The following is a 56,105-nucleotide window of genomic DNA, read 5'->3' on the forward strand; positions in this document are numbered from 1 at the left end:
GCGGTTGGAGGGTGATCTGCGCGCGGCGCTGGAGGGCGTGTTCGAGCAGTTCCACCAGGTGCCGCACGGGTTCGGGCCGGTCATTGCCGATATTGAGCAGCCTTGCCTGGCCCGCCTGGGGCGGGGTGTCGTACACCGCCAGCACGGCGCGGACGACATCGTCGATATAGGTGAAGTCCCGAGCCAGGGCGTGGCCTTCGTACAGCGTGACGGGCTGGCCCCGCATGATGGCCCGGGCAAATGTGTAATAGGCCATGTCGGGCCGGCCCCACGGCCCGTAGATGGTGAAAAACCGCAACCCCGTCTGTGGCAGGCCATAAAGGTAGCTATAGGTGGAGGAAGTCAGTTCGGCACTGCGCTTGGTGACGGCATAGAACGAACCGGGCTGGTCGACCGGATCGGTTTCCATGAACGGCAGCTTGGTGTTGCGGCCATAGACGGAGGAGGAGGACGCATAGACCAGATGGTCGAGCCGCTTGAGGCGGCGGGCAAATTCCAGCATCGCGACATGGCCGCGCACATTGACGTTGGCGAAGACGTAGGGATCCTTGAGGGAGTACCGCACCCCCGCCTGCGCCGCCAGATGAAAAATGCCTTGGATATCGGGCTCTTTTACGGCCAGCTCGGCCAGATTGGCGGGATCGCTCAGGTCGAAGCAATGGAAGGAAAACGCCTTGTGGCCTGCAAGCCGGGCCAGGCGCGCCTGTTTGAGGGCGGGGGTGTAATAGCTGTTCAGGTCATCGACCCCGATCACCCGTTCCCCACGTTCGAGCAAGGCACGCGCGACGTGAAACCCCACAAATCCGGCGGCGCCGGTTACCAACACAGTCAAGATCGCTGCCCCATCATGCGGGGCACCATGGCCCCGCCCGCCAATACCATGCCGCCTCTCTAGCGCAGACGCCCCGTGGCGTCAGGCTTTTTTGCTTCAGGGTTTCGTGCTCGGGGCGGCAGCCCCCGGAGAGGGGGCGTTCAGGGAGGGGGAGTCCACCTTGTCGCCCACGGTCAGGCCCAGCTTGGCCGCAACCCCACCCGCCAGTTCCAGCGTGGCCAGCACGGGCCCCTGGCTGCTGATCTGGGCCAGGCTGCGGGGAACGGCGTTTTCCTCGATCGCGTGGATGCGGTGGTCGGTGCCGATAAACACGATATCGAGCGGGATGAGCGTGTTTTCCATCCACATATCGCTCTCACGCGGGATGGACCATACGAACAGCATGCCTGTGTTTTCGGGCATCTGGGTGCGGAACATTTCCCCCACCTGCTGCTGGCGCGGGGTCCGGGCCAGTTCGACGGTAAAAGCATGCGGGCCGGAAGCTGACGTAATGCTCAGTTTTTCCTGCGGCAGGGTGGGCTGCGCCTGGGTAGGTTCCCCCGTATCGTCCGCCAGGGCGGGCAGAAGGGGGGCGGCCGCCTGCGCCATAAGGGCCGCCAGGACGGCCACGAACAGTTTATGCTTCACGTTGCTTTGTTCTCCTCATTCATTGGCACCATCGGGCCTCAGCCTTGCAGAAACGGGTTGCTTGCCCGCTCTGTCGCCAGCGTGGACAGGCCGCCATGCCCCGGCACAAAGGTGATGTCACCGCCGGGCGTATCAAGCAACGGCAGAAGTTTGTCCTTGATGGACCGGATCAGCAGCGGGCCGTCGCCATAGGGGAAATCCGTCCGCCCCACGCTGCCCTGGAACAGCACATCCCCCACGAAGGCGAAACGGGCCTGATCGTCCACGAACACCACGTGGCCCGGCGTATGGCCCGGCACATGCAGCACCCGCAGGCTGCGCCCGGCATAGTTCAGCACATCGCCTTCACGCGTGAAGCGGTCGACCGAGGCGTTCTCCAGCCCCGAAAGGCCGAAATGCCGCGCCTGTTCGGTAATGGAGGACAGCAGGAACGCATCGTGCTCATCCGGGCCGATCACGACCGGGCGGTTGGGTTGCACGCCCTCCAGCCCGCGGCACAGGGGGGCAACGCCGCCTGCGTGGTCGAGATGGCCGTGGGTCAGCAGAATGGCCTCCACCGTCAGGTTGTGGCGGGTAATGAAAGCCAGCAGCACGTCGGCATCGCCCCCGGGGTCCACCACCAGGGCGGCGCGCGTCGTGGGGTCCCATAAAACGGAGCAGTTCTGCCGAAACGGCGTGACAGGAATGACGTTGATCTGCATGCCAGGATAGGCGACAGGCATGGGGCATTCTCCTTTTGCCACGCGAAGGGGCCTTGGCGCAGGCCAAACGGGGGCCGGCCCTGCCAGCATGGCACAGAAACACATAAAAAAAACCGCCAGACCGAACGATCTGGCAGTTTTGCATTCTACGAACGGGCCAAGGGGTTTTTAGCCGGGCAGCACCCAGCCGGTGGCCGGGATATCGAAATGCCCGCGCAGGTCGTGGGCGGGAACATTGGTCAGGTCCTTGGGCAGGGCCGTGATCACCTTGGCGGCGGCGGGCTTGCTCAGATGCGTGCGGATTTCGTGCAGGACGGGGGCGGGGGCGGCCAGAACGAAACCTGCGACCTGCGCAGTGTCATGGGCGACCAGGTCGTTCATGCGATCGGCCACCGTTCGGGCGAACGCGTCCTTGTGCAGGTCTGACGGGGTGGAACCTGCGGGCATCTTGCCCGGGGTCGCATCGCCTTCGCCCTTGCTGCGGGTATCGAAATCCTGCACGTCGCGCATGGTGCCATCGGCGTCATGCACAAAACGCGCCTTGCCACCGTCGGCCACCACGTAAACAATCAGCCCGTCTCTTGCTTCGGTCATCAGCTTTGTTCCTCATTGTCTTGTTGCCGGACCAAATCCCCCGCATCCATGCCGGTGCGGGGCTTCGGGACAGCCTGCGCATGATATAGGGTGAATGCATGACACTTCCAGCCCCCGGGCACCTGCTGCCTGCCACGCCTCTTGATCATGCCTTGGCCTGGATCGGGCAGGGCCAGCCCGTGGCCATTGCCACCGTGACCGGGGCGTGGGGCAGTTCGCCCCGGCCCGCGGGCAGTTGCATGGTCATTGCGGGCAATGGCCGGGTTGAAGGCTCTGTCAGCGGGGGCTGCGTGGAATCGGACGTGATGGTGCAGGCCCAGGACATCCTGGCCGGAGCCGCGCCGATGCTGCTCCATTACGGCGTAAGCAGTGCCCGCGCGTGGGAAGTGGGGCTGGCCTGCGGCGGCAAGCTGGACGTATTGGTCGAAGCGGTCCGCAGCCCCGCCTGCCCGACCGGCACGCTGCCGCTGTCCCTGCTGGAAGAAGCCTGCGCGGATGTGGCGGCCCGGCGGTCCACGGCACTGGCCCGCACGCTGGACGGCACGCGGCACTGCCTGCTGCATCCTTCCACCCCCGCCGTAGGGCGACCGCACCCGGCGGCGGGCAAGGCCGATACACGAACGGCCGATGCCCCGCCCGAACCCTGCCCCGCCCCGGTCATGGCCGCCGCCGCGCACTGCCTGGCGGATGGGCGCGCCACCACCACGGCGGATGACAGCGGGCAGGACTGGTTTGTCCAGCCCCTGACACCCCCGCCGCGCCTGCTGATCGTGGGGGCGGTGCATGTGGCGCAGCACCTGGCGCAGATGGCGGCGCTGACCGGCCTTGCCCCGGTGGTGATCGACCCGCGTGAAGCCCTGGCCACGCAGGAGCGCTTTACGGGCCTGGTGCCGGGCCAGACACTGATCACCGACTGGCCGACCGAGGCGCTGGAGGCCCTGAAGGTGGACGCCATGACCGCGATCGCCACCCTGACCCACGACGCCAAGCTTGATGACCCCACGCTGGAGGCAGCCCTGGCCAGCCCGGCCTTTTATATCGGCGCACTGGGGTCGCGCAGGACACAGGCCAGCAGGCTGGAACGCCTGCGCGAACTGGGCTTTGACGAACAGGCCCTGCGCCGCATCCGTGGCCCTATCGGATTGGCCATTGGCGCCGTGGGGGCGGAGGAAATTGCCCTGTCCATTCTGGCGGAAATCGTGGCGGTGCGCCGCAACGCCCCCCTGGCCGCCCAGCCCGGATGGTAGCCCCACCGGCCCGCCCGACTGCACCCTTGCCCCGAACACTGGCTGGAACACTGGCCGGCACAATGGCCATCGTGCTGGCGGCGGGCCGTTCCAGCCGCACGGCCCCCGCGCACAAGCTGCTGGCCCCGGATGGTGCAGGCCGCCCCATGCTGGCCCGCACGCTTGATGCCGTAACGGCCAGCATGGCAGCCGGGATCATGGTTCTGCTGCCCCCCGACCAGCCGGACCTTGTGGCCCTTGCCGCAACCTGCGCGCAACATGACAGCCGGGTAGGCACCAGCGTGGTGGAGCATGCCCGCCTTGGCCTGTCGCAATCCCTGCATGCCGGGGTACGGATCGCGCAGGCACGGCAGGCTCGCTGCCTTCTTGTCTGCCTGGGCGACATGCCGCTGGTTCCCCCCGACCTGCTGAACACGCTGATGCGCGAGCAGCTTGCCACCAACGCCCCTGCCACCGCCCCCCAATGCCGGGGCCGGGCGGGTAACCCCGTGGCCTGGAGCCACGCGTGCTTCGAGCAGTTGCTGGCAATACAGGGGGACAAAGGCGGGCGCGACCTGCTGCGTGCCCTGGGCCCTGCCGTGCGCCTGATCCCCACCCCGCCTGCCGTTCTGGAAGACTTCGACACGCCCGAAAGACTGGCCGCCTATGCGACGCTGGGGAATGCGGGTACGGGACACACGACACGCTAGTACCCGCCCCCGCGTGCGGGTGCCGTCCTGAAGCCGGGGCGAAAAAACCGGACCGGGCAGGAAGTGGGGGAGTTGACCGCGGGAGCAAGCCGTCCAACAACTAGGGCCACGCCATGCGGGCCTGCCGCCAGAGCTGGCGCGTATTCTATTGCAAGGAAAGATGTCGATCATGAGCAAGATTCTCCGCACCAATCCCGGCCCCATCCTGTCCACCGCCGTGGAATATCATGGCTTCGTGTTCACCGCCGGGCTTGTGGCCCGCAACCTGGAACTGGACATGGAAGGCCAGACCCGCGACGTGCTGGACCAGATCGACACCCTGCTGGAACAGCACGGCACGGATAACACCCGCCTGCTGCAGGCCCAGATCTGGGTGAAGGACATCAAGGACCGCGAAATCCTGAACACGCTGTGGAAAGCCTGGCTGCCCGAAAACCTGGCCCCCGCCCGCGCCTGCGTGCAGGCCGTGCTGGCCGACCCGCGCGTGCTGGTCGAGATCATGCTTATCACCACCAAATAAGCCGCAGCCGCGATTGCCGCCGGGCCCGTTGTCCGGCGGTAACGCGCCATAAGGCGTCGCCCCATTCGATGGCGCGCCGGGCTGGAACCCGCCGGGCGGTCCCCAGCCCACCCGACAGGCAGGATGTCATACCGGTTCCGTAACGTAACACCGGGCGCATGACCCGGACGGCCCGCGTGTTTTGCGGGGTTTGTCCCGCCTTCCCATCGCTTTTTCCCCTCCTTTTCCCATGCATTTTGGCCTACGACGCAGATCAGCCATGCGATCCTGTTTCGTGCGGCGGCTGGGTTGTTGCATGGCGGTTTTGTGGGGGCCACCCGGGCAAGTTGCGGGTGCGAACCGATATGTCACGCTATCGTGGCATGCATGCCACAGTCAGGCCGAATCCCGGAGCTGTGGCGCGGGGGGCTTTTTCACCCCGCCGAACACGATTTTGTTCCTCCGAAACCTTAAAATGAAACGGATTCGGGCAAATTTGTGAAGAATGATAGGATTTAATTCCTATTTTCTATTTTTTAAGCGGCTCAAATTTGCAAAAAGATAATTCTCCCTTTTGCCCCGCAATGAGTGCTTGCCTGATCTGCGTGAACCTTTATACCTGTCCTTGGAATGCAGTCAGACTTGCATAAAACGCAGGAAAGGTGGACGGGATGCGGCATGGACGGTCTAAGACGCTGAAGCTGAAACTCGCCGTCCTGTCATTTCTTTCCGCCTCCGTTTTTACCACCGCAGCCCATGCGGGCAGCCATAAGGCGCACGGCCAGGCTATCCACCATAGTGCAGCCCATACCGGCAGCCATTCCAGAATCCAGCATGCATCCGTATCCACGCGCAGCACGCATCGGGGCACTCGCGTGGCTTCGTCCCGCCATCATGCCCATGTGATCCAGTGCGTGGCCTATGCCAAGACCGCATCGGATGTGATGCTGCGTGGCAATGCGCGTGACTGGTGGCACAACGCCGCGGGCGTTTACGACCGTGGCCAGGCCCCCGAAGCGGGCAGCGTGCTGAATTTCCGTGGCACGCGCCGCATGCCGCTGGGCCATGTGGCCGTCGTGCGTAACGTGATCGACAACCGCACCATCACCATCGACCAGTCGCACTGGGCGCAGGCCGGTGTCAGCCGCAACGTGGCGGTGATCGACGTTTCCCCCAATAATGACTGGTCCGCCGTGCGCGTGGCGCTGAATAGCGGTTCGGGCAATTACGGCTCGATCTACCCCACCTACGGTTTCATCTACCCCCGTCATGAAGGATCGGGCCCGTCCCTGCGCCAGACTGTCATGACCGCGTGGGACAAGAAGGCCACGGCCACCCAGCTTGCCCAGGCCCCGGCAACGGCAACGCCCGCCGCAGCGGAACAGGAAGCCGCCGCCGAAACAGCCGCCGCCCCCCAGAACGACGGCGCGGTCTCCTTCGGCAGCGAAGAGTAAGACCGCCTTCCCCTGCGGGCATTTTACCAATGCCCTCCATTATTCGTCGACCCGGCCCATTGGAGCCGGGTTTTTTTTATGGTGAACGCGCCCGCTAGCCGCTTCCGGACCGTATCTATCGTGTGTGGGTGGGACATGCGGATCTGAAGCCGCGATAAAACAGGATGGATCGCGGAAGTGGTGGCATCATATTTGCAAGACTACCGTGCCGGCCCGATCGGGCTTGCGACTGATCCGGATCATGGGCCCCTATCCTCTTTACCGGACAGGAGCAGCTTGGTAGCGAGAATGGTCAATTCCAGAAAACTGTCGTAACAACTTCACATTCTTAAATAACGCGCAAGAAGACCACAGACGATTATTGGATAGGTAGAGTTTCATGGATGCCCCAACACAGCGCCCGGCCAAGCGGTCGCGCATAACGATACCTGCCGGTCTGCTTGCGCCCCTGCTGACATGCCTTGCCCTGGCCCTTGTCGCGCGGATCGGGATCGCCATCGGTTTTCCCGGCGTGTGGCGGGCCGATGAAGTGTTCCAATATATGGAACCGGCATCGAAACTGGCTTTCGGGCATGCGATTTTAGCCTGGGAATGGCAGGCGGGCATTCGCTCCTGGATGGTGCCGGGCTTTATCGCAGGCGTGCTCAGGCTTGCCCATGACCTTGGCCTGCCGGGCGGGTTTACGGTCATCCGCAGCGTGCTTTCGCTCCTCTCCCTCCCGCTTGTGGGGCTGTTTGTCTGGGCGGGCTGGCGCATGGACGGGCGGCGCGGCGCATGGGTGTTCGGGATCGCAGGCGCGTTGTGGCCCGATATCGTGAATGCGGGTTTTCGCACGCTGGGCGAATTCATGGGCGGCAATTCCCTGGCCTGCGGTGTCGTACTGGGTGGCATTGCCTTAAGCCGCGCCCGCAAGGCAGGCCGCTACACGCCCCTGCTGTTCGTGGTTGCGGGCCTTTTCCTGGGCTTTGCGGCGGCAATACGCTTTCAGTTCGCCCCGGCCGTGGCGTTCGCGCTCCTGGTCATGGGCTGGAAAGCGGGCCCGAAGGCGCTGGCCTGCATGCTCTGCGGGCTTCTGCCCCCCGTGGCCCTTCTGGGGGTGGTCGACGGGCTGACCCTGTCCTACCCGTTCCAGTCGATCTTTCATAATTACTACGTCAACATTCACCAGAACGTGGCGCAGAAATTCTTTGGCAGGCAGGTCTTTTTTTATTACCTGTACGCCTATGCCCTGCGCTGGGGTGCGCCGATCATTGCTGTCGGCCTTCTGGCCTTTTACGGCGCGAAACGCACGCGGATCGAAATTTCAACCGCGCTGTTCGTTGTATTTTACCACTCCCTGATCGGCCACAAGGAAATATCCTTCGTCTATCCGGCCATACCGCTCCTTGTTTTTGCAGCATCATCCGGCCTGTGCCTGATTCTGGATCGCTTTCCCCGCTATACAAGGCCGTGCCTGGTAGTAGAGGCGCTGACCTGTATCCTTATATTCTGTAGTTCCTTCGCGCCTTTTCTTGCACGCTCCAGCAGCATCGTTCGCGTGGAACAGATCGCATCGCGCCAGAAGGATTTATGCGGTCTTGCTTTTATCGATGTCCCGCCCTTCTGGTTCCTGACGGGGGGGTATTCGCTGCTCAGGCCCGGTATTCCGATTTACCGGCTGACGGACCCCGCCCAGATCGACCCGGCCGACCAGCGCTACAGCCACATCATGGCGAATGAATATTTCCATTATTTATACCCCGCCGCCCGGCAGATCGTCTGCAAGCGCGGGGTCAATCTCTGCCTTTATCGTGTTCGCAGCAGTTGCGCGGGCGTGCCGGATTTCGAGCAGGTCACCCGCAGCCTGGAAGAAAACCACGCCATGTTTGCCGACCCGCAATAACCCCGCGCAGGAAACAGGCCTATCGGAAGGGCGGCCAGCCCGGCAAGCTGCCGGCAGGATAGCCGCTCAGTGCCCCGACCGGTTACCCGACGGAGCACAACCCCCGGGGTCATAATCCATGGGGCACAAACGACCGGCCACCGGCAGGGCCTGCCTGTCGCAGCGCCCTGCCGTGCCTGACCTTGCGCGAAAGTAGCGGCTTATTCCATCCATTCCGCAATATCGGGGCAGGAGCAGACCAGGTTCTTGTCCCCATGGGCGTTGTCGATCCGGCCCACAGGCGGCCAGTATTTGGTGGCCGGGCGCACGCCGGGCGGGAAGCACGCCTGCTGGCGGCTATAGGGATGGGCCCATTCGGCGGCACCCAGTGCGGCACCCGTATGGGGCGCGTGCCGCAGGACCGAGCCTTCCGCCGTGACCTCACCCCGTTCGATGGCGCGCACTTCCTCCCGAATGGCCAGCATGGCATCGCAGAAGCGGTCAAGCTCCGCCTTGCCTTCGGACTCGGTGGGTTCGATCATGAACGTGCCGGCGACGGGAAAGCTGACCGTGGGCGCGTGGAAGCCATAATCCACCAGCCTTTTGGCCATGTCATCCACGCTTACACCCGTGCTGTCCTTGATGGGGCGCAGGTCCAGGATACATTCATGCGCCACCCGCCCCTGCGCGCCGCGATACAGCACGGGGTAGTCACCCGCCAGCCGGCTGACAATGTAATTGGCGTTCAGGATGGCGACCTGTGTGGCCCGGCGCAGCCCGGCATCGCCCATCAGGCGGATATAGGCCCAGGAGATCGGCAGGATGGAGGCCGAGCCGAACGGGGCCGCGCTGACCGCAAGCCCTGCGGCAGCATCCGCCGGGTTGGTGGGCAGATAGGGGGCCAGATGCGCGCGCACGCCAATCGGCCCCATGCCCGGCCCGCCGCCGCCATGGGGAATGCAGAAGGTCTTGTGCAGGTTGAAATGGCTGACATCCCCACCGTAATCGGCCGGGCGGGCCAGCCCCACCTGCGCGTTCAGGTTCGCACCGTCCACATAGACCTGCCCCCCGGCTTCATGCACCAGGTCGCAGATGGCGCGCATGTTTTCCTCGAACACGCCGTGGGTGGACGGATAGGTGATCATGACCGCCGCCAGATCCGCCGCGTGGGCCGCCACCTTGGCGCGCATGTCTTCAAGGTCGATATTGCCCTGCGTGTCGCATTTGACCACCACCACCTTCATGCCCGCCATCTGGGCAGAGGCCGGGTTGGTGCCATGGGCGGATGCGGGAATAAGGCAGACCGTGCGCCCGCTTTGCCCGCGCGCGCGGTGATAGGCGCGAATGGCCAGCAGCCCCGCATATTCGCCCTGCGCACCCGAATTGGGCTGGAAGGACACCGTGTCATACCCGCTGATCGCGCACAGCCAGCGTTCCAGATCGGCCAGCAGCGTCTGGTAGCCGCGTGTCTGGTCCGCAGGTGCGAAAGGGTGCAGGTCGCAAAAGCCCGGCCAGGTGATGGGCAGCATCTCCACCGTGGCGTTCAGCTTCATGGTGCAGGACCCAAGCGGGATCATGGTACGGTCCAGCGCCAGGTCCTGGTCGGACAGGCGGCGCAGGTAGCGCAGCATGTCGGTTTCCGACCGGCAGGATGAAAAGACCGCCTGCCGCATGAAGGCCGATTGCCGCACAAGCCCCGCAGGCAGGCCGCAGGCCGGGGCGGGCAGGCCGGCGGCCATCTGGGCCACGCGGTCCGGTTCGGTGCAGAACGCACTCCATACCGCCTGCACGGTCTGGGCGGTGCTGGTTTCATCCAGGCTGATGCCAATGCGCCCGCCCCCCGCGTCACGCAGGTTCAGCCCTGCCTTGCGCGCACGGGCCAGCACGTCGGGGGCGGCCGCCCCGGCCTCGATGCTCAGCGTATCGAAGAACGGCTGGGCCACAACCGCCACACCCAGGGCGCGCAGCCCCGCCGCCAGTGTCACGCCCAGCCCATGGACGCGCCGGGCAATGGCCTTGAGCCCGTCGGGCCCATGATAGACGGCATACATGCCCGCGATCACGGCCAGCAGCACCTGGGCGGTGCAGATGTTCGATGTCGCCTTTTCGCGGCGGATATGCTGTTCGCGCGTTTGCAGCGCCAGACGATAGGCCGGGCGGCCCGCACTATCGACCGAAACGCCCACAAGGCGGCCGGGCATGCTGCGCTTGTACGCATCGCGCACCGCCATATAGGCCGCGTGCGGGCCGCCAAAGCCCATGGGCACGCCAAAGCGCTGGGTGGACCCCACGGCGATATCGGCCCCCAGTTCACCGGGCGATGCCAGAAGGGTCAGGGCCAGCGGGTCCGCCGCCATGACGGCAATGGCACCGGCCGCATGCAGGGCGGCAATGGCGGCCTTTGGGTCCGCGATGCGCCCGGACGTGCCGGGATACTGGAAGAGGGCGCCAAAAACCTCATCCTCCTTCAGATCGGTTTCGGGGTTGCCAACCACAAGGGTAAAACCCATGGGTTCGGCGCGGGTTTTCAGCACCGCTATGGTCTGGGGGTGGCAGTCGGCATCGACAAAGAACGCCGTGGCCCTGGACGTTGCCACACGCCGCGCCAGGGCCATGCCCTCGGCCGCCGCCGTGGCCTCATCCAGCAGGGAGGCATTGGCAATGTCCAGCCCGGTCAGTTCTGTCACCATGGTCTGGAAGTTCAGCAGCGCTTCCAGCCGGCCCTGGCTGATTTCAGGCTGGTAGGGCGTATAGGCCGTGTACCAGGCGGGGTTTTCCAGAATATTGCGCGCAATGACGGCAGGCAGGATGGTACCGTAATAGCCCTGGCCGATCAGCGATGTCAGCACCGTGTTCTGCCCCGCCAGATCGCGCAGGCGGGCCAGTACCTCGGTCTCGCTCCAGCCTTCGCCAATATCGGTGGGGTGCTGCGCCCGGATGGAGGCCGGCAGGGTCTGGTCGGTCAGTTCGTCGAGCGAGGCGGCACCCACCACGCGCAGCATGGCGGCCTGGTCCTGGGCCGTGGGGCCGATATGGCGCGCGGCGAACGCGCCTGCCTGTTCCTTCAGCCCCGTGAAAGCGGGCAGGGCGTCAACACCATGTGCCGATCCGTGATCGGGGCCGGAAGCTTGTGAATACATAAGGCGTTATCCTGAACAGGCAAAACACGAACACACCGGGCTTATGGACCAGACCGGCACTGAAATCCTCAGCCCAGAAGGGCCTTGTAGGCGGCGGCATCCATCAGGGAGGACAACTGCGAGGCATCCGTCACCCGGAAGGTGAAGATCCAGCCTTCGCCCTCGGGGTCGGCGCTGACACGGGCCGGGTCATCGGCCAGGACGGGGTTGCCTTCCAGCACCACGCCATCGACCGGCGCGTAGATGTCGGACGCCGCCTTGACGGATTCGACCACGGCGGCGGACTCGCCTGCTTTCAGCGCCGTGTCGGCCGGGCGCACTTCCACGAACACCAGTTCGCCCAGCTCGTCCGCCGCGTGCTGGGTAATGCCCACCACAGCCGTATCGCCCTCGACCCGCAGCCATTCGTGCTCGCTCGTATAATAAACGGTCATCCGTTATGTGCTCCCCGCACGTGTTTTGAAAAATTACCGAAAAACTCAATAAAAAACGGGCATACCCCAAAAGGGAGCAGGCCCGTCAACCCTTAGCGCCTAAAACCCGCCGGGACAAAAGGCAGCGCGCTGACGGTGCAGGGCACCGCGCGGCCACGCAGTTCGGCCACCACGCGCGTGCCCGCAGCCGCATGCGGCGTGGCGACATAGCCCATGGCCACCGGGGCTTCCACCGTCGGGCCGAAACCGCCCGAGGTAATGCGCCCGATGCCATCGGCAAAGCTGTCGGTCGTGTAAAGGGGGGCGCCACCGCGCACCGGGGCCCGGCCTTCGGGCCGCAGGCCCACGCGCAGACGGGTTACACCCTGGGCAAGCTGGGCAAGAATGATCTCCGCCCCCGGAAAGCCCCCGGCACGCACCCCGCCCGCACGGCGGCTTTTCTGGATCGACCATTCAAGCCCGGCTTCGATCGGGGTGGTGGTTTCATCGATATCCGCGCCATACAGGCACAGCCCGGCTTCCAGCCGCAGGCTGTCGCGCGCACCCAGCCCGATGGGGCTGACCTGCGGCTGCGCGATCAGCGCATCAGCCAGGGCCACCGCCGCACTGGCGGGAATGGAGATTTCAAACCCGTCCTCCCCCGTATAGCCGGAGCGCGAAATCACGCAGTCCGCACCCACCACCGGCAGCGCACGCACATCCATGAACGCCATGGCGCGCAGGGTCGTGGCATCGGCGGGGGCAAGAATGGCGGCCAGCGCGTCTTCCGCCTTGGGGCCTTGCAGGGCGATCAGGGCGCGCTCTTCAAGCACGTCCACATCGCAATCGGCCGCGAGCCCCGCGCGCAGATGCGCGATATCCGCCGCCTTGCACGCCGCATTCACCACCAGCAGCAGCGTATCTTCCAGCCTGGTGACCATCAGGTCATCCAGAATGCCGCCTGCGGGGTTGGTGAACTGCGTGTAGCGCTGCCGCCCAGGCTTGAGGGCCACGATATCGGCGGGCACCAGCCGTTCGAGGGCGGCTGCGGCATCCGCCACGTTGCCCGAACGCGCCGTAATACGCACCTGGCCCATATGCGAGACATCGAACAGCCCAGCCTGCTCACGCGTGTGGCGGTGTTCGGCCATGATGCCGTCGGGGTATTGCACCGGCATGGCATAGCCCGCGAACGGGACCATCTTGCCGCCATGGCGCATATGCCAGTCATAAAGGGGAGTGTGGAGCAGAGCAGTGGTGTCCATGCGCGCAGCCTTCAGGAAAGGCCCGACACCCACCCGGCCGGTCAGGCCGGGGTCAAACAGGGGTGCGGGACCGGATCATCCGCTGCCCCTTCTGTGCCTGTGCCTGAGATCGCTATCCCGTCGGCGGGTGCGACTTGGCACCTCTCTCCAGAAGTTTTGCGCGCAGGGTCCTTTTGCCTGAGAGTTTCCGGGGCGGTTGCTCCTTCGGCGCCGACACAAGGCCGGTCTCTCCCTCTGCGCGACATCGAGAGTCGCATTATTTCAACCCCGAGTCAATCGGCACCCGCGCCCTTTGCGCAGCCATGAACAGGCCGCAAAGGATGCGCGGGGCCGAAAGGGGGCTAAAGGAAGTTCAGTCCCTGGCGGTGGGCAGGTGGCGCGCGATATAGGGCGGAAGGTTGAAGGCACCCACATGGATTTCGGGCGTCCAGTACTGGGTCCGCCCCGCAATCCCCGCGGCCGTCGCACGCTTGCGCACCACTTCCACGTCCTGGCCTGCAAGGGCACCCCCCTTGGAGGCAATGCCCAGCGTCATGAACCCGCCGACATAGGTGGGCACCGCCGCCACATAGGCCGACACATGCGCGAAGAACTTGGCCCGGCGCAGGCTGGTTTCGTACAGTTCCTCGGCCTGCATGAAGGGCACGCCGCACTGGTTCACGATCAGGCCCCGGGCTGTCAGCACCCGCGCGCAATGTTCGTAGAACGAATCCGTGAACAGGACTTCGCCCACGCCGATCGGGTCGGTGCTGTCGACGATAATGACATCGAACGACGCATCGGCCGCGCGGGCCACGTAGTCGATCCCGTCACCCACGATCACGTCCGCACGCGGGTCGGTCCAGGCATCGCCTGCGATGGCGGGCAGGAACTGCTTGGAAAGCTCGATCACCGCGCCGTCGATTTCCACCATCACGGCTTTTTCCACACCGGGATGTTCGAGCACGCGGCGCAGCACGCCACCATCCCCCGCGCCGATGATCAGCACCTTCTTGGGGTCGGGGTGGCTGAACAGCGGCACATGGGTCAGCATTTCCTGGTACACGAATTCGTCACGTTCGGTAATCTGCACCACGCCGTCCAGCAGCAGTACCCGCCCGTGGGATTCGCTTTCGAACACGACAATGTCCTGGAACGGGCTGCGCACGCGCGCCAGTTCGGTCATGACGCGGAACCGCTGGCCCCAGTTGTCGTACAGGGTTTCTTCAATCCATGTTTCAGCCATGACTGCCATCCCGCAACACGCGACAGGGCTGGCCTCACCCTCTTGGGCGAAGCCAGTTCCCACCGGAAAATTAATGATCTGCATTGTTCAAGACAGGCCCGGCCACAAACCCGGGCCCCCGTGGCTTACGCCGCGACGCGGCCGCGACGTTCCTCGTTCACTTCAAGCCGCTTGGCCTGGAACAGACGCTGCATGACCGGAATGGCCAGATGCGGATCGCACGCGCCACACATGAAGATATCCACCGCCGCAAAGCTGCGTTCGGGCCAAGTGTGGATGGAAATATGGCTTTCAGCCAGCACCACCACGCCGGACACGCCGCCATTGGGCGTGAAATGGTGGAAATGGCTGTGCAGGATCGTGGCCCCCGCGGTCACCGCCGCTTCGCACAGGGTCTGGTCGATCTTTTGCGGATCGTCCAGGTTGATCGCACCCCACAGATCGATAAGCAGGTGCGTTCCTGCAAATTTCTCGCCGTTCTTTTCGACAAAGTAGTCTTTACGTTCTTCGTCAGCGGACGAGAGCGGAGATGAAAATGCCTGGTTATTGCTCGGGAGTTCCGAGACCATCCCCAGTTGAGCAAGTGCGTTCATTGACGTACCCCCAAACCAGTAGACAGCCTGTTGGGCGGGATCGCCCCCTTGGGCCAAGAGCGCGCTAACTAGGGCCTTATATCCGCCATTGCAAGCAATAAATGCGCCGTTTCATCGTTTTTTCACAACACGGCACAAGCAGGATACCAGCGGGGAAGCCCGCGGGGAACCCGGCAGGACCCCGGCGGGGGCAACAATAAAGTGCCACCGCGCAAGTACCGGGCGGCACACAGGCCAGCAGCGCGGGAATAGCCGCCAACAGGGGTGCCCCGACAAGACACGCCATGCGGGGCGTGTCTGCGGGTTTGCTAGGGTGTTCCTTTGGTCGCACCCCCGGCCACGGCTGCGGGCGTGGGCCGGGCGACCCCGGCAGGTTGCGCGGGCAGGGTGACGGGGCGGGGCAGGTCCACGCGGCCCGCCACCCAGCCGCGCAGGCGGCGCAATGTGTCCGGGTCGTTCGCGTTCACGGCGTCACGTGCCAGGCGCAGCGCCAGGCCACGCTGGGTGGCGGTCAGTGCCCCGCTTTCGGGCAAGGCGCGGCTGCACAGCCTGCCCAGCACCAGCACGGCCTGCGCCCATTGCCCGGCCCGTTCATGCAGGCGCGCGCGCAGGTCCAGCCCTGCATCCGATTCGTCTTCGCCCAGCAGCAGCAGGGCGCCGGCGGTATTGCCGGTGATCGCGGCCAGCCGGGCCTCGTCATACCGGCGGCGGGCGGCCAGATCTGGCGGCAGGTCGGGCAGCAGACCCCGCTCAAGGGCCGCACGCGCCAGCGCCACCTGCCCCGAATCCAGGGCCGCGCGCGCCACAAGCTCCGCACTATCCGCACGCATCAGGGGTTCGGCACTCAGGCTTTCGGCCTGGGCGAACAGTTTTGCGGCCTGCCCTCCATCGCGCGAAAGGGCAGGATTTGCTTCAGGGCCCGGGGTCTTGCCCGCGCCCCGACCCGACTGCGGGCCCGTCTGATGGCCCGTCTGGTGGCCCGTATCGGCATTGGCGCCGGGTGCCTGCTCGGTCTCAAGCCCGTCTTCCTGCCCGGCATCGCGGGCTGCGGCCAGAAGCTGGCGGCCATACCCGGCCAGCAGCTTGGCCTTGGCGGGGCCATCCGTCAGGCGGGGCAGGTTTTCGCGCACCAGGTCAAGCTGGATGGCGGACGGTGCGGGCAGGCTTTGCCCCACCGGGGGCGCGATGCCACCCCGGCCTGTATCCCCCCCTTTATCGGCCTGTTCGCCCAGGCCGAACACCAGCGCATACAGGGCCGCGCGCCATGCGGCTTCGATCCGGTCGGTCGGGGTCTGTTCGCCCGGTGTCAGCCCCGCCAGCACGGCCATGGCGGCGGGTATTTTGCCCGCCTGCACCAGGGCCTGCGCATAATCCAGCCGTATGGCGGCATCCGGCCCGGCAACACCGGTGCCTCCCCCCATGCCGGCCCCCGCCATGTCGGGGGTGGCCCCATGCCCTGCCCGGGCCGCCGGGTGGGCCTGCGCCGTGTGCGAAGCCCGGCCACCCGTGGGCATGCCGAGCAGTTGCGCATAGGCATCCGCCGCCATGGCGGGGGAAATCTGGTCCTGGCCGAGCATCAGCCCCACCAGCGCCGCGCGCGCATACGCTGCTGTGGCGGCGGTTTCGGCCCCGGCAAGGCGTTCGAACATGGCGCGGGCGGTGTCTTCCTGCCCTTCCCGCCAGGCCAGCAGGCCCTGGGCGAGGGCGAATGTCCCGTCATCAGGCAATGTAAAAAGAACTGCCCGGGCCGCCTGCGGGCCGAACCGGGCGATATATTGTGCAACGCGCGGGGCCAGCAGGTCGCGCACGGGGGCGGGATAAGCCTGCAACCGTGCAAGATTGCGCGCCAGCAGAATGGCGGTCTGCGTGCTGTCGGAACCGGCCTGCATCTGGTACAGGGCGCGCCATAGCTCCCATTCCGGGCCGAGGCGGATATCCGCATCCGCCAGCGGGCGCGCAGCTTCCGTCTGCCCCGCCAGCAGGGCCGCACACGCCCGCAGCAGGGCCAGGCTCTGGGGCGTATCGGCCCCCCATGACGTATTCCCCCCGCGCACTCCGCCCCGCCCGGGCAAGGGGGTCAGCGGGGGTGTCGCGGGCACGGGCATGGGCAGGTCGCGCAGCAGCAGCCAGCTTTCCTGCACCAGGCCCAGGGCTAAAGCCTCCCGCGCGGCGGTGATCCGCACAGGCCAGGATGGAACGGGCTCCAGCGCCGGGGACGAAACGCCCGATGGGGCCCTGTCCGCCCCCGTAGTGCCGGAGGTAGCGCGAGGCGTATCGACCTGCCCGGTTCCGCCCTGCCCGTCCGTGACGCGGCGGTCCATGGCTTGGCCGGTCGTGGCCTGCCCATCCTTCGCCTGCCCGTCGGGGGCATGCCCGTCCTGGATGTGGCTGTCTTGAGCCTGCCTGTCTGCGACCTGCCCGTCTGGGGCCTGCTGGCCTGCGGTTTGCGTGCCTTCGGGCTGCCTGTCTTCAGTCTGTCCCTCCGCGCTGCGGCTATCGGCATTTTCGGCATTTCCCGTCTGGCCGGGGGGTGTGACCGCCACCGGGCCGTCCTGCGCCGGGGCGTCGGGCTGGGGGCTGTCCTCCTGCACGGTAGCCCCAGCGTCACCCGGGTTCTGCTGGGAGAAAGAGACGGAACCGCCATCATCCCCCGCCGAGGCATCCGGTGCATCCGCCGGAGCGTCGGGGCTGGCGGGGGCGGCGCTGTCCGCCCCGGTCTCGCCCGACGGGGCGTCGGATGGGGTTGGCGGGGCGTCCTCCGGCGGGGGGGCGGTATTCTGCGGATCGTCCTGTGGCGTGGCCGGATCTGGCGGGGCGGGGGGCACAGGGGTGGGCTTGGCGGCGGGCTTGCTGGCCTGCGCGGGCGGACGGACAGGGGCCGTCACTGCGGCCAGCAGCGCTGCATGGGCCCGTAGCCAGTCCTGCCGGGCGGCGTCCAGGGTGCCACTCGCGGCACCTGTACCGGCAGGCGGGGGCGTATCCAGCCCCAGCCAGACCCGGTCCTGTCCCTGCGCGCCGGGGTGACTGGCAAGCGCTTGCCCCACCGGCAGCGGGTCCATGGCCACGGCCTGGATATCGGGCCCGCGTGAGGTCTCGCGCAGGGTGATCTGTTCGGAATCCGCCGCCACCACCACACCCTGCCACGACGGGCGCAGGCTGTACCCCACCGCCGCGCGCGCGGCAGGTACCGCCCCCGTTACCCCTGTGGAGGTCGCAACCAGTAGCCGCGCGCCCGATGCGGGATCGGGCAGGTCCAGCACATGGCCGGGCCCCACCCCGGTAAAGACGACATGACCGGGCAGTGCGACCTCCGCCAGCGGGGGGGCCGACCGCGACCCAGACGGTGCGGCCTGCGGCGATACAGGCGGTGGTGGCGGCGAAGACGAGCCCGCGAAAGCGTGCGGGCCAGCCAGATGCACGCGCACATGCCAGCCGTCGGGGTCGTGGCTCAGCGCGACATCCTGCACCGGGGCGGGCAAGGCCAGGCGGAACAGGGTGGCGCTGTCCAGCACCACGCTTTGCAGGGCGCTATCGGCGGGCTGGGGCCAGCCGGTCAGGCGGGCTGCGTGCGGCAGAGGGCGGTCCGCCACAAATACCAGCGTATCGCCCGAACGGAACACGGCCAGGCCCGTCGCCGCATCGCACGGGATGAAAAGCCCCGGCCCGGCCTGCCTGTCGGGATCTGTGTCCGCCACCGTGCGCCCGGCGGCCCTGCGCGCCGTGGCAGGACGGTGGCCGTGGCTTACCGCCAGGGCGGGAACGGGCAGGCAGGCCACAAAAACGCAGCCCGCCAGGGCAAAAGCCGCAAGCCGGGTGGGGGCCGAAGCCGCAGGCCCGGCTGGGGCGGAACCTTGGATGGGGCGTGTGGCAGGGCGGGGGGAAAGTCCAGGCGCGCAGGTGGTCACCGGCGAACGGAACGGGGGTGAGAGGACAAGCGCAAGGTAAGTTGGACGCATGGGGGCACGCTAGAGCAGGCCAGCGCGTTTTTCCAGAGCGGGTGCCGCGCAAGGCCCTGCCTGCTCTACCTGTGGGCCGAGACCGCACAGGCCGCCCGTCGCGTTACAGGCCGGGTTGCCTGAACCGCAGGAAAAACGACAGGCCACCCGCCAGCACATACAACCCCGCGTAAGCCCATATGACGCCCTGCACGCCCCATTGCGTGACCAGCATGGCGGCAATTGTCGGGCCGAGAAAATTGCTCAGCCCGCCGCCAAGATTCTGGATGGAAAGCGCACCACCCCTATGCGCGGGCACAAGGGCTGGAAACAGTGCGCTGATGGCCACGAACGACGTTACCGTCACAGCGGCCAATGCTGCGGCCGCTGTCGCCAGAACCATGTTCCCCGGTGCGTAAAACGGCACGTAATAGAAAAGCAGCGTGGTGACGGCGCAGCCGAAAAACCCCACCCAGCGGATCTGCCTGATCCACCCGATCCGATCGCCGATCAGCCCCCATGCCACGTTCCCGAAAGGCTGGATGAAGAAATACACGCCGTAAACCATCATCCATTGCGCCATGGTAAAGCCGCCCTGCGCCGATGTGTAGAAAAGCGGCATGACGACGGGAAAGCCGTACAGCGACAGGTTCGAGACGATACGCAGGAAAAACATGATGGCGATATCGTGGTTTTTTACAATAACCGGCAGGGCGGCGAACACCTGGCGCAGCGCCATCCACGACGCGGCCCGGCCCCTGCCCGCCGTCGTACCCGAACCGAGCCCACAAAAGGCCACCAATGCGCCGGCCATGATCCACAGCAGGGACATCCACAAGGTGGGCACCACCCCGAAACGGGGGATGGCCATGCCTGCGATAAAGGTCGCGGCAACACCATAGCCGATCGTAAAGACGGACCACAGCCAGCCCAGCGCGGAAGCCAGCCGCGCCGTGGGCGTAACCTGCACCACCCGCAGGAAGAACGCGTAAAAGAACAGCGGATGGGCAAAGCCGCGCAAGGCGTAGAACAGCAGCATCCTGTTGAAACTGGATGCTTCTATGCCGAATTTCAGAAACGCCGCCTGGCACACCACCCACCACGCAGCCCCCACCATCATGACGCGGCGCGGGCCGTAGACTTCGGCCAGAATGCCCGACAGCCAGCCCGAAACAGCCGCCGTCGCCCCGAAGGCGGAAAAGAGCAACGCCGCATCCCGCGCGGAAAAACCGATATCGGTCACGTAGCGCGACAGGAACGTGACCTCTATCCCGTCCCCCGTCATGAACAGGATGACCGCCAGATAGCCCCAGCCCAGCACCAGCGGCAGGCCCCACACCATGCGCACGCCTGTGGCAATGCCCGCATCCGCGCCACCATTCGTGCCGCCATCCCTGCCCGCATGACCGGCCGGGACTGCGCGCGACACGCCCCGGCCAGTCATTGCCCCCTGCCCCCGCAGGGCAGGCAGGGCATGGAAAAAACCATAGGCAACACGTTATGTTTTCGATGTGGTGTAGTTCAGGATAAGCCGCCCGCCATCGACATAAATGGTCTGCCCGACGATATAGGATGCATCGTCACTGGCCAGGAAGGAGGCCACGCTGGCCACTTCGGCGGGTTCGCCACAGCGCCCGATAGGCGTGCGCGAAAGGATCATGTCCTCCTGGCCTGCATTCACCATCAGCGATTTTTTCACCATATCGGTCAGGATGGTACCCGGCCCGATGGCGTTAACACGAATGCCATGCTGGATCAGGCCGGCGGCCATGACCGCGGTCAACTGCTTGATCGCACCCTTGGAAACCTCGTAGGCGGTGGAAGCGGGATTGACCAGGATCGCATTGGTCGAGGACATGTTGATGATACTGCCGCCCTCCCCCTGGGCGATCATGGCACGGGCCGCCGCCTGCCCCAGCAGGAAGGGCGCCTTGACGTTGACCGCCATGATCGCGTCGAAGGCTTCTTCCGGATAGGCAACAAAATCGTCCAGATGCATGATGCCGGCATTGTTGAGCAGAATATCCAGCCGCCCGAAGGCCGTGATGGCGGCCTGGACGATGGCATTCGCCCCTTCCTTGTCGATGCAGCCCAGATCAGCCGCCAGAACGGCAACACTTTCGCCCAGATGGGCAGCCTGTGCGCGCAGATGGGTCTCGTCGATATCGACCATCAGCACCCTGGCGCCATCGGCTACCAGGCGTTCGGTACAGGCAAGCCCGATCCCCTGGGCGGCACCCGTCACCAGGGCCACCTTGTTTGTCAGCTTCACACGCGATCTCCATGTATATCCGCAGGAACGGCAGGGATATCGCCCGGTGTCGTCACAATAATCCGGTGCGTAAAATTATTGCGGTGGCGATATTCTGCCTGTCACCCAAAAGGACAGTCTGCCCGGCCACAGGGCGATGCGTCAGAGTGGCCATTTTTGGATATGCGGTGAAAGAGAGTTTTGGGCCGCCTGCTATGACCCACGGGAATAGTAATCGCAGCCCCTGCCATCCCACCCACTTTTATGCGCCCGATCCTGCGCGCCAGCACCCCGACCGACCGATCCAAAGCCGGGAAGAAACATGCGGCGCGACGGGGCAGCGGCGGGGCAACGACAGGCCGGGCAACCCGACCACCCGGCGGCAAAAAAGGCGGGGCTGGTCGTTCCTGCCGGATGGTGCCAGCGGGTGGCTGTTGCGCCCCGCCGCGTTACGGGGTGGTTAGGGGCGCATAAGGTTACGGACTGGCCTGGCCCGCCCCGCTTTTATGGGCCGCCACAAGTTCGCCCACCCGGGTGACATCGGTATCTCCGGGCAGGGGGCGGCCGAACAGGAAGCCCTGGGCCTGGGTGCAGCCTTCGGCCTTGATCCGCTGGTATTGCTGCGCCGTTTCCACCCCTTCGGCCACCGTATCCACCCCAAGGGTCAGGCCAAGCTGGGCCAGCGCGCTGACAATGGCGTCACAATCCGCGCGTTTGTCGCCATCGCGCACGAAGGAGCCGTCGATCTTGATCTTGTCGAAGGGGAAGGAACGCAAATGCGCCAGCGATGAAAACCCGGTGCCGAAATCGTCCAGGCAGATGGCGACCCCCATGGCGCGAATGGCCTCCAGGTCGCGCAGGGCTTCGGCGCCGCCCTGCATCAGCGCGGTTTCGGTCACTTCCACATTCAGCCGGGCGGCGGGCAGCCCGCCTTCGGCCAGGGCGCGGCCGATCGCTGTGGGCAGGCGGTTCAGCCCCAGGCTGGCGGCGGAGACATTGACCGCCACCGTGACCTCGTCCTCCCAGGTGGCGGCTTCCGCGCAGGCGGTGGCCAGCACGAATTCGTCCAGTTCGTAGATCAGCCCGGTTTCTTCGGCCACGGGAATGAAATCGGCGGGGGAAATCCAGCCCTGTACGGGGTTGTACCAGCGCAGCAGCGCCTCGCGCGAGACGACATTGCCGGTCTTGAGATCGATGATCGGCTGGTAGAACACGAACAGGTCGCGCCGCTGGGCAAAGGCTTCGCGCAGCATGCCTTCAAGGCTGGCGCGCATCTGCATGCGGGTTTCCATTTCAGGCGTGAAAACGCGGGCCGTGCCCTTGCCGGCGTTCTTGGCGGCATACAGCGCCATGTCCGCGCGGGAGAGCAGCAAGGTGGGGTCCACCCCGTGTTCGGGCGAATAGGCCACCCCGATCGACGCCCCGATCTGGTGTTGCAGGCCCTGGGGCAGCGTAAACGGGCGTTCGAGGGTTGCGATCACCTTTGTGGTCAGCGCGTCGATTGTCTCGACCGAGGTGGAGGGCACGAGTACCGCGAATTCATCCCCCCCGATCCGCCCGAGGGAGGCGCCATGCACGTCGCAGATATCGCGCAGCACATCGGCCACGGTCTTGAGCATCAAATCGCCGGTGGCATGGCCGTATGTGTCGTTGACGAACTTGAAACCGTCCAGGTCGACAAACAGCAGGGCATGAACCTGCGGGCTTTCGGCCAGGCGGGTCTGGTCCAGGGTGGTGCTCAGATCGTCGAAAAAGGCGGACCGGTTCTTGAGCCCCGTCAGCGTATCGAAACAGGCGAGCTGGACAATGCGCTCTTCCGCCTCGACCTGTGCCGTCACCAGCGACCAGGTCAGCATGGGGCCGATATAATCCCCCTCCGTCCCGGTAATGCTGGAGATCATGAGATCGAGGATTTCATCCCCTAGGCGGATGCGCGCGCGATGGGGCAGGTTTCGGGGGTCCGCCAGCAGGGCACGCTGATGGGCGGGGTTTTTGTGAAAGATATCGACATTCGCGCCGATCAGGCTTTCGACCGGCACGGGCAGGAGATCGCGGATCTGCTCCAGCGTCTTTTTCGATGTCTCGTTGATATAGGAAATACGCAGCGTCGCGGCATCGAGCATCATTACCGCGACGGGAATCTGGTCGAGCATGCGCAGGAACTGCGCGGGTTCCAGGGTGGCGCCATTCAGGGCATCGGTACTAGGCGGCACGGGCCCGCCGGGGTGATGTCCTGAAGCGTCATGTGGGGTCATTTACAGGTCTGGCTCAAATTAAGGATCCATCCCTGTATAGAACACGTCGGTCACGTTCTCATAACACTTTCATAATATCTTCATCATGGCAGGCGTGCCCGGCGCGCCTGTTCCCGTGGCGCAGCATTCAGGACTGATGCGGCCCGAACATGATGACCGCGGCCCCCGCCAGCGACAGCGCCACCCCCGCCATGTCCCACCGGTCGGGCACGACGCCTTCGACCAGCCAGCCCCACAGGCAGGAGGCGACGATGTAAATACCGCCATACGCCGCGAAAGCCCGCCCCGCCGCATCGACCTGCACCAGGGTCAGAAGGCTTGCGAACGCGAGAAGGGAGACACAGCCGGGCATGAGCCACAGGGGGGACCTGCCAAGCCGCAACCATGCCCAGAACGCAAAGCACCCTCCGATCTCGCACAAGGCCGCCGCCGCATAAACAAGGCCCGTCATCATGCCTGCATCTGCCTTTACCCTTCCATCCGCCGGATGATCCGTAGCGTTATCCATCCTGTCCGGCCCCACAATGCCGCCCGCATGGCTACCCCGCAAGCAGGGCCGCATTATCGGCCCGCAGGGTCGCGATATCCGGGCCGGTGGGGTAATAACCGTTCGCCAGCGCCAGTTGCGGCCACAGCAGGCCGTGTGCTTCCATGATACGGCTGGCAAGCCAGCGCCAGGTGCAGCGCGTGGCAGTGCTGCCCCAGCTCAGCAGGGTCACGCAATCCCGGGGGGCCGTGCCGTCATACGCCCAGGCCAGCAGGCAATGCCCACCGGCACTGCCCGGAGTCGTGTCCCCCCAGCCAATGCCCCCCACATCCAGCACGCAGGCCCCGTTGCTGGCCTCCACCCGGTTGAGGTCCGAGACCGACAGCCGCACCCCCAGATACGCCACCCCAAGCCCGGCCATGACCAGCCGCAGGGCATTGAAGTCGGCCGGGTCCGCACTGCCCCACAGGGGAAACAGGCTTTGCGTGCCCAGGGCAAAGCCGTGCCGGGCGGCATAGGCCAGAACGTCCACCTCCACCCCGCCCAGATCGCTCGCGGGGTTGGCGGGGCTGTAGCCCGTGCTGGCGGCGTAAAAGCGGATGGCGTCGGCCTGCGTCACCGCGACCTGATACCCGCCCAGCGCGGCCACGGCCCGGATGGCGTTGCCCAGCCCCGCACTGGTGCAATCGCCCAGCGTGTCGTTGCCCAGCATCAGTGGTGCGGGGTCTATGCCCGTGCGCGGCAGGCTGGGCGGGGCCAGGGCCTGCATCATGCGCAGGCCCGCAAGGCGCGGCTGGCGGAGCAGCACGCGCGCCGGCAGGCAGCCGAGCCTGCGCGCGCCCGTTCCGTTCTGCATGGCTGTTCCTTTGTCGAATTCCCCACGCACCGCCAACTTTACGCCAGATTTGGCGTTACACTGTCACGGCATGACATAAAGGAGGTGCGCTATGTTTAAACTGAGCAGTATTGGCCTGCTACTGGTCACGTGCTTGCTGTCCGGCTGCGGGCATTACCATGACAGGGACCACCACCGGGACGGTTATTACCGCGACGGTGACCGCCACCGCGACGGGCGCTGGTAAAAACCCTGCCTGACCCAAGGCCCCTTGCACGGGTGTGAGGGGCCTTGGGAACAGCGGAGTGGGCGGCCGTCTGCAAGACCCATAAAAAAAACCGGCCGGTAAATAAAAGTTTTCGGGTGTCGACTTTTTTAAAAAGGTAAATTTCCCAGAAGCTTTTTGGAAAAAGCTTCGCCAAAAACTTTTATTCGCCCAGTACCGCCAGGGCCTGGGCTTCGGTCATGCGCGGCGATGCCCTGGCACGGTCGCCTGCAAGACCCAGCACACCCCTGAACAGATCGATCAACGTATCCAGCGCGTTCAGCGCGGTTGTCGCATCCGCCCCGACCGTGGCCGAAAGCAGTGTCCCGCTGCCCTGGATCGCAGCCGTCATGGCCGATGACAGCGCCCCCATATCCGAAAGAATGGAATTGACCAGCGTCCTGCATGTCGCATCGTCATAGGACACGGCAAGGGCTGGCCCCACGGCGGCCGAAAACGCATCGAGCGCCTTCGACAACCCGGCACATGCCGCCTGCACACCCGCCGCATAAGGGGCCAGGGCAGGAATGGGGGCCAGAAACCCCATGACGGTCGCCGCCGCATTCAGCCCGGCCTGGCCATAGGTTTTCACCTTCGCCACATCCAGTGTCAGGGTCGTGGTGGTGCCCGAGGTGGTAACGGTACACGCGGCCAGTGCGGTGGCCGCCCCAAGCACGCCAAGCTGCGCGCCATGGCGCAGGACTGCGCGGCGGGAAAAAGTCATTCAAAAATCTCCATCCATGGAAAAAATTCCCCCCTCCCGCCCGGCGATGCGGCCATGGGCGGGCGGGGTGCTGGCTGTGCGCCCGCGATCAGGATTTTCTGGCGGCCACGTCAGCCGCGTTGGTGGCGTGCCCGCCATTCTGGGCCACGGCATTGACCAGCAGGTAAAGCTGAAGCCAGGCCCCATTTGTTTTCGGCCGGGGCCAGAACCGCGCGATAATGGCGCACAGGGTTACGGCGAGCGAGGCAAACAGCCCCAGCGTGGTGGCGGTATCGTTCATGCGTCTATGGCTTTCTGGAAAAATTGCGTATTCCGGCGGGCATTGGCCGCACCCAGCGCGGTGTTGTAGTATTGCTTGTGGTACGCACTCAGCCCTGCGGCGTCATGGGCTTGCGGCAACCGGCCCGGCGCGCGGTAATAGGTGATGCGCGCCATGGCGCAGGCATAGGCCAGGCTGGACACCATCAGCCCGGCCCGGGGCGTAGCCGTGCCCGCAATGGCCCGGACAGAGGCCGCCAGGGCCGGGCGGGCGGGCAGAAAACGCGCCCAGCAGTCATCATGTGTGGCGGGTTCCATCTGGAACACGCCCAATGCCGGGCCGTCGATCTGGCTGAGAAACGTCAGCCCGCTTTCGGCCAGGGCGGTGCCCGCCAGCAGGTTGATGGCCGCCGGCCCGTCCAGCCCCAGCACCCCCAGCGTTGGCCGCACGATCAACGCCTTGAACTGGCCGAGGTCGAGCCCGCTCATGCTCAATGCCCCGACAGATGCGCAAGAACCGAAACGGCGCGCACCACGCCATCGACCCCGATCAGCCCGATGGCGGCATAAACCAGCCGAATGCCGTTTTTGGCGAAATCGATAATCCGCAGCAGGCCATTGACGGAATTTTCCAGCCTTTCGACCGCCCGTTCCAGGGAATCCACACGCCCTTCAAGCCGCCCGATATCCCGATCGAGGGATGTGGACGCCGCGGATGCAGGCCGCGCGCTACCCTGCATGCCAGCCCCGGACCCCGCCATGTCAGGCGCGACGGGGTTGCGCGCGAACATGTCGGGGGCCCCTTCGTCCCGGTCGCCGCGTTCCGGGGCGGGTGCGCCATGGCCAGGCGTATTGGGAACAGGCCCGGCCCGGCGGGACGGATCCGAAACTTGCGGCCGGGGGCCGGATCTATCCGTGTTGGGCATATCGGTGTTGGGCAGGCCCGGGTCGGGCGTGCCGGGGGGTTCGGTCATTCTGGCCTCCGGACATAAAAAAAGCCGCCTCATGGCGGCCGGGTCAGCGGTTTTTGGGAATAGGGGGTTCAGCTTGCGGGGGCGGCGGGCAGCGCGGTGCTGGTCGTGTCTGTGCCCCCTGCAATGGCCATCAACGCCTTGAGATAGGTCACCCAGGCATCGGGCGTGGCCTCGTTCAGCATGGTGTAGGTGTTGGTGACATAGGTTCGGGCCGCGGCAAGCGCTGTCGCCGCCTGTGTGGCCAGCGGGATGGGGGCCGGGGGCGGGGTATAGTCGATAATCGCCCCGTTCTGCACGCCTTTTCCCGGCGATACCCGAAAGGCCGTATTGCCCCAGTCCGTGGCGGAAACCGCGATCATGGCCGAGGCCGCCGGTGCATTTGCGATACTGGACATTCCCCACGTATCGTACCAGCCGGTGACAATGGTCGGCTGCGCGGCAGCCGTATCGTAATTGGCGTAATAGCGGGCCGGGTACAGCAGTACCCCCGCCTGCACCCAGATATTGGACGCCTGCGCGGCCAGTGCGAACTGCGCCGCCGTCAGCGGCACCAGTGCGGTTGCCGCAGGCAGTTCCAGTATGTTGACAGGGTTGCCGGACACATTCACGCCGTTCCATACGTCCAGCACGCCGTCCAGGGTCGTGACACCGGTCTGTGCCGTATCGTACTGCCCGTAATACTGCGCAGGATAGACGGCCTTGATCGCGCCGAGCGCGGTTGTATCGGTCATTATCTGGGTCCTATTGCTATGGCGGTGTAGTAGGTGTCGCCCGTGCCGCCGACAGTGATCGTAAAGCCTTCATTGGTCCCGTTGTACTGGCTTACGTCACGTTCCGTCGCCTGCGCCGTCGTGATGCAGATGGCCGATGCGTTGGCAGAAAATGCGACGGGGAACGTAACCCACGCACCGTTTGTGGCCTGGAAAACCCACGCCTGGATAAACTGTTTTGCCGGCAGCGGTAATTCTGATGTCAGCGCGAATACATTTCCACCCGCGGTCCTGAGACGATCATCGTTACCATAGCGCAGTTCGTGATAGACAGCGGTCGGGTCCACAAACCCGATGGTCGCGTAATCCCCCACCCCTGCAATGCTGACATGGCGAAAAATCGACTTTGCCGTGTTGGTCGCGCTAATGGACGATGTCACACCATACCCGAAGACCTCGCCCGCGCCGCCCTGGCCAAAGATATTCAGCGGGCCGGTCATTACGTCCCCAACGCGGTTGACCTTCGCACTGTTCAGGCTGCCTTCCGCCGCCTCCGCACGGGATGCCTCGTTGCTGATGGCGGCGGCCAGCCCGTTATCGACAGATTCGCGCGTGCCGGCTTCATTTGCAACGGCAGCCGCACGGATCGCGGCCTCCGCCGTAAGGCCGGCGGTCACGAACGCGGTGCTGGCCGCCATGGCCGAACTGTCCCCCGCCGCCGCGGTGGGAACGCTTATCGCGCCACCGAACGTGACAGCACCCGTTACCGCCTGCACCTTCCCCGACGCCAGCAGCAGGTAGCGCGTATCGCTCTGGGCCTGGGTGATATAGCCTGCGAACAGACTCTGCCACGCAGCCCCCGTCACCCCGGGAACGGATGTGTTGGCATCCGTGGTGGAAACCCAGAACGTGCCCGCAACCGCGCCCGAGACAATGGCCCCGGCCGGATACCCCCCGATGGCGGCGGCAAATGTCGCATCATACGGGCCGAGATAGCCAGCCTGCAGCACCTGGAGCGCGCGGGAAATACGGTTGAGAAAGCCGTTCATGTCCTGCCCGCGCGGTGGCACACCGCCTGCGGCGCGGGCGATAAAGGTCTCGGGCGGGAAGCCAAGGGCGATGGAGGCACTGCCATCGCCCGGCGTGGCCTGTGTTGCGGGGACTGCGGCGATATCCCCCGCGCTGGCCTGCGCGCCTACCGGGGTCTCGAACTTCCCCAGATCGTCAGATTGTTTCATCAGCTTGCACTCTCGATCGCGTAGGATACGCCAACACCCGCCGGGCGGGGCAGCACGCCGCTGTTCTGGATGATGCTGATCTGCACATCCGTCGGCACGAAATTGAAGACATAGGTCATGGTCATGTCGCCATTGTCGCGCACCCACACATCGCCCTGGCCCGCAAACAGCGTCATGGCGATGAGGTTGAGCGAGAAAATGGAACAGTCCGCGATATTGGCCAGCGCTTTTGCGTAGATAAGCTGGCGGTAGCCATCGTCGGACAGGGCGAAATTGGTGGTGGTGGCCTGGCCCGTATACCACGGCGCCTGGTCGAACCCGCCTTCCGTCAGGTCATTGGCCTCGGCAAAGCCGAGATAGGTCTCCGAACTGATGCTGAGCACGCGCGCTACGCCGACAATGCGCCCCCATACGTCCAGGCCGAACCCCCGGGCCGTCTGCACATTCCAGACCAGCGTGTACCACTGCTCGATCAGTGCCGCCGGGTCCAGCGCCTGGTTCCATGCCGCGATCATCGTGCACAGGCTGGGGCTGTTGGCGTATTGCGACAGGATCGTCTGTTCGATATTGCGCATCAGGACACCGTAACCGCGATCGAGCCCGCTTCCAGCGTGGGGATCTGCCCGATCGTCATGGGGGTGGTAAAGCCGGTGGGGTTTGCCGTCGTGCCTGTCGTGATCTCGATAATCTGCACCCAGGCCCCCAGTGCGGCCACCGCAGCGTAATAGGAACTGGCAAAGACAGTCCCGCCAATGGTGGCGTTGGGATCGGCCGCGAAGGCCGTCAGGATGGCGCCTTGCACATCGGTCGCGGCGGTGGAGGGCACGGCCGCACTGTTCCGGAGCGTGACTGCGAAATAGAGCGGCGTATCCACGGCCCGGCTGAAGGTGACGGTATAGCTGGGCGGCGTGCTGTAGGCGCTGCTGGGGTCGCTCACACTCACGCTGGTGGTGCCGGTATAGCCGCAGCCGGGCGGTTTCTTGCCCAGAATGGCCAGGGCCACGTCCTGATCCGTGCCGCCGTTGACGCATACATACAGGCTGTGGGCCGCAAGGCTGACACCGCCGATCGTGACCGGCTCTGCCGTGCTGTTGTCGGCCACATAGGCGGCCGTAACACCCTCCACCCCCTGCACCGCCCCGGCAAGGGCGTTGAGCGAACCCAGCGCGTTCGCCGCGACCGAGGCCGCACGCCGTTTTTCGAACGCCACGCGCCCTTCCTGCGCCATGCCAGTGACACCCGCCGCCGGGTTGGCGACCGATGTCAGCCCCGGCACGGACTGGTAGACACCCACGGTCTGCGCCGGGCACGGAACGGGCCCCGTCCGGGTGCATGAAAAGGTGCCCACACCCGTGCCTGTGCCGTCCAGCACCACAGCGCCATCCGCCGCGTAGGTATTGCCGCTGCTGTCCTTGACCAGCGTGCCCTGGGGCACCACCGTACCAGCCGCCCCCGTGCAGATGACCGTGACCACCGTAGCCGTGGCCCCCTTGCGCGACAGGAAATAGATGTTGCCGATCGCGTCCTGCATGCGGCCAGACGCACGGGCGGGGTCCACACCGTTGAAGACGGCCAGCATCTGGTCATACGCATCGCCCAGGGCGGCGGTAAAGGAGGTGGCAAGCTGCCCCTGCGGCGTGGACAGGTCCGTGTTCAGCACATTGCCGAACGCGGCGTTCAGGTCCGCCAGCACGCCCGCCAGGATATCGCTCTGGGCGGGGGCGACAAAGCCCGTATCCGAAAACAGGGGTGCGGGAACGGAGGTGGTTCCGATAGAGCTAGAATCCGACACTGTCTGTTGTCCCGTCAGAGGTTGTTACAAGCAGGGCGCCGGCAAGCCTGCGGTCGCCCCCCAGCGCTGTCAGCACGCAGCGCGCGCTGGCCACACCGGGCACGGCCAGCGCCACCGCCTGGGCCTGGGCGCGAAAGACCGACGCGGATTGCGCCCGCCCCAGAATGGTGCCCGCATAGGCCAGGCCCTTTGCGGTGTCGTACCAGCATTCCCCCACAAAAACCCGCACGGCGCAGGCCACGTCCTGCGTGATGGAATACGGGTCCGACGCCACGGCGATATTGCCGCCGGCATCCAGCACCAGGTCCCAGGTCGTTCTGTCCAGAAGCAGGGTTTGCATGAGGCATCCATAAAAAAAGCCGCCCCGAAGGACGGCTGCATGAAAAGGCGGAAGGAGCGGGGCCGGCACTGTCGTTCGCCCGCTACTGCGGGGCTCCGGTGCTGGCGGAACCGGCCTGCACGCCCGAATGGGTATGGCTTTCAAGGCTGATGGACCCGGCCTTGACATCCCCGCCCGCACTGACGGCCCCCTGCACGTTCAGCGCGCAGTTGATCTGGCATTGCGCGGCGTCGATCACGAAGCGGCCTTTGGTGTGCACGTGCACGTCACCCCCCACCCAGCCGATATATTCCGTTGGCGCGGCGTTGAGCAGGCCGCCCAGATAGACGGCATCGGCCATGTCATGCTGGCGGAAGGACCCGGGGGCCGAAGCCGCGCGCGTGGCCTTGACGTTGGAAATATCGCGCCCGCTAATAAGGATATACCCGATATCGCCCACGCAGGGGTCGCATATGATGGCGCAGCTTCCCCCCTGCAGGCGGATATAGGGCACGTTGTGTATGATCCCGTGCGGAACGGGGCGGCCCGCGCCATCCTGCTGGTGAACCATGGGCTGCACATCGACAAAGCCCACCGCCGCAACACCACCCCCGTTGACCGCGCGGACCTGCACCGGCAAGGGCGTGCCGAGCATGGACAGGACCCGGCGAATGGCCGCGTTCATGGCGTTGAAGGGGCTTTGCGCGTCCTCTGGCCGTTGGGAGCCGATCAGGTCATTGTGCAAAATTCTGCCCGGCAAGACTGGGCCTTGCCGCCTCCACTGTTGTTGTCCACGCACCACCCGGCGTTTCTGATTGCAGGTCGTGCGCCACACTCTGCACCACCCACACGCCGTTGGACGGCGGCAGAATGCCACCCCCTGCGACACTGCCCACCTGCCCGGCCCCGTTGGCCCAGGCAGCCGGAGAATACGGGCTGTCCAGGCGCACCAGATCGCGAAACCCGATGGAGGGTGTGAACACGCTCCGAAATCCCACGCCGTACTGGCTGTAGCTGGGGTAGCCGATCAGCCCCGTCGCCGCCGAAATTTCCGGCACGTCCTGCCCACCCGCCTGCGCTGGCACCGCATAGGGCCAGATGGATAAAAGCCCCATGCCGATATGGTAGGTAATATTGGCCGCCCGCGCGCAGGCGTCGATCTGTTCCAGCGCCGCCCCCTTGTAATACACCCCACCGGCCAGCGCCGTATCGACGCCGTTATTGGCAAAGCCCAGCCCCGCCTTGGCCGCCAGCGCGCCCATGACGACGGACACCGCCACATCCGCATTGAACGATGTGGGGGCCACGGGGGCGGCGGCAGGAATGGCCGTGGAAAGGGCCTGGATTTCAAAGGCGATATCGGGGGCGGTGTTGTAATCGACAAACGCTTCGGTAATGCCGCCCGCAAACACAAGGGGCAGCACGGTTCCGTCATCCCCCGCCATGACCGCCACGGTGTTCAGCCCCTGCGCCACCACCCCGGCCTGGGCCACGGACAGGCGGTTCATGGTCTGCAGATCCATGCCCTGCACGCGCAGGCGGCACATCATGCCGGTTTCAAGCCCGGTGCTGAGAATATGGCAGGCCACGCAATGTCCGGTCAGGGTCAGCGACGGCGCACCCTGCGCCCCGAACCCGCCATCGGCAAAAGCAATGGTGATATCGATGCGTTTCCTGGCCAGAGCGGTTTCAGACATTCTGGCCTCCGTCTCCGCCCTGCACCTGGGTGTGAACGCCCGGGGCATAGACGAGCACGAAGCGCGACCCCAGTTCGGTATAAGACGGGTCGGATATGCCCTGCATGTCGCAAAAGGCGAAATCGCCCGGCAGGCCGAAATAGCTCTTGCGCACCAGCCAGGTGCGATCCTGGCAGAGTACGCCCGCCAGCAGCATGGTGCCGTCGAGTGTCAGCGTCATGTAAAGCCCCGTACTGTTCTGGCGCAGGTCGATCTGCACCATATGGCCGGACAGGGGAACCTGCACGCTCTGGGCGGCCACGGGGCTGAGCGGAACAAGCTGCGCCATCAGAAAAACCCCCCGCTGGTTGCGGCTTCGATCTGGCTGGCATCCGTCGCCTGCACGGTGCCGCCATTCTGCACCGGGGCACCCGCCGGGCTTGCCGTACCCCCCGCAATACTGCCCGCACCCAGCCGCACTTCCTGCAAGAGCAGTTCCGCCCAGAGCAGGGTCACGCCGCGATGGGCTTCCCGCCGCAGGCTGTAGCCGACCACATTGACATTGGCGTAGGTCGTCTCCGGTGTGGTGACATGGTAAAGGCCCAGATCGGCCACCAGATTATCCAGCGCCTGCAGGAACCCGCGCCGGATGGTCAGCGCCGCTGACGGCCCGATCCCGCTGGACAGGCCCGTCAGCGCGGCGGCAGAGGCCAGCAGGTCGGTCATGCCCGCGCCACCCGGCCCCGCACTGGTGCCGTCGCACAGCATTTCCACCCGGTAGCGGGCAGGGGCGCGCACCTTGTTGTAGGACAGGAACGAGCCGTTCTCCAGCGGGGCCGTGGCAATGGTGCCGCCCGCCTGCACATCCAGCGCCCTGACCCGCCCCGATGTAACCACCGGCTGGTTATCGCTGGTAAAAATGCCCCATTGCGTATCCGCCCAGCCGATCAGGGTGTCATCCAGCGTGGTGGCCAGCGTGACCGAGGCCGAAGCCCGCACCCCTGCCGCCACGGACTGGCCCAGCAATGTAGGAACCCCCGCGGCCACGGGCACGCTCCAGGCCGCAGGCAAGCTGACAGGAAGAAGCGCCATGCGAAAAACTTTCATGCAAGGTGAAAAACACGGGCAGCAGCAGAAGCAGCAGACAGGGGGCCCTTCAGCGTATGCCGAAATTGCTTTGCCTGGCCTGCATCTTCAACGTATGGAGCTGGCGTTCCACCTGCTCGCCCACAGCCTGGGCAACGCCACCGGGGGTGCTGACGCTCACGGATGCGTTGACATGGGTTGCGGGCTCATCCCATCGGGGCCCGCTGGGCAAGGCGGCGGCCCGTTCGGTCGCAAGCTCCGTCTGGGCCAGGTAATCAGCAACGCCCGCATGGATAAGACCCGTGTGGACAAGACCCATCGTGCCCGGCATGGCGTGCTCACCCGCTGTGGCCGCCATAAGGGAGCGGGGACCGCCACCCCCGGCCTCTGCGGCCCCGGGTGCGCGAAGACCCCGCGGTGCAGAATGACTGCCGGCCGATGCCCCGCCACCTGCCAGCCCGGCATCGAACGACCCCGCCCCCTGCCCCACAGAAACGCCGGCCATTGACGGGAAAACCCCTGGTCGGGCCGCCATCATGCCGGAACGACCTTCCCTGCCCCGCCAGCCATGGCCGCCTGTTGCCGAAGCAGAAGCCCTGTCGGCACGCCAGCGCGCGGCCCCCCATTGCGCCATGCCGTGGCCCAGCCCGAACGGGCCGGGGCTGGCGGCATTCGCCTGCGGGCCAAGCAGCGCCACCCACGGGTTCTGTCCGCCGGTCCACCCGCCCCCCGCAAGCTTGGCCGCCGGCACGCGTAGGACTGACAAACCAGCCTCATCACGGCCCACGGATCGCATGGCGTCGCGCAGGCGCCCCGCGCTGGGCGGCGTCACCGGCACAAATGGCAATGCATCTGACGGGCCGTTCGCAATCCTGTTGAAAAAATTGTCCGATATGTCGCGAGAAAGCCCGGACGACATGCGGCGGGGAGCAGACACGCCACCGCCGGCACGCCGCCCCACCATAGGGGAGGCCCAAGCCACCCGCGTCCCGCGCGGCCCGGTGGCGGTGGGGCCGCCAAAAGCCCCGCCACGCGCATGGGCCAGCAGGGCGCGCAGCCCCGCGAGCACACCGGACAGGGCCGCACCCTCACCCTGCCCCGTATCCGCCGCATGAGGGGTGACCAAAGCTGCATCCACACTCCCGGTCGGAATCAAAAACCGGTGTCCGTGCATGGATGGGTCAGAACGAAAACCCGCAGCCCCCCCTGCGTCACGGCCTTGTGCCAGACGGCCTGCGCGGTAGCGCCGCAGGGCTGCCAGCAGGGCTACAAAGCCCATAACGGGCCTTGGGTGCAAGCCGGGGCCAGGCCGGGTGTTCAGCGCGTTCAGAATGGTTGCCATGCTCTACCTGTTGAAGCGTTTGACCAGCGCCATTTCCAGCAGGTCTTCAAAATCCTCGCTGTCATAGATGGTCTGGAGTTCATGCAGGCTCGCCAGCCCTTCGGAAACGACCAGCCCGTGGCGTGGTTCTACAGTGGCGTATCGGGCGGCAGGTCGCTGTCGGGCTGAGCCAGAAGGCCGCTCAGCAGGGAGAACAACTGGCTGACGCCCTTGAAAAAATCCACGTGCAGGGCAAAGGCTTCCTTTTGCAGCCAGCCCACGGTGGGAATTTCCTCGATATCGCTGTCATGCAGGGCACGCCGCAGGGCCGGGTTGGCGGGATCGGGCTGCACGCTGATACAGCGCATCAGCTCATCGATCAGCGCGTCCATGCGCGCGGGCTCCATCGCGCCGAAAATACCTAGGCCCACCGCCGCAACTCCGGCAAGCCCCGCCCCTTCGGCAAGGCCGGGAATATCCCCGCCGCCGGCAATGGCGGCCTGCAAACAGTGCCGCCCCCACCGGTCCGCCTGGATGGCGGGCATGCGGGTAATGACGAACCGCTTGCCGTAATCGGCCCCGTCCTGGCCGACCGTTACCGTCACTTCGCGGATCGCCATCACACACCTGCCGGGTAGACAGCCTGCCAGCGTACGGAAAACCGGCGGTCCTGCAACACGCGTCCCGCACTGGGCATGGCGGCCAGGGCGTGCAGCACGCCGTTGACCAGCGTATATTTACGCCCCGTGGACTGGAGCGTAACCTCCGCCCCCAGCCGGTAGAGTGCGCGGGCCGTCTGCTGGGCGGCCAGGATGGCTTCGAACACCAGCACGCTGTCGCTGCTGGCGGACAGGACAATGGCCTGGTCCACCGGGCTGGGCACCCAGCCCGCGTTCAGGTAGCCATCGATCGACATTTCGCTTTCCGAACAGATCTGCTCGGCGGTTTCCCACGCGCGGTCGGTAGCGAAGTTCTGCAACGTGACGGGCGCGTTATACAGGCCCGGCACCGTAATGGTGAAAATGGCGTTGGCCGCCGTAATATCGAGCGCCATGCTTACTGTACCTCAACACTGTTCAGTTGGATGGACTGCACGCTCTGCCCATCCGCGTACCACAGGCGCGCGGGGGGCGTCGTGCGTGCGGCCCGGTAGCTGGCCGCCGCCGTGGACAGGCCGGGCTGAAAATACCACCCCCTTGTCGCCACGCTGTCAGCCGCCGTGGCAAGGCCTGCGGCGGTATTGATCTGCTGGCGCTGCAATGCGCTTAACGCCACACCGGGCTGGATGGCCCCGAACGCCACGGCCTGGGCAATGGTGCCCGCAACGGCTGCGGCCACCAGCGTGTCGCCTTCCGTATTGTAGGGGATCTGCCCAGTGCTGAGCAGCAGGTTCACCAGATCGTCCGTCAGGTTGGCGTTCAGCCAGATCTGGTTGATATAGCTGTCCGCCCAGGCAAACGGCCCGGACACACTGCCCGGCCGCATGAACTGGAACGCCGCCCCGCCATTGGCGTAGGCCCCGTAAAAATTATAGCCATTGGCCAGCAGGATTGCCGCCGTGGCACCATCCGTAACGGCGGGGGTCAGCGTGCCCGTGCCGTCGCGCACCATGGCCAGGGTCTGTCGCCCGGCCGCAGCCCCGAAGGCGAGCGACGCCATCCAGCCCAGGCACAGCGCCGCAGCCGCGGCATTGCCATATACCGCACTGACCCCGCCAAGCGCCTGGGCCGCAAGCCAGGGGCCGAACGCCGTATTACCGGTTCCCCCACTGGTTCCGCCGCTGGCCCCGCCATTGGCGGCAACCACGGCCTGGGGGTCCGTATCCCAGATCACGCCCCACACGGCATTGTCCTGCATGCCCACCCAGTTCGCCAGACTCTGCTTGTCCGCCAATGGGGGTTCGAATGCCGGGGCAAAGCCGTTCCATGTCGCATTGGCCGCACGCAGGCTGGCCATCTGCGCCGCCGGGTCCGCCCCGGCGGGGGTGATCGTAACCGTGGGGGCGGCTGTATAGCCCGACCCGCCAGCGGTCACGACAAGGCCCGTCACCACCCCGCCCGCAACCGTGGCGGTGGCCGTGGCCCCCGTGCCGCCCCCGCCGTCAAGGGTGACAAGCGGGGGCGCTGTGTAACCCGTGCCCCCGGCGGTGATGGTCAGCGCGCTGATGCTTTCCCCCTCCAGCGTGGCGGTGGCCGTGGCCCCTGTGCCGGTGGTGGGGGCATAACCGCCGAACAGCAATGTTGCCGGGGCGATCACCGCATTGGCGCACCCCGCGAAATACACGCCCGCCATTGCGGCCTCGGCCGTGGCAGCGCCAAAGGCCGTGGCCACATCGGCGGCACTGGTATAGGCGGTGACGGTGCCCGCGGGCACGACGTCGGTATCCTGGGTCAGGATCAGGCCCGTCAGGTCGTTCAGCCCGCCGCCTGCGGCAAGAACGCCCGGCGTGACCTGAACAAGGGTGGAAATGGGAATGCCTGCCACGGTTTACTCCTCCGGCGGGTGGGGTGTGTCGGCCAGCACGGTGGCGGCCGACAGGGTTGTTGCAAAATCCTGTTCAAGGCTCAGGCTGAATGTGACCTGCATGTCCAGGTCCAGCATCCAGCAGGCCTGGTACTGGTGTTCGCCATCGCTCAGCGGCACCTGCCGCGCGTGCGACACATAAAGCGGTGTTATGGGCATGGCCTGAGCAGTGAAAAAATCCACCGCCTGCATGTCGCGCCACAGGGCGGCCACGGCCTGCGCATGGTCATGGGCGTCCGGCCCGAAAACGCCCAGTTGCAGGCTGATCTGTACTGCCTCGCTCACCTCGCGCGTGGTGGCGGTATACCGCCAGCCTGACGTGGCCAGCCGTTCGCTGCCGGTTATCAGCATGGTCACGAACGCGCATAAGGGGGGTGCCGCCCGGTTCTGCTGGCCCCGCACCACCTGCACGCCCCCGGGCAATACGGAGACCAGCCACGCCCTGAACGCCGCATAAAGCTGGCTTTGCGTGGGGGTAAGCGCGTAGCTCATGCCGCACCGGTAACCGAAGGCGCAGGCGTGGCAGGCGGTGGGTCCTGGCGTGTCACCACCACCTTGACCCATTCGCCATTGCCCCAGTCTTCCAGCACCTGGGTCACCAGCCAGTCCGATCCGTAAAAACTCAGCATATCACCGCCAAGTTGCAGCGGCCGGTTCAGCGCGCGCAGTGGTGCGTTCATGTAGACGGCGCGCATATCCGCCTGCTGGCTGATGGTGTCGATCTGGCGCAGGTCCTGCGTGCTGAGCGCCTGTACCTCGATCTGCAGACTGGCCGCGCTGTATTGCGGGGTCACGGCGCCATCGGCCTGCACGACATTGCCCGTGCTCGATCGCACTGTCGCGGTTATGGGTGCGTTCACGACACCGGTCGCGCGCAAGGCAATGGAAAACACGGTCCTGTTCCCCTTATCGATCGGGTTGTAAAAATACGTTCAGGCCTATGGCCATATCGCGGGGCGCTGGGGCAGGCCGGGCACGTAGCGGGCCTGGCGCAGCCCACGCGTGGCCGCCCAGAAGGACGCGCCATACTGGGTCTGCCCGAACCACGCCGCCCGTTCCGACAGGGTGGCGAATTCGGTTTTGACCGAAACACTGCCCCGCGTGGCCTCGGACACACGCCCCACCAGCCCCCCGGCCCCGCCCTGGCTTTGCGGCAGCGCAAGGCTTGCCAGATGGGCGACCAGCAAACCCAGCAGGGCGGCGCGCCCGTTCAGGTCACGCACCGTGCTGGCTGGCGTATTGTCCAGGTACAGACAGGCCAGGTCGAAATAACCCTGCGCCTGTGCTGTATCGACATTGGCTGCAAGGGTCGGGTACAGGGCCGACCATGCGCCGTAATCGAACACGACAACGCCGGGCGGGCCTGCACCGGGGACGGGGCTGGCGCTCCCGCTCATCCGGCTCCCTCGGCATTCAGGGGGGCGACACCGGGCAGGTGTTCAGGATCCAGCCCTTCCAGCCCGGTGCGGTGCGCACCGCGTTCGGCCAGTTCGGCCAGGGCGTCGGCCTCCTTCGCCTGGGCGAAGATCAGCCCGCTCTTCAGCGGTCCGTAGCCCGGATTTTGCGCGCACCATGCGGCCCAGAAGCCGGCATCCACCTCTGTGCGGCCACCCAGGCCCAGCAGGCGGTTATCCCGGGCATGAAAACGCGGATCGCGCACAGCCCCTTTCAGGCGTACGCTCGCACGCGGCACCGGTGGGCCCATGACCGGCACGGCCGAGGTGGCGCGGGCCGCAAGTTCCTGCTGGTCGTACAGATCCAGCACCAGGCCCGAAGGCATGCGACAGATGACCGTAACCGATGCCCCCGCGCGGGGGGCGGATGTTGCCTGTGCCATGATCGATCAGACCCCCGCCATGATGACGCAGGCCTGCGGGTAGAACCAGATCGTCCCCCACGTGCCCTGCGATTTCTTCTGCCGGAAATTGGAGGAATACCGTTCCACCGCATGCGCGCGCAGTTTTTCGGTAAAAGCGGTGGTGACACTTTCCTGCCCGTCCACCTGGGTTGCGAACAACTGCATGAGCGTGGTGGACGCCTGCCCCCCGCCCAGCGCCGTTCCGGCTTCGGGCAGGGTTTCGATTTTCAGGTTGGGCAGGTTCTTGCGCAGAAGATCGGCCAGGGACACCTGATACTGGTTGGTGTAAAGCAGGCACTGCTGCCGCTCGGTCGGGATGACCAGCGTCATGGGGGTTTCAAGGGTCAGGTTGCCGCCCATCTGTGTGGTCAGCGCGCCAAAGGCCTTGAGAATATCGGCATAAACCTGAACCGGGTCGGTCACGTCCGCCCAGCTATTGCCGGCCGCCGCACTGCCCGAAGGCCCGATTTTGGCCACGGGGGCCAGGGCTGCGGGCAGTTGCGGGTCGTTCAGCGCGCCGTACAGTTCCAGCCCGCTCAACCCGAACAGGTTGATGGCGTTGGCGTTCTTGTTCAGCACGGAAATGCTGGCCATGTTCTTCTGGTTCACCCAGTCGATTTTCGCAGCCCCCATGCGGTCCACCTCTCGCTCGCCCCAGCGGGTCCAGGTCTGGAAATGGAAGGACTGGCGATGCGCCCAGTTGGCGTTGGTATCGGCCGTGCCCGCCGGGCTGTAATCGTCATAGGCCGTGGCGTAGCCCGCCAGTTCCACAACCGGGAACTGCGCGGTATCGGTCGTCCAGTCGCCCTTTCTGGCACTGCCGTAAATGGCTTCGGACCGGGTCGGGGTCACCAGCGCGCGAATGATCGCGGGGTCCGTATAGGTGGTGAACAGGGCGGGAATGGCGCTGTTGGGGGCGGTGACGGGCGCATAGGCGGGCAGGTCCGCATCCATGGCCATTTCGGAAAAATAGCCGCGCACGCCGGGCAGGTGAATGCCCCAGTCCCGCGCAAGGGTGGGGGCATCGTTTCTGAAAATTGCAGTCATGCCTGGTAATCCTTAAGCTGCGCCAGTGGGGCCGGTGATGATGATGGGCAGGCCAGCCGCCCCACCGCGTGCGACCACCCAGCCCGTTTCCACCGTGCCGGCAGGGGGCGTGCCCGCAGTCCCGGTCTGGATCGTGCCATCGGTGGTGGAGGCATAGACCGCCTGGCCGATGCTGGCCGCCGTGGTGGAGAGAACGAACACGTCGCCCCCCGCCGCCAGGGCCACGCCAAAACCTTCGGGCACGGTCAGGCCCGCATCCTGCAGATACTGGGTCAGCACACCCTGCTGGGCCCGGCAGACCAGGCCCGAAGGGGCGTTGGCGCCGGCGTTGAGCACGCTGGCGCCATCGGCCTGCACCCAGGCAAAGGCCGCGACCGCAACACCACCCGCCCCGGCGCGAAAGCCGTTGGGGCCGGGCACGACAAAGCGGCGCGGGTTATCGGTGGCCCATGCGCCGGGAAAGCCCGCGGGCCAGTTGTAATTCACACTATTGGGAAAACTCATTACCTGCTCTCCTTAAAACTTGCGCGGCGTCGCAACGCCGTAACGGGTGGCAAGGGCCGATGCGCGCGCAGCAGCGGCACTGTCGGCGGCAACCCCACCCTGCGGGCCGGAACCGCTGGCCGCACCGCACAGCGCGCTGGTCCCCTGCGCCAAAGCCAGCGCCTTGAGCCCGGGCAGGTTCACGCCCTGCGTGTCCACCCCGCGTTCCTGCAGGGCGTAGCGCAGAATGTCCTCCGCACTGTCCATGCCCAGCACCTCCCCCACCAGCGGGCGGGCCAGGGCCAGGGCTTCAGCCAGTTGAGTGGTGCGTTCCCGTTCGGCCCGCAGGGCGGCATCCACAGCGACACGCACCGCACTGTCGCCCGCCAGTTCGGGGCGCTCCGTCTCCTGCCCCGCATTCGCAGGAGCCGACGAGCCTTTCGCCTGCGTGCGAGCCTGTGCGCCGGTTCGTGCGTGGCCCTGTTCATCCGTATCCCGGCTCGTGCCGGCATGCGGGCTGTCCGCACTTTCGGCACAACCCTGCGTGCCCTCGCCTTTGGGGTCGAACCTGTCCAGGCAGGCGCGCAGATCCGCCACGGGTGCAGTCAGGCTCAACCGGCCCGAAGCGATGGCCGTGCCCAGCAGGGCGAAAGCCTGCCCGGCCGTCCGGGCAGCCCCTTTGCCTATGGCGGGGTCTGTGGCAGCGGCGCGCGCTGCCGGTGGAGAAACATCCATTGCGTTTTCCTTTGGTTTTTCATCGGCCACCAGCACATCCGGCCCGGCGCGCCCGGCGCGGACCAAAGCGACATGGTTGCCACGAATCTGGGTCATGCGGCCGTCATAGGGCTGGCCGTCATGCTCACCCGGTTCCATGACCGGCACGTAGCGATACGCGCAGGACAGTTCGCGCTGCGCGCCGGAACGAATGCCCTCGATGGCGTTCGCGTTCCAGATCGTCAGCGCATTGGTCAGGTAAGGGGGCGCGAACGCCGCCGCCGTACCGGTCGCCCCCACCACCAGATCCGGCCGGGGGGCATGGGCCGTGACATGGGCGTGTTCGGCCAGAACCGGCAGGGCGTTGAAACTGTCAGCGGCTTTTGCAAGTTCCGCCGGGTCGCGCAACAGGCGATAGGGCCTGTCGGGGTCAAGCCCCAGTTCCGCAAAGCCGGGAATTTCACGCCCGTAATAGCTGTTGACCGCCGCCTTGCTGATCGGTGTTCGCGCAACATGCAGGCGCCCGTCCTCATCCGTCAGCCGCACCGAACCCGCACGGTCCAGCGCGAGGCTGAAAACCTGTTCCACCATTGACTATCCTTTTTTGGTTGTCCTTTGCCCGGCGGCATTGTTTCGCACCGGGCAGGCTTACCCGGCATGGCGCGCGGATGCTTTTGCGCGACTGTAAAAAAGCCGGACCTTGAGACGGGCTGCGACATCACCGGAACGTCTGTGGCAATGGGTGCTGCACAAAAAACGCCGCCCTTGTGAAGAAAGGCGGCGCTCAAAGCTTTTTGCGTCGATACGGTATTTTGAAACGTGTTGCAGATACCAGTTCGGACGTGATCCGATCGGCCCATTACGACCCGACCACACAGGAACATCCGAATACACACCGCAGAGCGGCTACAGCACATCCATTGTTCTTGTTTTGTGCCTTATGCTGCGCGCAGTGTCAAGCGGTGAATGTGCAGAACATGCGAAAAAATGGTTTTGAAATATTAACGCTATTATATGCACTATTCCGAATACCGGACGGCATTATGTCCGAGAGGGTAAGCGTGTCAGACGATCCTGTTCCCAGATTTAACCAGGCGATTATACTAAGAGACAGTGTATAAACAATCTTTGAAAACGTCGCAGAAGGTCACAACAATTTAGACACATAATTCTGGCACGCCCAGATTTTGTAATGCCACAAGTATAGGTGTTGGGCACGGCAAATCCCTCCCCTATTTCGCTCACCGGGCAGATGCAGTCCGACTGAAGGGCTCACCCCTGAAATACCCCAAAAATAGGGAAAAAGTTTTTGGTGAAGCTTTTTTCAAAAAGCTTCTGGAAACGCCACTTTTTGGAAAACATGCATCCTCGCTTTTTCTACGCCACGGCACCACCACCTTCGGGGGACGCACCCAGGTCGAGCGTGCGGTACAGGCTGGACGCATCCGCTGCCTCCCGCGCGCGGGCTTCCTGCGCGGTGATCTTGCCCGCGCGGATATTGGCGTCATCGGTGTCTGCCTTCTGGCGTTCCATGGCTACAGTTTCCTGTTCGGACATCTGCCAGAGCGGCACGAACTCGAAATCCAGCGTGCTGTCCACACTGCCCCACAGGTTCAACTGCACCAGTGTCAGGATCGCGCGCAGCACCGGGGCGATATGGGCCTGCTGGAAAGCCGCGATTTCGTCGTAGAAAACACGGATTTCCCCATCCGATGAGGCATTGAGCCCCTGCGGCTGGATACCGAACAGCTTGACCAGCGGAATACCCGGCACGGAGGCCATGAATTCCTGCGCCTGGGCCTGCAAATCCGCCAGGCCCGAGAGCGGGGCTGCATTGATCGCGAAATCTTCGGTCTCGCGGTCCAGCACGAAGGTGCCGTTATTGCTCTGCCACGCCGTCATGGCCGCAAGGCGGGCGGTAATGCCCTGGGCGTCCAGTTCCGGCGGGCCGCCGGTGTCGCTCATGGTGCCTGCCATGTCGGTGCGCAGCACGCGGGTGGCGTAATTGCTGATCATGTCCGAAACGGACTGGCGTGTGCGCAGGAAGTTGTGCACATACGCTTCCAGCATCTGCGGTAGGGCCAGACCGCCAAAGTTGTAGGCGGGCTTGAGCAGGTCCGGGACTTCGTACGGCACCATGTTCAGCAGGCGCGTGGCATGCACCAGCGTGCCCTGCACCCACCAGTCGGCCGGGCGATAATAATCCTCCGCCAGCGGGTTGGTGGCGTTGTAGCTGTTGGGCGTGGTCCAGACCGGGTCGATCAGGCTCAACCGTTCAAGCTGGCCGCGCCCGATCCCGTGGCTGGTCAGGCGCAGCGGCAGGGCCTGTGCGGATGGGGCACCAGCCGCGCCTTTCAGCCCGATCCAGACATGGCCCATGCCATAACCCAGCGCATGAACCGCCAGCCTGCGCACCAGATCGCGCACGTTCAGGCGCACGAATTCCGTCTCGATCGCGTGCAGGCGGGCGGCGGTTTGCGCCGGTGGAGCCAGGCCGGGGCGCGTTTGGGCGCAGCGCAAGCGGATCCACTGCCGCGTGGCTTCCCGCGCGATGATTTCAACAGGCTTGCGAAATTCCGCCCGCAGCATCATGGCCGCCAGATTGGGATAGCCGCGAAAAGGCAGCCCGTCAGCCAGCACGCCACTGCCCAGGCTGAACTGGGCGGCGGCAAAACGGGCCGCAGCGCCATCCGCGCCACTATCGGCCGCACTACCATCGGCCGCCAGGGCCGGTGCCGCGGGGGAATGCGGGGCAGATGCCGCAACACTGCCGCGCACCCCTTCGGGCGGGCGATACGGCGCAAACAGCGCACCTGCACCCCCCTGTTGTAGGGGTGCAAAACCCTGCCCTGCCCCGGCAACAGCCCGGCCCAGCCGCGCGAATAGGCCGCGTCGCACCACACGGTCCGAACCGACAGGGGGGCGAGCGCCGGTGCGGGCACCAGCCGGGCGCGAACCACCGTCATCACCCGGAGCGTGGGCATCGGCATGGCCGGCCTGCGCGCCGCCTGGCACACAGGGGGGAAACGGCGCGCGCGGTTCCACCCGCATGGGCTGGCTGTGTGGCTGGCCGCCTGATTGGCCAAAGCGCGCACGCCCATGCAGGCGGCGTAATCCGTTACCGAGAAAACCTTTTATCATACCGGCCCTGTTCCTGAAATCTGGCGCACGCCTTCCGCCGTGAAGCGGGGCAGGCCACGCCGGTTGTGAATAAGGCCGTCCAGCGCGTAGCGCAGGGCGTCCATCCAGTGGTTGTGGGCATCCTCCACCACGGGCAGGATGTCATCCGTATGCGGGTCCACCTTGTAGGCGTATTGCCGGAATTCCGCCGCCACGCGCACACAGCGCGGATGCACCACAATGCGTTCGAATGTCTTGAGCCTGGCTATGCCATCTTCCACACTACCGGGCCATTTGCGGGCCGCCGTGATTTTGAACCCGTAATGCCGGGCCAGAAAGCGGATGGTTTCGGGCCGCGCGCCGTCCGCTTTCCACGGCCATTGGCGCGCACCCGGCACGGTATCCAGCACGGCGGGAATACGGTCCAGTTCAATACCCGTGCCACCTGCCTCATAATCGATATGCAGCACGCCACCGCGTATCCAGCAGCGCAGGGCCGCCAGCGGGTCCCTGGCAAAACCCCAGTCCACGCCGTAATAGGGGCGGATATCCGCAGGTGTTTCAAAAGGGCTGACCTGCACATGGCCTGCAAACACCAGCGCGTCTGAACATGTGCGGTAAGCGCCTTCCCAGATATGGTCGTATTCCTCAGGCCGGGTGCGGGCGTCGGCCTGGCGTTCGGCTTCCAGCGTGCCGGTGGAAAACCATGGATTATCCGCCCAGTTGGCGCGCACGGCTACAAGATCGGCCCTGTCCGAACCGGGGCCGCGAAAGAAGGCATCCACCGGGTCCTGTGCGAAAGTCGGGTTCCAGCTTGCCCATATTTCCGACCCCGCCTTGCGCAAGGTGGGGCGCAGCAACCGCCAGCTATGGGCGGAAAGGGACTGTGCTTCCTCCACCCACGCACGGTCGAACCCTTCAAGCGACTTGATGCTGTCGGCCGTATGCGCCTGCATGCCCTGAAAAATGATGACCCCATCGCCCGGTGTGCGAATGATACGGTCCTGGATATCGAAAAATCCTTGCAGGTTGTGCTGGCTGATCTTGTCGATAATCAACTGGCGCGACGAACGTTCCATGGATTTCTGTACCTCGCGGATACATACGGTGCGGTGTCCCGGCAAGCGCAGATGTTCCTCCACCACGCATTCGCCAAAAAAATGCGACTTGCCCGATCCGCGGCCGCCATAGGCCCCCTTGTAACGGCACGGGCCGAGCAGGGGCGCGAACACGCGCGCGGTCGGCATGTCCAGCACACCGCCGCGCCGCCCATCGGGTTTTGGTTTTTTCACGATATATCCTGCTCGGGATCAACAATAATGCGGCGGATCACGCCCGGTGGGGCCGCACGGGTCGCGGGGGCCTGTGTGTCTGCCCCAGTCCGTTCGCCGTAGCGTGCGGGGGCACGTTTGGACATCAGCCATTTCAGCGTATCGATCCGCAGGCGCAGGGCTGCGGTGTCATCCCCCCTGACGGTTTCAAGCTCCTTGAGCAGACGGTCCTCGAACGCTTCTGCCGCCAGCATGCGCGCGCGGGCGTAAGCCGTGGCCGCCCCGCCGCTGCGGCGCACATGCTGGCGCAGCACCGGCCAGGCGGGCATGCCCGGGTGGTGGGCAATGTCGCGCAGGCTCAGCCCTTCTTCCGTCAGGCTCAGCACGCGGCGCCATTGTTCGGCCGACACGACCGCATGCTTGCCGTCAGGACCGTCTGTTTTCTCCACCATGCCCCACCTGCAAGACAGTAACGCCATCCCGCCCATGCAGGACGACCCCCCCCATGACCGCACCATCTGCAACCCCACCCGACGGGCCGCCTGCCCCCTGCGTGCCGCCACGGCGCATGAGCCGGTCCGTGCTGCGCGTCTTCAGCGGCCCGGACCAGCGCCCGCCAGCCCACCCGCCGGGCTGTTCAACGCTCTGCCCTGCGGCCCGTATGCCAGCCGGTGCACGCGGCGTGCTGCGGGTGGGCGATGCCACGCATCCCACACCGCGCCCCCGGCTGCCCGCCTGTTCGCTTGCGGCGAGGGTGTTTTCGCGCGTCAACATGGCCTGGATGCGCCGCATGGTAGCGGCCGGCATATGCCCCACCACCGCCCCCGTGCCACGATGCGGACGCGCCACACAGCGCACGCGCTGGTCCGGGGCCAGACCGGCCTGGGCACTTTCCACCATGGAAAGGGGAATATCCGCCCGGTGTCGTGTATTTTCCGAACCCGGCACCAGAAAGCACAGCACGCATGCGTCATGCCGGACGGCAACGCAAACGGCATCGTACCGGCGCAGACGCACGATGTCCGCACAGTTGATCTGATTTATCATGATTTTTTCCGAAAACAGGTGGCCCGGCACGCATGGGGGCCTGGGCGGGAACCGGCCATAAAAAAAGCCGCCCGAGGGCGGCTGAGCGGCGCAGAAATTCCAATGTAAGAAAACCTATACCCAAGCTGCGCGCAGCCCGCAAGATATTTTTTGCACGTTCAGGATAAATCTTTTTCTGCACGTCTGTTTTTTACAGTTCCCTGACCGTTGCACGGGGCTTCCGGCGTGGCTGGCCCGGCCGTTTTTTCGCCCCTGCCGGCATAAAAGGCTTCAAGCTGTTCCAGCACCATCGCGCATTGGGCGGAGGCTTTAAGCCGCGCGCGGGCTTCGGACAGATGGGGGAAAAGCACGCGCCCGATCTGCACGAAGGACAGTTCCTGCACCAGCATCAGCCGCAGGCGTATTTCCGTGCAGGCGCCAAGGGCCGCGCGCACGCAGCCAAGGCGGGCTGCGGCCCGGCCCCGGGTCAACTGCCAGGACACCGCATCGTGCCGGGTGGTGGTGTCCGCCACATGGCCGGGGGCAAATTCGATCACGTCTTCATACGCAAAAGCCCAGTCCCTGTACCAGCGTTCCGCCGCATTGGCCGCATCCTGCCCGATATCGCGGGCACCCAGCAGGGCCTGCACCGTGTTCAGAACCCGAAACGGCACAGGCTGGCACGCCGCCGAAAGTCCGGCACGGTGGGTGGCACCGCCCGATGCATCCCCCCCACCCGTATCGGGCCGGTCCGTGGCGGCAGGATCGCCCGTGGTGAAGGTGGAATGGGCCAGCCGTTCCGGCGTCGGGGCATTGGGGGAAATATTATGTCTCATACGGGGTATATCTCTTTTCTATCAGAATTGTGCGGGCTGCCGGGTAGTGTGGCGTTCGGCTTGTGCAAGCATCAGCCGCAGGCAGGCCGCCATGCCGTAAAGCGGCGCGCAACGGGCATGCAGGAAAGCCCTGACCTCCGCCGCCGATGGAAAAAACCTGAACTGGCACAAGGCGTCATGCATGACGGCACCTGTCCAGACCATGGCAGGCAGGTCTGCGCAGACCACAGCCAGCGCCTGGCACCGCAGGTCCAGCCCGACACCGGGTAGCGGATTTGCGACGCCCGCATTCAGGATTTCGGCAAAGTCGCGCAGGCTGGCCTGCAAGAGTGCCGGGTCCAGCGGGGCAAGGGCCTGTTCGATGCGGGGCAGCAGGCTTCTCGCTTCCACCAGCAGGGCCGCGGGCGGGGGAAAGCCGCCGGGGCGATACGTTGCCAGATACCGCGCAAGCATCGGCCCCGGTTGCGGCAGCCCGGCAGACGGGCCGGTTGCCTCGGCGCGAACCGGATGTGCCGTGGCTTGCCCGCCGCCCTGCCCCGGCAGGGAACCGCTCGAAGTCCGCGCCCCGTGCCGCATTTTTTTTGGAAACATGCCGGTCATGGCTGGCTGTTCCGCAGGCGTTGGGCCAGCCGCCGGGCCTGTTCCTCCAGCGGGTGAGGGGCCCTGGCAACGCGAGCGGCACGGGGCACCCCGGCGGTTCCGGCCAGGGCCGCGCTGCCTTGCGCGCCGCTAACTGGGGCACCACCGTCCTGTGCCCCACAGCCCGTAGCCCCGCCGCCCGGTGCGCCATGCCCTGCCCCGTTGCCCCGCGCCGCATGGGCCAGTCCCGCACGACCCGGGTCCGCCTGTGCTGTGTGTTCACGGCGGCACCAGTTGCGCCATGTGGCTGTCCAGTCCGCCTTGCAGCCTTTTGCGCCGGGCACGCCCAGCCAGTAATCCACGAACCGTTCGGCCATGCTGGCGGCATTCAGCCCCAGTGCATTGGCAAAATCGATGTGTACGGCATCAGGTTGCCAGTCAGCTTGCAGGCGCGTGCCGCGCCCTTTTACGGCCCCGCGCGCAGCATCCCCGCGTGGCGGGTTGGCGGATAATGGCGCACCCGCCCGAGCAGATGCGCTGTTTTCGCCTGCGGGCAGGATCATGTGCCGTTTCTCGCCCTCTCCTGTACTCTTTCCTGTTCTCTCCCTTTTACTCTCACTTGTACTTTCACTTGTACTCTCCCTTGCATGGGACGGTGCATATGCCGCGGCATCCGCCCCCGCGTCGGGGCCGATCCCGGGCGGGGTGCTGTCGCGGTGCCAGCGGCGGGCCGCGCGCGCACGCTGCGCCAGGCGGCCTTTCCAGGCATGGGCCGCCTTTTCGGCCAGAACCGGGTGGTAGAGCCTGCCATCCGCACAGGCGACCCACCCATGCAAAGCCATTGCACGCACGGCCGCCCAGTCCGCCCCGGCACCGGACAGATGCGCCAGAACCCGGTCGTGATCGGGCAGGCTGGCGGCGGGCACCTGCTGCCAGGCCTTGCACCACAACGCCACGGCGGATTTGAACTCGGCCCCCGTGCTCAGGGCGAACAGGTCACTGTCGAGCAGGCGCACCGTGTCCAACGGCATGAAGGGCAGGCCCCGCAGGTCGCAATCCGCCGGGGTCAGCGGTGGCACCGCCGATACCCCAGCCAGCACGCGCAAGGGCGATGCAGACGACGGTGCCCGCGCCGACGACGGCCCATCATCGGGGGGTGGGAGAGGGAACGCGCCGGGGTCGTGCGGGCGGGGCGCGGGTGGCATTTGCTGGGCGGTGGCCCGCATGGGGCCGGGGCAGTGGGACGGGTCGGGCAGGTCTGTCATGGCGGCACGAACACTTTGTGCTGGTTTCATGCACAAAGTGTGCTAGTATTCCACACAACGTGCAAGCGTTTTTTCCGCACTGACATGTATGATCTTTTCGCACATAGTAGGCGCATGACCGGACCACGTATTACAGACAGGCTGAAAGCCTTGCGCGAACGCGCGGGCTACACCATTCGCGATTTCGCGCGCGCCGTGGGCTATGGGGAGAAATTCTCGTCCTACCGCACGTATGAGACCACGTACAAGAAAGAGGTGCTGCCCCTTGGCATGGTCAAGGCGATGGTCCCGGTCCTGAGCGGGCGCGGCACCCCCCCCATTACCGCCAACGAGGTCTGGAACCTTGCCGGTGTGAGTGCGGGCGAATCCGGCCTGACCGCCGCCGCCAGACGCCCCGCCCCCAGCCGCGAGGGCGAACCCCACACCACCCATACCGCAGTCGATACAGGGGTGCGCGACACTGCCGGGGCCGCCACCGGGAACAGGACCGGCCACGCGGATCCGGGGCAGGCCGCGCCCGCAGTGCTGCCCAGCCAGGTGGCGATTCCGGAATACGATGTCATTACCTCTGCCGGGCCGGGCATGGTGCCCGTGCTCTGCGCCCCGGAAGACGGGCTGCGCCCGGTCGAACACTGGAACCTGCCGCGCAGCTATATTGCCTCCTTCACCGAAACACCGGATTCGCTGGCCATTGTCCGGGTCGCGGGCGACAGTATGGAACCCGACTACCAGGCGGGGGATCGCGTGCTGGTGGATACCGCCCACCACAGCCCATCCCCCCCCGGCGTATATGTCCTGTGGGACGGGTTCGGCCTTGTGCTCAAGCGCCTGGAGCTGCTGCCCGGCACGGAACACCCGAGGCTGGTGCGGATCATGAGCATCAACCCCGCCTATTCCACCTATGAACTCACCCTGGATGAAATCAGCATCAACGGTCGTGTTGTGGGCAAATGGACGTGGAAATAACCGCGATAGAGCCGCACAACCGTACCCAGCCTGTGCGGCAAGGCAGAATTCGCACAAGACTGTACGCTTTTTCCGCTTGACTTTTTGTGCGGTATTTACGCACAATCAGCCCATTCAAGAGGTGAAGGAGCGGAAATGACCACCAGCCCGGATCGGGATTGCGACACAGCCCCTTCCCCCTACCGGGTCGCACTGGGTGATGGATTATTCGACACCACGGACCTGCCACGCCCCATGGCGTGCGAGGTAGACCGTTACGAACGCGCCATTCTGGGGTTGGAAACCGCACGCCAGGCGCTGGCCTGGCCCCTGTTCACGGATTTTGCACTGGCCGACATACAGGCCGGTTTCTGTGCAGAAGGCATTGGCGAACTGGTCCAGGCGGTGCGCGACCTGCACACAGCACAGCCTATGGCACAGAACCGGATATCAGGCGTGCTTTAAATGATGTTTACCAACTGGCCAGACGGAAGGGACACATGTCGCACGCGCCGGGCCGCGTTTTCCGCACCGCAGAGCGTTCAGTGATCGTCCGTCGCACGGTCTATGGCGCGGCCTGCTTTTTCAGCCTCGCCCTTGGGCGGGTCGAACGTATCCTGCACTTTTTCACCGAATGTCCGCTTATGGGGTTTGCAGGCAACAACGCCCAGACCAACAACAGACAGGACGAGAACAATGGCAAGCAATCGGCGCATGAGACTTCTCCTTGATTTCTCTTCTTTTTTCCAGCGCCTGGGGAGGGAAAAGGTTGCATGCCGGCCAGCCGGTGCACACCCGCATACCCTGGGCGCACGCGGGAACAGCCCCGGCACAAGACGCCACGGGGCCAGTGCCAAAGAGAAAACGGAGGTATTTCGCTAAGGGTAGCAAGAAGGCGGCGCCAGATGAATTTTCCAGCCATACGGGAGAGGGCTGACTTCTGCCGCTTTTCAGAAGAAGTGGTGAGCCGGGAGGGACTCGAACCCTCGACCATTCGATTAAAAGTCGAATGCTCTACCGACTGAGCTACCGGCTCACGCTAGAAGCCCGCAGTGTATAAACATGCTGCGGGATGGGGGTGTTCCTAAACGGATAGGCCACCCCCTGTCAAGCGCGTGGAGGGTTTTTCAACACCACGGCCCATACCCGCCCATGTCAGCCCCGCCTGTGGGTGGCAGAGCAAGGATCGCTGAAGCGCGCTCCCCCTCCAGCGTTGCGGGCGGGGCTGGTGTTTTATGCGGTGGCGGTCGCCGGACGCATGCTGGTGATCCGGTCGGGATCTTTCACAACGCCCGAACCACCCGCGCCGCGCTTGATCTTGTCGACATTTTCCATGCCTTCGATCACTTCGCCCACGATGGTGTACTGCCCGTCCAGATGTGGGGAAGGTTCGAACATGATGAAGAACTGGCTGTTGGCGCTATTGGGATCAGCCGTGCGGGCCATGCCGATGGTGCCGCGTTCGAACTTGGCCTTGGTGGTGAATTCGGCCGGCAGGTCAGGCAGGTCGGACCCGCTCATGCCCGTGCCCGTCGGGTCGCCGCCCTGGGCCATGAAGCCGGAAATCACGCGGTGGAACGGCACGTTGTCGTAAAACCCGTCTGCCGCCAGGGTGCGGATACGCTCGGCGGCCTTGGGGGCCAGGTCGGGGCGCAGGCGAATGACCACGCGCCCTGCCGGAACATCCATGTAAATCAGGTCTTCTGTTTTTGTGTCAGCCACAGGTTTTCTCCTTCATGTGTGCTGTTATACGCATAACGCCCCGCGCGGTGCCCCGTAAGGCGGTTTTTCGGGCCACAGGACCCTGCCCACGGCATAAGTCCGCCCACCGCCCGGACAGGGGGCTTGGGCCGGGGGTCACAGGGTGGGGGTCGCCCCCTGCCGCGCGGCCAGGCGGGCGAGCAGGCGCTCCCTGGTCGCGGGGGTGACGAGTTCTGAAATATCGCCCCCATAGCTGGCAATTTCCTTGACCAGGCTGGAGGAAATGAACTGCGTGCGTTCCGATGCCATGAGAAACACCGTCTCGATCCCGCTATCGAGCTTGCGGTTCATGCTGCTCATCTGAATTTCGTAGTCGAAATCGGACAGGGCGCGCAGGCCGCGGATGATCAGCGCCGCACCGTTGGCGCGCACGGCTTCGACCAGCAGGGAATGGAACGCCACCACCACGATCTCCGCCCCCGTGCGCGAACGGATGGCGGGCAGCGCGTCTTCCACGCAGGCAATGCGTTCTTCCACCGGCATAAGCGGGTTCTTGCGCGGGTTGCGGGCCACGCCGATCACCAGCCTGTCCACAAGCCGCGCCCCGCGCTCGATCACGTCCAGATGCCCGGTGGTGACCGGGTCGAACGTGCCCGCGTAAAACCCAACGCGCCGGACGGGCGCGGCAGGGGGGGCTGTCATGTCCCCGCCCCTTCATCGCCCATGCCGGTACTGCCCGCATCGGTACTACCCGCATCGGCAATGCCCGCCGCACCGTCAGCCGAACCGGGGGCTGCGTCATCCGCCTCGGCCCCGGCTTCGTCCTCCCCATCATCCATGACCGGGAACACGCTGGTAATGCGTTCGCTCTCGTTCAGGCGCAGCACGGTCACGCCGCTGGCCTGGCGGGACATGATGCGCACCTGGTCCACCGGCACGCGGATCAGGCGGCCCGCATCTGTCACCAGCATGACATCCGTGCCCGCCAGCACCGGCAGGGTGGCGGCCACTTCCGACCCGCGCTTGGAAGCCGAGAAGGTCATGTTGGTAATGCCCTGCCCGCCGCGCCCGCTGACACGGTAGTCATAGGCGGAAGAGCGGCGACCGAACCCGCCATCGCTCACCACCAGCAGGATTTCCTCCGCCGCTTCAAGCTGGGCGAAGCGTTCGGGGGTCAGGGCTTCCGCCCCCGTGGCGGTGTCTTCCTCATCCGTGTCGGGGGTGACGGGGGTTTCGACCTCGTCCTCGCCATCGGCGGCGTTTTCGGCGCGGCGGCGGGCATTGGCCATGCGCAGATAGGCCGCGCGTTCTTCCACCGTGGCTTCGACATGGTTCAGCACGGCCAGGCTGATCACCCGGTCGCCTTCGGCCAGGCGCATGCCCCGCACGCCCGAAGACCCGCGCCCGGCGAACACCCGCAGCGTGTCATCGGTAATCTGGAAGCGGATGCAGCGCGCCCCGCGCGTGGCCAGGAACACATCCTGCCCTTCGCGGCAGGTGGCCACCCCGATCAGGCTGTCGCCCTCGTCCAGCTTCATGGCGATCATGCCGGAGGAGCGGATATTGCGGAAATCGCTCAGCCGGTTGCGGCGCACATGCCCGCTGGCCGTGGCAAAGACCAGGTGCAGGCTTTCCCACAGTTCTTCATCCTGCGGCAGGGGCAGCACGGCGGTAATGGTGTCGCCCCCCAGGTCGGGCAGCAGGTTGACCAGCGCGCGGCCCTTGGCGGCGGGCCCTGCTTCGGGCAGCCGCCAGACCTTTTCGCGGTAGACCTTGCCGCCGGATGAGAAGAACATCACCCACTGGTGCGTATGCGCGTTGAACGACCGCACCACGATATCATCCCCGCGCGTGCCCGCCCCCGTGCGGCCACGGCCGCCACGGTTCTGCGCGCGGAACACATCCAGCGGGGTGCGCTTGATAAAGCCGTCGCGCGTGATGGTCACGACCATCTGCCCGGGTTCGATCAGGCTTTCATCATCCTGGTCGCCATCGTATTCGGCAATGTCGGTCATGCGCGGCGTGGCCAGTTCGGCCCGCGCGCGGGACAGTTCCTCGCACAGCACTTCCATGCGGCGGGGGCGGCTGACGATGATTTCGAGCAGTTCGTTGATACGGGTCGCCACTTCGGACAGTTCCTGCGTGATCTTGTCACGCTCCAGCCCTGTCAGGCGTTGCAGCCGCAGTTCCAGAATGCCGCGGGCCTGCGCTTCGGTCAGGCGCACGCGGCCATCCGTCACCACATTGCCTTCGTCATGGATCAGGGCCAGCAGGGGTTCGACCTCGGCCGCGTCCCATGTGGCGGCCATCAGCGCTTCACGCGCATGGGCGGCGTCGGGGGCGGCGCGGATCAGGGCGATCACGGCGTCGATATTGGCCACGGCAATGACCAGCCCAACCAGGATATGGCCCCGGTCGCGCGCCTTGTTCAGTTCGAAGCGCGAACGGCGCAGGATCACTTCCTCACGGAAGGCGACAAACGCCTCCAGCACGTCCTTCAGCCCCATCAGGCGCGGCTTGCCGCCATCCAGGGCCAGCATGTTCACACCGAAGGAGGTCTGCAACTGCGTGAAGCGGTAAAGCTGGTTCAACACCACCTCGGGCGTTGCGTCACGCTTGATCTCGATCACCACGCGCATGCCCGAGCGGTCGGATTCGTCGCGGATGTCGGAAATGCCTTCCACCTGCTTGGAGCGCACCAGATCGGCAATGCGTTCCTGCAAGGTGGCCTTGTTCACCTGATAGGGAATTTCCGTGACCACAATGGCCTTACGGTCGCGGCGGATATCCTCGATCTCGGCCTTCGCACGGATAATGACCGAACCGCGCCCGGTGGCGAAGGCGCTGCGAATGCCCGAACGCCCCAGAATGGTGCCGCCGGTGGGGAAATCCGGCCCCGGCACGATTTCCATCAGGTCATCGAGCGTCATGTCCGGGTTGGCGATCAGGGCCAGGGTCGCGTCTATCACCTCACCGGGGTTGTGGGTGGGGATATTGGTGGCCATGCCCACGGCAATGCCGGTCGCGCCATTGATCAGCAGGTTGGGGAAGGCGGCGGGCAGAACGGTGGGTTCGTTCTCGCTTTCGTCGTAATTGGGCTGGAAATCCACCGTGTCGCGGTCGATATCGTCCAGCAGGAAGGTCGAAGCCTTGGCCAGCCGCGCTTCGGTATAACGCATGGCGGCGGGGCTATCCCCATCGACGGAGCCGAAATTGCCCTGCCCGTCTATCAGCTTCACGCGCATGGACCAGGACTGCGCCATGCGCACCATGGCCTCGTAGATCGAACTGTCGCCATGGGGGTGGTATTTACCCATGACCTCACCCACCGCGCGGGCCGACTTGCGGTACGCCTTGTCGTGGGTGAACCCGCTTTCATGCATGGCGTAGAGAATACGCCGGTGCACGGGTTTAAGGCCGTCGCGTACATCGGGCAACGCGCGCGCGACAATGACCGACATCGCATAGGCG

General features: G+C 65.4%; 58 protein-coding genes, 1 tRNA gene and 1 riboswitch (1 of these 60 running past the window's edge). Of the genes, 8 read left to right on the forward strand and 51 right to left on the reverse strand.

Translation table 11 applies throughout. The features are described from left to right. The 4 genes from J2D77_RS12720 to J2D77_RS12735 form a co-directional block, all read right to left on the reverse strand. A partial coding sequence (locus J2D77_RS12720) for an NAD-dependent epimerase/dehydratase family protein (protein WP_207846708.1) occupies positions 1-832 on the reverse strand: 832 nt, incomplete at its 3' end. 96 nt (positions 833-928) lie between these two features. After that, complete coding sequence (locus J2D77_RS12725) at positions 929-1,420, reverse strand: DUF192 domain-containing protein (protein WP_207846849.1); 492 nt, start codon at positions 1,418-1,420, stop codon at positions 929-931. 77 nt (positions 1,421-1,497) lie between these two features. Continuing rightward, a complete protein-coding gene (locus J2D77_RS12730) occupies positions 1,498-2,181 on the reverse strand; it encodes an MBL fold metallo-hydrolase (RefSeq protein WP_331000096.1) in 684 nt (227 codons plus the stop codon). Positions 2,182-2,328: 147 nt separating this feature from the next. Next, complete coding sequence (locus J2D77_RS12735; RefSeq protein WP_207846709.1) at positions 2,329-2,754, reverse strand: host attachment protein; 426 nt, start codon at positions 2,752-2,754, stop codon at positions 2,329-2,331. A gap of 98 nt (positions 2,755-2,852) precedes the next feature. On the opposite strand from J2D77_RS12735, the gene J2D77_RS12740 reads away from it, so the two are divergent. The 5 genes from J2D77_RS12740 to J2D77_RS12760 all read left to right on the forward strand — a co-directional run bounded on the left by J2D77_RS12740 (position 2,853) and on the right by J2D77_RS12760 (position 8,525). Continuing rightward, a complete protein-coding gene (locus J2D77_RS12740; protein WP_207846710.1) occupies positions 2,853-4,001 on the forward strand; it encodes an XdhC family protein in 1,149 nt (382 codons plus the stop codon). Continuing rightward, a complete protein-coding gene (locus tag J2D77_RS12745; RefSeq protein ID WP_207846711.1) occupies positions 3,995-4,690 on the forward strand; it encodes a nucleotidyltransferase family protein in 696 nt (231 codons plus the stop codon). Before J2D77_RS12740 ends, J2D77_RS12745 begins: the two co-directional genes overlap by 7 nt. Positions 4,691-4,859: 169 nt before the next feature. Next, positions 4,860-5,210, forward strand: coding sequence for a RidA family protein (locus J2D77_RS12750; protein ID WP_207846712.1), 351 nt, complete (start codon positions 4,860-4,862; stop codon positions 5,208-5,210). Positions 5,211-5,860: 650 nt separating this feature from the next. Next, a complete protein-coding gene (locus J2D77_RS12755) occupies positions 5,861-6,643 on the forward strand; it encodes a CHAP domain-containing protein (protein ID WP_230975791.1) in 783 nt (260 codons plus the stop codon). Between the two features lie 379 nt (positions 6,644-7,022). After that, entirely contained in the window at positions 7,023-8,525 is a 1,503-nt protein-coding gene (locus tag J2D77_RS12760) for a glycosyltransferase family protein (RefSeq protein ID WP_207846713.1), read from the forward strand. 200 nt (positions 8,526-8,725) lie between these two features. On the opposite strand, the gene gcvP is transcribed toward J2D77_RS12760, so the two are convergent. The 11 genes from gcvP to J2D77_RS12815 form a co-directional block, all read right to left on the reverse strand. Beyond that, positions 8,726-11,644, reverse strand: coding sequence for an aminomethyl-transferring glycine dehydrogenase (gcvP, locus tag J2D77_RS12765; protein WP_207846714.1), 2,919 nt, complete (start codon positions 11,642-11,644; stop codon positions 8,726-8,728). Positions 11,645-11,712: 68 nt separating this feature from the next. After that, positions 11,713-12,078 carry a glycine cleavage system protein GcvH gene (gene gcvH / locus J2D77_RS12770; RefSeq protein ID WP_207846715.1) on the reverse strand — a complete coding sequence of 122 codons (366 nt, stop codon included), beginning with the start codon at positions 12,076-12,078 and terminating at the stop codon, positions 11,713-11,715. Positions 12,079-12,170: 92 nt separating this feature from the next. Further along, complete coding sequence (gene gcvT, locus J2D77_RS12775) at positions 12,171-13,322, reverse strand: glycine cleavage system aminomethyltransferase GcvT (protein WP_207846716.1); 1,152 nt, start codon at positions 13,320-13,322, stop codon at positions 12,171-12,173. A 155-nt stretch (positions 13,323-13,477) separates the two neighbouring features. Next, positions 13,478-13,567: riboswitch (glycine riboswitch) on the reverse strand. Positions 13,568-13,674: 107 nt separating this feature from the next. After that, complete coding sequence (speE, locus tag J2D77_RS12780; RefSeq protein WP_207846717.1) at positions 13,675-14,547, reverse strand: polyamine aminopropyltransferase; 873 nt, start codon at positions 14,545-14,547, stop codon at positions 13,675-13,677. Between the two features lie 125 nt (positions 14,548-14,672). Further along, positions 14,673-15,140, reverse strand: a complete 468-nt coding sequence (gene speD, locus J2D77_RS12785; protein WP_207846718.1) for an adenosylmethionine decarboxylase — start codon at positions 15,138-15,140, stop codon at positions 14,673-14,675. 308 nt (positions 15,141-15,448) lie between these two features. Continuing rightward, complete coding sequence (locus J2D77_RS12790) at positions 15,449-19,096, reverse strand: hypothetical protein (protein ID WP_207846719.1); 3,648 nt, start codon at positions 19,094-19,096, stop codon at positions 15,449-15,451. 103 nt (positions 19,097-19,199) lie between these two features. Further along, the gene (locus J2D77_RS12795; RefSeq protein WP_207846720.1) at positions 19,200-20,504 is read right to left on the reverse strand and encodes an RbtT/DalT/CsbX family MFS transporter; all 1,305 of its coding nucleotides are present in this window, start codon (positions 20,502-20,504) and stop codon (positions 19,200-19,202) included. Positions 20,505-20,573: 69 nt separating this feature from the next. Beyond that, positions 20,574-21,347: an SDR family NAD(P)-dependent oxidoreductase gene (locus J2D77_RS12800; RefSeq protein ID WP_207846721.1), complete on the reverse strand. Its 774-nt coding sequence runs from the start codon at positions 21,345-21,347 to the stop codon at positions 20,574-20,576. Positions 21,348-21,802: 455 nt separating this feature from the next. Further along, complete coding sequence (locus J2D77_RS12805) at positions 21,803-23,581, reverse strand: putative bifunctional diguanylate cyclase/phosphodiesterase (RefSeq protein ID WP_207846722.1); 1,779 nt, start codon at positions 23,579-23,581, stop codon at positions 21,803-21,805. 127 nt (positions 23,582-23,708) lie between these two features. Next, a complete protein-coding gene (locus tag J2D77_RS12810; RefSeq protein ID WP_207846723.1) occupies positions 23,709-24,035 on the reverse strand; it encodes a YnfA family protein in 327 nt (108 codons plus the stop codon). An 85-nt stretch (positions 24,036-24,120) separates the two neighbouring features. Continuing rightward, entirely contained in the window at positions 24,121-24,924 is an 804-nt protein-coding gene (locus J2D77_RS12815; RefSeq protein ID WP_207846724.1) for a hypothetical protein, read from the reverse strand. Between the two features lie 91 nt (positions 24,925-25,015). On the opposite strand from J2D77_RS12815, the gene J2D77_RS17455 reads away from it, so the two are divergent. Continuing rightward, positions 25,016-25,150 carry a hypothetical protein gene (locus J2D77_RS17455; protein WP_269142557.1) on the forward strand — a complete coding sequence of 45 codons (135 nt, stop codon included), beginning with the start codon at positions 25,016-25,018 and terminating at the stop codon, positions 25,148-25,150. 181 nt (positions 25,151-25,331) lie between these two features. Here J2D77_RS17455 and J2D77_RS12820 read toward each other — a convergent pair whose 3' ends face one another. The 31 genes from J2D77_RS12820 to J2D77_RS12970 form a co-directional block, all read right to left on the reverse strand. Continuing rightward, entirely contained in the window at positions 25,332-25,892 is a 561-nt protein-coding gene (locus J2D77_RS12820; RefSeq protein WP_207846725.1) for a hypothetical protein, read from the reverse strand. 88 nt (positions 25,893-25,980) lie between these two features. Continuing rightward, positions 25,981-26,172, reverse strand: coding sequence for a hypothetical protein (locus J2D77_RS12825; protein ID WP_207846726.1), 192 nt, complete (start codon positions 26,170-26,172; stop codon positions 25,981-25,983). Continuing rightward, positions 26,169-26,639, reverse strand: coding sequence for a hypothetical protein (locus J2D77_RS12830; protein ID WP_207846727.1), 471 nt, complete (start codon positions 26,637-26,639; stop codon positions 26,169-26,171). The genes J2D77_RS12825 and J2D77_RS12830 overlap by 4 nt, the downstream gene beginning before the upstream one ends. 2 nt (positions 26,640-26,641) lie before the next feature. Beyond that, positions 26,642-27,124, reverse strand: coding sequence for a hypothetical protein (locus tag J2D77_RS12835; RefSeq protein WP_207846728.1), 483 nt, complete (start codon positions 27,122-27,124; stop codon positions 26,642-26,644). A gap of 68 nt (positions 27,125-27,192) precedes the next feature. Beyond that, positions 27,193-27,855, reverse strand: coding sequence for a hypothetical protein (locus J2D77_RS17335; RefSeq protein WP_230975792.1), 663 nt, complete (start codon positions 27,853-27,855; stop codon positions 27,193-27,195). Beyond that, complete coding sequence (locus tag J2D77_RS12845; protein WP_207846729.1) at positions 27,855-29,072, reverse strand: hypothetical protein; 1,218 nt, start codon at positions 29,070-29,072, stop codon at positions 27,855-27,857. The genes J2D77_RS17335 and J2D77_RS12845 overlap by 1 nt, the downstream gene beginning before the upstream one ends. Further along, a complete protein-coding gene (locus J2D77_RS12850) occupies positions 29,072-29,647 on the reverse strand; it encodes a DUF2612 domain-containing protein (protein ID WP_207846730.1) in 576 nt (191 codons plus the stop codon). Before J2D77_RS12850 ends, J2D77_RS12845 begins: the two co-directional genes overlap by 1 nt. Then, positions 29,647-30,864, reverse strand: coding sequence for a baseplate J/gp47 family protein (locus J2D77_RS12855; protein WP_207846731.1), 1,218 nt, complete (start codon positions 30,862-30,864; stop codon positions 29,647-29,649). The genes J2D77_RS12850 and J2D77_RS12855 overlap by 1 nt, the downstream gene beginning before the upstream one ends. Next, a complete protein-coding gene (locus J2D77_RS12860; protein ID WP_207846732.1) occupies positions 30,851-31,204 on the reverse strand; it encodes a hypothetical protein in 354 nt (117 codons plus the stop codon). The genes J2D77_RS12855 and J2D77_RS12860 overlap by 14 nt, the downstream gene beginning before the upstream one ends. A gap of 82 nt (positions 31,205-31,286) precedes the next feature. Beyond that, complete coding sequence (locus J2D77_RS12865) at positions 31,287-31,943, reverse strand: Gp138 family membrane-puncturing spike protein (RefSeq protein WP_230975793.1); 657 nt, start codon at positions 31,941-31,943, stop codon at positions 31,287-31,289. Continuing rightward, entirely contained in the window at positions 31,918-32,880 is a 963-nt protein-coding gene (locus J2D77_RS12870) for a baseplate hub protein (RefSeq protein WP_207846733.1), read from the reverse strand. Before J2D77_RS12870 ends, J2D77_RS12865 begins: the two co-directional genes overlap by 26 nt. Continuing rightward, positions 32,873-33,208, reverse strand: coding sequence for a phage baseplate plug family protein (locus tag J2D77_RS12875; protein ID WP_207846734.1), 336 nt, complete (start codon positions 33,206-33,208; stop codon positions 32,873-32,875). Before J2D77_RS12875 ends, J2D77_RS12870 begins: the two co-directional genes overlap by 8 nt. Continuing rightward, positions 33,208-33,951, reverse strand: a complete 744-nt coding sequence (locus tag J2D77_RS12880; protein ID WP_207846735.1) for a hypothetical protein — start codon at positions 33,949-33,951, stop codon at positions 33,208-33,210. Before J2D77_RS12880 ends, J2D77_RS12875 begins: the two co-directional genes overlap by 1 nt. A 64-nt stretch (positions 33,952-34,015) precedes the next feature. Then, positions 34,016-35,287, reverse strand: coding sequence for a hypothetical protein (locus J2D77_RS12885; RefSeq protein ID WP_207846736.1), 1,272 nt, complete (start codon positions 35,285-35,287; stop codon positions 34,016-34,018). A 128-nt stretch (positions 35,288-35,415) separates the two neighbouring features. After that, positions 35,416-35,886, reverse strand: coding sequence for a hypothetical protein (locus J2D77_RS12890; protein WP_207846737.1), 471 nt, complete (start codon positions 35,884-35,886; stop codon positions 35,416-35,418). After that, the gene (locus tag J2D77_RS12895; RefSeq protein WP_207846738.1) at positions 35,886-36,320 is read right to left on the reverse strand and encodes a phage tail fiber protein; all 435 of its coding nucleotides are present in this window, start codon (positions 36,318-36,320) and stop codon (positions 35,886-35,888) included. Before J2D77_RS12895 ends, J2D77_RS12890 begins: the two co-directional genes overlap by 1 nt. Before the next feature lie 2 nt (positions 36,321-36,322). Beyond that, on the reverse strand, positions 36,323-37,750 hold the full coding sequence (locus tag J2D77_RS12900; protein WP_207846739.1) for a DUF3383 family protein: 1,428 nt from the start codon (positions 37,748-37,750) through the stop codon (positions 36,323-36,325). Between the two features lie 3 nt (positions 37,751-37,753). Then, entirely contained in the window at positions 37,754-38,281 is a 528-nt protein-coding gene (locus J2D77_RS12905; protein ID WP_207846740.1) for a phage neck terminator protein, read from the reverse strand. Next, on the reverse strand, positions 38,278-38,682 hold the full coding sequence (locus J2D77_RS12910; RefSeq protein WP_207846741.1) for a hypothetical protein: 405 nt from the start codon (positions 38,680-38,682) through the stop codon (positions 38,278-38,280). Before J2D77_RS12910 ends, J2D77_RS12905 begins: the two co-directional genes overlap by 4 nt. A 45-nt stretch (positions 38,683-38,727) precedes the next feature. Continuing rightward, positions 38,728-39,186 carry a DUF4054 domain-containing protein gene (locus J2D77_RS12915; protein ID WP_207846742.1) on the reverse strand — a complete coding sequence of 153 codons (459 nt, stop codon included), beginning with the start codon at positions 39,184-39,186 and terminating at the stop codon, positions 38,728-38,730. Further along, positions 39,183-39,626 carry a hypothetical protein gene (locus J2D77_RS12920; RefSeq protein ID WP_207846743.1) on the reverse strand — a complete coding sequence of 148 codons (444 nt, stop codon included), beginning with the start codon at positions 39,624-39,626 and terminating at the stop codon, positions 39,183-39,185. The genes J2D77_RS12915 and J2D77_RS12920 overlap by 4 nt, the downstream gene beginning before the upstream one ends. Positions 39,627-39,632: 6 nt before the next feature. Continuing rightward, positions 39,633-40,694 (reverse strand): DUF2184 domain-containing protein, encoded by a 1,062-nt coding sequence (locus J2D77_RS12925; protein WP_207846744.1) that lies wholly within the window; start codon positions 40,692-40,694, stop codon positions 39,633-39,635. 12 nt (positions 40,695-40,706) lie between these two features. After that, the gene (locus tag J2D77_RS12930; protein WP_207846745.1) at positions 40,707-41,198 is read right to left on the reverse strand and encodes a structural cement protein Gp24; all 492 of its coding nucleotides are present in this window, start codon (positions 41,196-41,198) and stop codon (positions 40,707-40,709) included. A 12-nt stretch (positions 41,199-41,210) separates the two neighbouring features. Next, positions 41,211-42,482, reverse strand: coding sequence for a DUF2213 domain-containing protein (locus J2D77_RS12935; RefSeq protein WP_207846746.1), 1,272 nt, complete (start codon positions 42,480-42,482; stop codon positions 41,211-41,213). Positions 42,483-43,268: 786 nt separating this feature from the next. Beyond that, the gene (locus tag J2D77_RS12940; RefSeq protein ID WP_207846747.1) at positions 43,269-45,032 is read right to left on the reverse strand and encodes a phage portal protein; all 1,764 of its coding nucleotides are present in this window, start codon (positions 45,030-45,032) and stop codon (positions 43,269-43,271) included. Beyond that, on the reverse strand, positions 45,029-46,303 hold the full coding sequence (locus J2D77_RS12945) for a PBSX family phage terminase large subunit (RefSeq protein WP_207846748.1): 1,275 nt from the start codon (positions 46,301-46,303) through the stop codon (positions 45,029-45,031). Before J2D77_RS12945 ends, J2D77_RS12940 begins: the two co-directional genes overlap by 4 nt. After that, positions 46,300-46,734 (reverse strand): terminase small subunit-like protein, encoded by a 435-nt coding sequence (locus J2D77_RS12950; RefSeq protein WP_207846749.1) that lies wholly within the window; start codon positions 46,732-46,734, stop codon positions 46,300-46,302. The genes J2D77_RS12945 and J2D77_RS12950 overlap by 4 nt, the downstream gene beginning before the upstream one ends. Next, positions 46,709-47,329, reverse strand: a complete 621-nt coding sequence (locus tag J2D77_RS12955) for a hypothetical protein (RefSeq protein ID WP_207846750.1) — start codon at positions 47,327-47,329, stop codon at positions 46,709-46,711. Before J2D77_RS12955 ends, J2D77_RS12950 begins: the two co-directional genes overlap by 26 nt. Positions 47,330-47,487: 158 nt before the next feature. Further along, positions 47,488-48,144 (reverse strand): hypothetical protein, encoded by a 657-nt coding sequence (locus tag J2D77_RS12960; protein ID WP_207846751.1) that lies wholly within the window; start codon positions 48,142-48,144, stop codon positions 47,488-47,490. 21 nt (positions 48,145-48,165) lie between these two features. Further along, positions 48,166-48,744 carry a hypothetical protein gene (locus tag J2D77_RS12965; protein WP_207846752.1) on the reverse strand — a complete coding sequence of 193 codons (579 nt, stop codon included), beginning with the start codon at positions 48,742-48,744 and terminating at the stop codon, positions 48,166-48,168. Beyond that, positions 48,741-49,988 carry a DUF1376 domain-containing protein gene (locus J2D77_RS12970; protein ID WP_207846753.1) on the reverse strand — a complete coding sequence of 416 codons (1,248 nt, stop codon included), beginning with the start codon at positions 49,986-49,988 and terminating at the stop codon, positions 48,741-48,743. Before J2D77_RS12970 ends, J2D77_RS12965 begins: the two co-directional genes overlap by 4 nt. A 114-nt stretch (positions 49,989-50,102) precedes the next feature. Between J2D77_RS12970 and J2D77_RS12975 the strand changes: the two genes are divergently transcribed. Both J2D77_RS12975 and J2D77_RS12980 read left to right on the forward strand, forming a co-directional pair. Continuing rightward, the gene (locus tag J2D77_RS12975; protein WP_230975794.1) at positions 50,103-50,954 is read left to right on the forward strand and encodes a S24 family peptidase; all 852 of its coding nucleotides are present in this window, start codon (positions 50,103-50,105) and stop codon (positions 50,952-50,954) included. A gap of 135 nt (positions 50,955-51,089) precedes the next feature. Further along, positions 51,090-51,398, forward strand: coding sequence for a hypothetical protein (locus tag J2D77_RS12980; protein ID WP_207846754.1), 309 nt, complete (start codon positions 51,090-51,092; stop codon positions 51,396-51,398). Between the two features lie 77 nt (positions 51,399-51,475). On the opposite strand, the gene J2D77_RS12985 is transcribed toward J2D77_RS12980, so the two are convergent. From J2D77_RS12985 to gyrA, 5 genes are all read right to left on the reverse strand, one after another. After that, the gene (locus J2D77_RS12985) at positions 51,476-51,649 is read right to left on the reverse strand and encodes a hypothetical protein (RefSeq protein ID WP_207846755.1); all 174 of its coding nucleotides are present in this window, start codon (positions 51,647-51,649) and stop codon (positions 51,476-51,478) included. Between the two features lie 244 nt (positions 51,650-51,893). Then, a tRNA-Lys gene (locus J2D77_RS12990) sits at positions 51,894-51,969 on the reverse strand. Between the two features lie 197 nt (positions 51,970-52,166). Beyond that, entirely contained in the window at positions 52,167-52,622 is a 456-nt protein-coding gene (locus J2D77_RS12995) for a peptidylprolyl isomerase (protein ID WP_207846855.1), read from the reverse strand. Between the two features lie 168 nt (positions 52,623-52,790). Further along, positions 52,791-53,336: a pantetheine-phosphate adenylyltransferase gene (coaD, locus tag J2D77_RS13000; protein ID WP_207846756.1), complete on the reverse strand. Its 546-nt coding sequence runs from the start codon at positions 53,334-53,336 to the stop codon at positions 52,791-52,793. Continuing rightward, a protein-coding gene (gene gyrA / locus J2D77_RS13005) for a DNA gyrase subunit A (RefSeq protein WP_207846757.1) crosses the window boundary here: on the reverse strand, positions 53,333-56,105 show its 3' portion. Its footprint extends 89 nt past the window's final position; only the last 2,773 of its 2,862 coding nucleotides appear in the window; the start codon falls outside the window, past its right edge — the gene reads right to left on this strand; it ends in the stop codon at positions 53,333-53,335. The genes coaD and gyrA overlap by 4 nt, the downstream gene beginning before the upstream one ends.

Source organism: Acetobacter garciniae, from assembly GCF_017377735.1.
Lineage (GTDB): Bacteria > Pseudomonadota > Alphaproteobacteria > Acetobacterales > Acetobacteraceae > Acetobacter > Acetobacter garciniae.

Excerpts from the sequence above, each read along its gene's own strand:
- J2D77_RS12725 (WP_207846849.1), bottom strand. The coding sequence starts at position 1,420 with ATGGCGCAGGCGGCCGCCCCCCTTCTGCCCGCCCTGGCGGACGATACG.
- J2D77_RS12730 (WP_331000096.1), bottom strand. The coding sequence starts at position 2,181 with ATGCCTGTCGCCTATCCTGGCATGCAGATCAACGTCATTCCTGTCACG.
- J2D77_RS12735 (WP_207846709.1), bottom strand. The coding sequence starts at position 2,754 with ATGACCGAAGCAAGAGACGGGCTGATTGTTTACGTGGTGGCCGACGGT.
- J2D77_RS12740 (WP_207846710.1), top strand. The coding sequence starts at position 2,853 with ATGACACTTCCAGCCCCCGGGCACCTGCTGCCTGCCACGCCTCTTGAT.
- J2D77_RS12745 (WP_207846711.1), top strand. The coding sequence starts at position 3,995 with ATGGTAGCCCCACCGGCCCGCCCGACTGCACCCTTGCCCCGAACACTG.
- J2D77_RS12750 (WP_207846712.1), top strand. The coding sequence starts at position 4,860 with ATGAGCAAGATTCTCCGCACCAATCCCGGCCCCATCCTGTCCACCGCC.
- J2D77_RS12755 (WP_230975791.1), top strand. The coding sequence starts at position 5,861 with ATGCGGCATGGACGGTCTAAGACGCTGAAGCTGAAACTCGCCGTCCTG.
- J2D77_RS12760 (WP_207846713.1), top strand. The coding sequence starts at position 7,023 with ATGGATGCCCCAACACAGCGCCCGGCCAAGCGGTCGCGCATAACGATA.
- gcvP (WP_207846714.1), bottom strand. The coding sequence starts at position 11,644 with ATGTATTCACAAGCTTCCGGCCCCGATCACGGATCGGCACATGGTGTT.
- gcvH (WP_207846715.1), bottom strand. The coding sequence starts at position 12,078 with ATGACCGTTTATTATACGAGCGAGCACGAATGGCTGCGGGTCGAGGGC.
- gcvT (WP_207846716.1), bottom strand. The coding sequence starts at position 13,322 with ATGGACACCACTGCTCTGCTCCACACTCCCCTTTATGACTGGCATATG.
- speE (WP_207846717.1), bottom strand. The coding sequence starts at position 14,547 with ATGGCTGAAACATGGATTGAAGAAACCCTGTACGACAACTGGGGCCAG.
- speD (WP_207846718.1), bottom strand. The coding sequence starts at position 15,140 with ATGAACGCACTTGCTCAACTGGGGATGGTCTCGGAACTCCCGAGCAAT.
- J2D77_RS12790 (WP_207846719.1), bottom strand. The coding sequence starts at position 19,096 with ATGCGTCCAACTTACCTTGCGCTTGTCCTCTCACCCCCGTTCCGTTCG.
- J2D77_RS12805 (WP_207846722.1), bottom strand. The coding sequence starts at position 23,581 with ATGACCCCACATGACGCTTCAGGACATCACCCCGGCGGGCCCGTGCCG.
- J2D77_RS12810 (WP_207846723.1), bottom strand. The coding sequence starts at position 24,035 with ATGATGACGGGCCTTGTTTATGCGGCGGCGGCCTTGTGCGAGATCGGA.
- J2D77_RS12815 (WP_207846724.1), bottom strand. The coding sequence starts at position 24,924 with ATGCAGAACGGAACGGGCGCGCGCAGGCTCGGCTGCCTGCCGGCGCGC.
- J2D77_RS17455 (WP_269142557.1), top strand. The coding sequence starts at position 25,016 with ATGTTTAAACTGAGCAGTATTGGCCTGCTACTGGTCACGTGCTTGCTG.
- J2D77_RS12820 (WP_207846725.1), bottom strand. The coding sequence starts at position 25,892 with ATGACTTTTTCCCGCCGCGCAGTCCTGCGCCATGGCGCGCAGCTTGGC.
- J2D77_RS12825 (WP_207846726.1), bottom strand. The coding sequence starts at position 26,172 with ATGAACGATACCGCCACCACGCTGGGGCTGTTTGCCTCGCTCGCCGTA.
- J2D77_RS12830 (WP_207846727.1), bottom strand. The coding sequence starts at position 26,639 with ATGAGCGGGCTCGACCTCGGCCAGTTCAAGGCGTTGATCGTGCGGCCA.
- J2D77_RS12835 (WP_207846728.1), bottom strand. The coding sequence starts at position 27,124 with ATGACCGAACCCCCCGGCACGCCCGACCCGGGCCTGCCCAACACCGAT.
- J2D77_RS17335 (WP_230975792.1), bottom strand. The coding sequence starts at position 27,855 with ATGACCGATACAACCGCGCTCGGCGCGATCAAGGCCGTCTATCCTGCG.
- J2D77_RS12845 (WP_207846729.1), bottom strand. The coding sequence starts at position 29,072 with ATGAAACAATCTGACGATCTGGGGAAGTTCGAGACCCCGGTAGGCGCG.
- J2D77_RS12850 (WP_207846730.1), bottom strand. The coding sequence starts at position 29,647 with ATGCGCAATATCGAACAGACGATCCTGTCGCAATACGCCAACAGCCCC.
- J2D77_RS12860 (WP_207846732.1), bottom strand. The coding sequence starts at position 31,204 with ATGCAAACCCTGCTTCTGGACAGAACGACCTGGGACCTGGTGCTGGAT.
- J2D77_RS12870 (WP_207846733.1), bottom strand. The coding sequence starts at position 32,880 with ATGTCTGAAACCGCTCTGGCCAGGAAACGCATCGATATCACCATTGCT.
- J2D77_RS12875 (WP_207846734.1), bottom strand. The coding sequence starts at position 33,208 with ATGGCGCAGCTTGTTCCGCTCAGCCCCGTGGCCGCCCAGAGCGTGCAG.
- J2D77_RS12880 (WP_207846735.1), bottom strand. The coding sequence starts at position 33,951 with ATGGCGCTTCTTCCTGTCAGCTTGCCTGCGGCCTGGAGCGTGCCCGTG.
- J2D77_RS12885 (WP_207846736.1), bottom strand. The coding sequence starts at position 35,287 with ATGGCAACCATTCTGAACGCGCTGAACACCCGGCCTGGCCCCGGCTTG.
- J2D77_RS12890 (WP_207846737.1), bottom strand. The coding sequence starts at position 35,886 with ATGGCGATCCGCGAAGTGACGGTAACGGTCGGCCAGGACGGGGCCGAT.
- J2D77_RS12895 (WP_207846738.1), bottom strand. The coding sequence starts at position 36,320 with ATGGCGCTCGATATTACGGCGGCCAACGCCATTTTCACCATTACGGTG.
- J2D77_RS12905 (WP_207846740.1), bottom strand. The coding sequence starts at position 38,281 with ATGAGCTACGCGCTTACCCCCACGCAAAGCCAGCTTTATGCGGCGTTC.
- J2D77_RS12915 (WP_207846742.1), bottom strand. The coding sequence starts at position 39,186 with ATGAGCGGGAGCGCCAGCCCCGTCCCCGGTGCAGGCCCGCCCGGCGTT.
- J2D77_RS12920 (WP_207846743.1), bottom strand. The coding sequence starts at position 39,626 with ATGGCACAGGCAACATCCGCCCCCCGCGCGGGGGCATCGGTTACGGTC.
- J2D77_RS12925 (WP_207846744.1), bottom strand. The coding sequence starts at position 40,694 with ATGACTGCAATTTTCAGAAACGATGCCCCCACCCTTGCGCGGGACTGG.
- J2D77_RS12930 (WP_207846745.1), bottom strand. The coding sequence starts at position 41,198 with ATGAGTTTTCCCAATAGTGTGAATTACAACTGGCCCGCGGGCTTTCCC.
- J2D77_RS12935 (WP_207846746.1), bottom strand. The coding sequence starts at position 42,482 with ATGGTGGAACAGGTTTTCAGCCTCGCGCTGGACCGTGCGGGTTCGGTG.
- J2D77_RS12940 (WP_207846747.1), bottom strand. The coding sequence starts at position 45,032 with ATGATAAAAGGTTTTCTCGGTAACGGATTACGCCGCCTGCATGGGCGT.
- J2D77_RS12950 (WP_207846749.1), bottom strand. The coding sequence starts at position 46,734 with ATGGTGGAGAAAACAGACGGTCCTGACGGCAAGCATGCGGTCGTGTCG.
- J2D77_RS12955 (WP_207846750.1), bottom strand. The coding sequence starts at position 47,329 with ATGATAAATCAGATCAACTGTGCGGACATCGTGCGTCTGCGCCGGTAC.
- J2D77_RS12960 (WP_207846751.1), bottom strand. The coding sequence starts at position 48,144 with ATGAGACATAATATTTCCCCCAATGCCCCGACGCCGGAACGGCTGGCC.
- J2D77_RS12965 (WP_207846752.1), bottom strand. The coding sequence starts at position 48,744 with ATGACCGGCATGTTTCCAAAAAAAATGCGGCACGGGGCGCGGACTTCG.
- J2D77_RS12970 (WP_207846753.1), bottom strand. The coding sequence starts at position 49,988 with ATGACAGACCTGCCCGACCCGTCCCACTGCCCCGGCCCCATGCGGGCC.
- J2D77_RS12975 (WP_230975794.1), top strand. The coding sequence starts at position 50,103 with ATGACCGGACCACGTATTACAGACAGGCTGAAAGCCTTGCGCGAACGC.
- J2D77_RS12980 (WP_207846754.1), top strand. The coding sequence starts at position 51,090 with ATGACCACCAGCCCGGATCGGGATTGCGACACAGCCCCTTCCCCCTAC.
- J2D77_RS12985 (WP_207846755.1), bottom strand. The coding sequence starts at position 51,649 with ATGCGCCGATTGCTTGCCATTGTTCTCGTCCTGTCTGTTGTTGGTCTG.
- J2D77_RS12995 (WP_207846855.1), bottom strand. The coding sequence starts at position 52,622 with ATGGATGTTCCGGCAGGGCGCGTGGTCATTCGCCTGCGCCCCGACCTG.
- coaD (WP_207846756.1), bottom strand. The coding sequence starts at position 53,336 with ATGACAGCCCCCCCTGCCGCGCCCGTCCGGCGCGTTGGGTTTTACGCG.